Annotated in this window: 46 protein-coding genes and 2 tRNA genes (2 of these 48 only partly in view); 22 read left to right on the top strand and 26 right to left on the bottom strand. The window is 69.6% G+C overall.

The window, feature by feature from the left end:
- On the bottom strand, positions 1-5 hold the 5' portion of the coding sequence (locus AB0B96_RS05170) for a hypothetical protein (protein ID WP_362896670.1). 574 nt of this gene lie to the left of the window's left edge; only the first 5 of its 579 coding nucleotides appear in the window; the start codon lies at positions 3-5; its stop codon lies beyond the left edge, outside the window.
- Between the two features lie 222 nt (positions 6-227).
- Here AB0B96_RS05170 and AB0B96_RS05165 point away from each other — a divergent pair, with 222 nt between their 5' ends.
- The 4 genes from AB0B96_RS05165 (at position 228) to AB0B96_RS05150 (ending at position 3,487) form a co-directional block, all read left to right on the top strand.
- The gene (locus AB0B96_RS05165) at positions 228-530 is read left to right on the top strand and encodes a hypothetical protein (RefSeq protein WP_362896668.1); all 303 of its coding nucleotides are present in this window, start codon (positions 228-230) and stop codon (positions 528-530) included.
- 53 nt (positions 531-583) lie between these two features.
- Positions 584-1,378, top strand: a complete 795-nt coding sequence (locus tag AB0B96_RS05160) for an HAD family hydrolase (protein ID WP_362896666.1) — start codon at positions 584-586, stop codon at positions 1,376-1,378.
- Positions 1,379-1,976: 598 nt separating this feature from the next.
- Positions 1,977-2,339: a hypothetical protein gene (locus AB0B96_RS05155; protein WP_362896664.1), complete on the top strand. Its 363-nt coding sequence runs from the start codon at positions 1,977-1,979 to the stop codon at positions 2,337-2,339.
- A gap of 518 nt (positions 2,340-2,857) precedes the next feature.
- Positions 2,858-3,487, top strand: a complete 630-nt coding sequence (locus AB0B96_RS05150) for a pyridoxamine 5'-phosphate oxidase family protein (protein WP_362896662.1) — start codon at positions 2,858-2,860, stop codon at positions 3,485-3,487.
- A 103-nt stretch (positions 3,488-3,590) separates the two neighbouring features.
- Here AB0B96_RS05150 and AB0B96_RS05145 read toward each other — a convergent pair whose 3' ends face one another.
- From AB0B96_RS05145 to AB0B96_RS05065, 17 genes are all read right to left on the bottom strand, one after another.
- A complete protein-coding gene (locus AB0B96_RS05145) occupies positions 3,591-5,030 on the bottom strand; it encodes a serine hydrolase domain-containing protein (RefSeq protein WP_362896660.1) in 1,440 nt (479 codons plus the stop codon).
- Positions 5,031-5,108: 78 nt separating this feature from the next.
- Positions 5,109-5,771: a response regulator transcription factor gene (locus tag AB0B96_RS05140; RefSeq protein ID WP_350942834.1), complete on the bottom strand. Its 663-nt coding sequence runs from the start codon at positions 5,769-5,771 to the stop codon at positions 5,109-5,111.
- 28 nt (positions 5,772-5,799) lie between these two features.
- Entirely contained in the window at positions 5,800-6,999 is a 1,200-nt protein-coding gene (locus AB0B96_RS05135) for a histidine kinase (protein WP_362896658.1), read from the bottom strand.
- A 297-nt stretch (positions 7,000-7,296) separates the two neighbouring features.
- The gene (locus AB0B96_RS05130) at positions 7,297-8,628 is read right to left on the bottom strand and encodes a UDP-glucose/GDP-mannose dehydrogenase family protein (protein ID WP_362896656.1); all 1,332 of its coding nucleotides are present in this window, start codon (positions 8,626-8,628) and stop codon (positions 7,297-7,299) included.
- Positions 8,629-8,667: 39 nt separating this feature from the next.
- Positions 8,668-9,840, bottom strand: a complete 1,173-nt coding sequence (locus AB0B96_RS05125) for a right-handed parallel beta-helix repeat-containing protein (protein WP_362896654.1) — start codon at positions 9,838-9,840, stop codon at positions 8,668-8,670.
- A 3-nt stretch (positions 9,841-9,843) separates the two neighbouring features.
- Positions 9,844-11,802 carry a right-handed parallel beta-helix repeat-containing protein gene (locus tag AB0B96_RS05120; RefSeq protein WP_362896652.1) on the bottom strand — a complete coding sequence of 653 codons (1,959 nt, stop codon included), beginning with the start codon at positions 11,800-11,802 and terminating at the stop codon, positions 9,844-9,846.
- Positions 11,799-14,177: a right-handed parallel beta-helix repeat-containing protein gene (locus AB0B96_RS05115; RefSeq protein WP_362896650.1), complete on the bottom strand. Its 2,379-nt coding sequence runs from the start codon at positions 14,175-14,177 to the stop codon at positions 11,799-11,801. Before AB0B96_RS05115 ends, AB0B96_RS05120 begins: the two co-directional genes overlap by 4 nt.
- 1 nt (position 14,178) lies before the next feature.
- On the bottom strand, positions 14,179-15,396 hold the full coding sequence (locus AB0B96_RS05110; protein WP_362896648.1) for a glycosyltransferase family 2 protein: 1,218 nt from the start codon (positions 15,394-15,396) through the stop codon (positions 14,179-14,181).
- Between the two features lie 324 nt (positions 15,397-15,720).
- Entirely contained in the window at positions 15,721-16,320 is a 600-nt protein-coding gene (locus tag AB0B96_RS05105) for an ABATE domain-containing protein (protein ID WP_362896646.1), read from the bottom strand.
- A 157-nt stretch (positions 16,321-16,477) separates the two neighbouring features.
- The gene (locus AB0B96_RS05100) at positions 16,478-17,917 is read right to left on the bottom strand and encodes an MFS transporter (protein ID WP_362896644.1); all 1,440 of its coding nucleotides are present in this window, start codon (positions 17,915-17,917) and stop codon (positions 16,478-16,480) included.
- A 1-nt stretch (position 17,918) separates the two neighbouring features.
- A complete protein-coding gene (locus tag AB0B96_RS05095; RefSeq protein ID WP_362896642.1) occupies positions 17,919-19,394 on the bottom strand; it encodes an aspartate kinase in 1,476 nt (491 codons plus the stop codon).
- 210 nt (positions 19,395-19,604) lie between these two features.
- Complete coding sequence (locus AB0B96_RS05090) at positions 19,605-20,660, bottom strand: acyl-CoA dehydrogenase family protein (RefSeq protein ID WP_362896640.1); 1,056 nt, start codon at positions 20,658-20,660, stop codon at positions 19,605-19,607.
- The gene (locus tag AB0B96_RS05085; RefSeq protein ID WP_350942853.1) at positions 20,657-21,793 is read right to left on the bottom strand and encodes an acyl-CoA dehydrogenase family protein; all 1,137 of its coding nucleotides are present in this window, start codon (positions 21,791-21,793) and stop codon (positions 20,657-20,659) included. Before AB0B96_RS05085 ends, AB0B96_RS05090 begins: the two co-directional genes overlap by 4 nt.
- A complete protein-coding gene (locus tag AB0B96_RS05080; RefSeq protein ID WP_362896638.1) occupies positions 21,790-22,608 on the bottom strand; it encodes an alpha/beta fold hydrolase in 819 nt (272 codons plus the stop codon). Before AB0B96_RS05080 ends, AB0B96_RS05085 begins: the two co-directional genes overlap by 4 nt.
- Positions 22,608-25,901, bottom strand: coding sequence for an amino acid adenylation domain-containing protein (locus AB0B96_RS05075; protein WP_362896636.1), 3,294 nt, complete (start codon positions 25,899-25,901; stop codon positions 22,608-22,610). Before AB0B96_RS05075 ends, AB0B96_RS05080 begins: the two co-directional genes overlap by 1 nt.
- A 17-nt stretch (positions 25,902-25,918) precedes the next feature.
- Positions 25,919-26,095, bottom strand: a complete 177-nt coding sequence (locus tag AB0B96_RS05070) for an MbtH family protein (protein WP_350942859.1) — start codon at positions 26,093-26,095, stop codon at positions 25,919-25,921.
- Between the two features lie 5 nt (positions 26,096-26,100).
- Positions 26,101-29,184, bottom strand: a complete 3,084-nt coding sequence (locus tag AB0B96_RS05065; protein WP_362896634.1) for an amino acid adenylation domain-containing protein — start codon at positions 29,182-29,184, stop codon at positions 26,101-26,103.
- 929 nt (positions 29,185-30,113) lie between these two features.
- On the opposite strand from AB0B96_RS05065, the gene AB0B96_RS05060 reads away from it, so the two are divergent.
- From AB0B96_RS05060 to AB0B96_RS05050, 3 genes are all read left to right on the top strand, one after another.
- Positions 30,114-31,274 carry an argininosuccinate synthase domain-containing protein gene (locus AB0B96_RS05060; protein WP_362896632.1) on the top strand — a complete coding sequence of 387 codons (1,161 nt, stop codon included), beginning with the start codon at positions 30,114-30,116 and terminating at the stop codon, positions 31,272-31,274.
- 81 nt (positions 31,275-31,355) lie between these two features.
- Positions 31,356-32,339 carry an aldo/keto reductase gene (locus AB0B96_RS05055; RefSeq protein ID WP_362896630.1) on the top strand — a complete coding sequence of 328 codons (984 nt, stop codon included), beginning with the start codon at positions 31,356-31,358 and terminating at the stop codon, positions 32,337-32,339.
- Positions 32,336-33,064, top strand: coding sequence for a sulfotransferase family protein (locus tag AB0B96_RS05050; protein WP_350942864.1), 729 nt, complete (start codon positions 32,336-32,338; stop codon positions 33,062-33,064). Before AB0B96_RS05055 ends, AB0B96_RS05050 begins: the two co-directional genes overlap by 4 nt.
- A gap of 165 nt (positions 33,065-33,229) precedes the next feature.
- Here the strand turns inward: AB0B96_RS05050 and AB0B96_RS05045 are convergent, their stop codons facing one another.
- Positions 33,230-33,826: a GNAT family N-acetyltransferase gene (locus AB0B96_RS05045; RefSeq protein ID WP_362896628.1), complete on the bottom strand. Its 597-nt coding sequence runs from the start codon at positions 33,824-33,826 to the stop codon at positions 33,230-33,232.
- Between the two features lie 204 nt (positions 33,827-34,030).
- Between AB0B96_RS05045 and AB0B96_RS05040 the strand changes: the two genes are divergently transcribed.
- Positions 34,031-34,726, top strand: a complete 696-nt coding sequence (locus AB0B96_RS05040) for a class I SAM-dependent methyltransferase (RefSeq protein WP_362896626.1) — start codon at positions 34,031-34,033, stop codon at positions 34,724-34,726.
- Positions 34,727-34,862: 136 nt separating this feature from the next.
- The gene (locus AB0B96_RS05035; protein WP_362896624.1) at positions 34,863-35,474 is read left to right on the top strand and encodes a DinB family protein; all 612 of its coding nucleotides are present in this window, start codon (positions 34,863-34,865) and stop codon (positions 35,472-35,474) included.
- 90 nt (positions 35,475-35,564) lie between these two features.
- Here the strand turns inward: AB0B96_RS05035 and AB0B96_RS05030 are convergent, their stop codons facing one another.
- Positions 35,565-36,938 carry a sigma-70 family RNA polymerase sigma factor gene (locus AB0B96_RS05030; protein WP_362896622.1) on the bottom strand — a complete coding sequence of 458 codons (1,374 nt, stop codon included), beginning with the start codon at positions 36,936-36,938 and terminating at the stop codon, positions 35,565-35,567.
- A gap of 69 nt (positions 36,939-37,007) precedes the next feature.
- Positions 37,008-37,415: a YciI family protein gene (locus AB0B96_RS05025; protein WP_362896620.1), complete on the bottom strand. Its 408-nt coding sequence runs from the start codon at positions 37,413-37,415 to the stop codon at positions 37,008-37,010.
- Positions 37,416-37,679: 264 nt separating this feature from the next.
- Here AB0B96_RS05025 and AB0B96_RS05020 point away from each other — a divergent pair, with 264 nt between their 5' ends.
- Positions 37,680-38,738 carry an LLM class flavin-dependent oxidoreductase gene (locus AB0B96_RS05020; protein WP_350942872.1) on the top strand — a complete coding sequence of 353 codons (1,059 nt, stop codon included), beginning with the start codon at positions 37,680-37,682 and terminating at the stop codon, positions 38,736-38,738.
- A gap of 192 nt (positions 38,739-38,930) precedes the next feature.
- On the opposite strand, the gene AB0B96_RS05015 is transcribed toward AB0B96_RS05020, so the two are convergent.
- Complete coding sequence (locus AB0B96_RS05015) at positions 38,931-39,242, bottom strand: hypothetical protein (RefSeq protein WP_350942873.1); 312 nt, start codon at positions 39,240-39,242, stop codon at positions 38,931-38,933.
- A gap of 103 nt (positions 39,243-39,345) precedes the next feature.
- Between AB0B96_RS05015 and AB0B96_RS05010 the strand changes: the two genes are divergently transcribed.
- The gene (locus AB0B96_RS05010; protein ID WP_362896617.1) at positions 39,346-42,777 is read left to right on the top strand and encodes a BTAD domain-containing putative transcriptional regulator; all 3,432 of its coding nucleotides are present in this window, start codon (positions 39,346-39,348) and stop codon (positions 42,775-42,777) included.
- A 94-nt stretch (positions 42,778-42,871) separates the two neighbouring features.
- Here the strand turns inward: AB0B96_RS05010 and AB0B96_RS05005 are convergent, their stop codons facing one another.
- Positions 42,872-43,513 carry a hemerythrin domain-containing protein gene (locus AB0B96_RS05005; RefSeq protein ID WP_362896615.1) on the bottom strand — a complete coding sequence of 214 codons (642 nt, stop codon included), beginning with the start codon at positions 43,511-43,513 and terminating at the stop codon, positions 42,872-42,874.
- A 276-nt stretch (positions 43,514-43,789) separates the two neighbouring features.
- Between AB0B96_RS05005 and AB0B96_RS05000 the strand changes: the two genes are divergently transcribed.
- The 8 genes from AB0B96_RS05000 to AB0B96_RS04965 all read left to right on the top strand — a co-directional run bounded on the left by AB0B96_RS05000 (position 43,790) and on the right by AB0B96_RS04965 (position 49,047).
- Positions 43,790-43,862 (top strand) — tRNA-Thr (locus AB0B96_RS05000).
- Between the two features lie 210 nt (positions 43,863-44,072).
- A tRNA-Met gene (locus AB0B96_RS04995) sits at positions 44,073-44,146 on the top strand.
- Between the two features lie 79 nt (positions 44,147-44,225).
- Positions 44,226-44,390: a 50S ribosomal protein L33 gene (gene rpmG / locus AB0B96_RS04990; protein ID WP_030921771.1), complete on the top strand. Its 165-nt coding sequence runs from the start codon at positions 44,226-44,228 to the stop codon at positions 44,388-44,390.
- A 319-nt stretch (positions 44,391-44,709) separates the two neighbouring features.
- On the top strand, positions 44,710-45,156 hold the full coding sequence (locus AB0B96_RS04985; protein WP_350942876.1) for a MaoC family dehydratase N-terminal domain-containing protein: 447 nt from the start codon (positions 44,710-44,712) through the stop codon (positions 45,154-45,156).
- A gap of 1 nt (position 45,157) precedes the next feature.
- A complete protein-coding gene (locus AB0B96_RS04980) occupies positions 45,158-45,586 on the top strand; it encodes a MaoC family dehydratase (protein ID WP_362896613.1) in 429 nt (142 codons plus the stop codon).
- A gap of 283 nt (positions 45,587-45,869) precedes the next feature.
- Positions 45,870-47,135: a glycosyltransferase family A protein gene (locus AB0B96_RS04975; RefSeq protein ID WP_362896611.1), complete on the top strand. Its 1,266-nt coding sequence runs from the start codon at positions 45,870-45,872 to the stop codon at positions 47,133-47,135.
- 41 nt (positions 47,136-47,176) lie between these two features.
- A complete protein-coding gene (locus AB0B96_RS04970) occupies positions 47,177-48,214 on the top strand; it encodes a UDP-N-acetylmuramate dehydrogenase (protein WP_362896609.1) in 1,038 nt (345 codons plus the stop codon).
- Positions 48,215-48,477: 263 nt separating this feature from the next.
- Positions 48,478-49,047 carry a TMEM165/GDT1 family protein gene (locus AB0B96_RS04965; RefSeq protein WP_350942880.1) on the top strand — a complete coding sequence of 190 codons (570 nt, stop codon included), beginning with the start codon at positions 48,478-48,480 and terminating at the stop codon, positions 49,045-49,047.
- Positions 49,048-49,141: 94 nt separating this feature from the next.
- Here the strand turns inward: AB0B96_RS04965 and AB0B96_RS04960 are convergent, their stop codons facing one another.
- The 3 genes from AB0B96_RS04960 to AB0B96_RS04950 form a co-directional block, all read right to left on the bottom strand.
- Positions 49,142-52,018 (bottom strand): AAA family ATPase, encoded by a 2,877-nt coding sequence (locus AB0B96_RS04960; protein ID WP_362896607.1) that lies wholly within the window; start codon positions 52,016-52,018, stop codon positions 49,142-49,144.
- A 124-nt stretch (positions 52,019-52,142) separates the two neighbouring features.
- Positions 52,143-52,304 (bottom strand): hypothetical protein, encoded by a 162-nt coding sequence (locus AB0B96_RS04955; protein WP_350942882.1) that lies wholly within the window; start codon positions 52,302-52,304, stop codon positions 52,143-52,145.
- A 219-nt stretch (positions 52,305-52,523) separates the two neighbouring features.
- The gene (locus AB0B96_RS04950; protein WP_362896605.1) at positions 52,524-53,837 is read right to left on the bottom strand and encodes a HAMP domain-containing sensor histidine kinase; all 1,314 of its coding nucleotides are present in this window, start codon (positions 53,835-53,837) and stop codon (positions 52,524-52,526) included.
- A gap of 315 nt (positions 53,838-54,152) precedes the next feature.
- Here AB0B96_RS04950 and deoC point away from each other — a divergent pair, with 315 nt between their 5' ends.
- The 3 genes from deoC to AB0B96_RS04935 form a co-directional block, all read left to right on the top strand.
- Positions 54,153-55,091: a deoxyribose-phosphate aldolase gene (gene deoC, locus AB0B96_RS04945; RefSeq protein ID WP_350942884.1), complete on the top strand. Its 939-nt coding sequence runs from the start codon at positions 54,153-54,155 to the stop codon at positions 55,089-55,091.
- Between the two features lie 9 nt (positions 55,092-55,100).
- On the top strand, positions 55,101-56,528 hold the full coding sequence (locus AB0B96_RS04940) for an aldehyde dehydrogenase family protein (protein WP_350942885.1): 1,428 nt from the start codon (positions 55,101-55,103) through the stop codon (positions 56,526-56,528).
- Between the two features lie 182 nt (positions 56,529-56,710).
- Positions 56,711-57,671, top strand: the 5' portion of a protein-coding gene (locus AB0B96_RS04935) for an aldehyde dehydrogenase family protein (RefSeq protein WP_350942886.1). It continues 14 nt past the right edge of the window; 961 of the gene's 975 nt are visible here — the first part of the coding sequence; it begins with the start codon at positions 56,711-56,713; its stop codon lies beyond the right edge, outside the window.

The raw sequence follows: 57,671 nt of genomic DNA, 5'->3' as shown, positions 1-57,671 counted from the left end.
AGCATCAAGCGAGGCCAGAGCCTCCATCGGACCCGAAGCGATTCATGGCGGTAGGCCAATGGATCAGATCTGGAGATCGGCTTTCCGCTGTGCGATCATCGACGCCATGACGTCGATCAGAAAGGGCCATGCCTCATAGGCGGCCTTCGGAGGTTCGCGCACGAGAATCGGTGTGCGGAACCCACAGAGCTTCGATTCATCAGGTTCCCGGTCTCGGACGTCGCCCCATGGCCGCGGTGATTGCGCTGGATCACACCCGGATGCGGCCCGGAACGGTTGCTGAGGCACTGCTGGCCTGGACGCAGGCAGTCGTTCCCGGCACCGTCGACCGGATCGGACCCCGGTGTATATGTCCCGAGTGCGGAGACGCGCCACGCCAGCGGCTCGAACAGGCACTCATCGCCTTGCCGCGTTGGGCCGAACCGTATCTGTACGCCCTGGTCTTGCCCATCGACAGGCGGTTTTTCGCCCGAACGTCGCCGGACCCGCGCGCCTCGCCCGAGTGGCCGTGGTGGCAGCAACGACGTTGAACATCAGGGACGGTGCATTAATCAGCAGGCGCACGGCCTCGGCGAGGTGGCCGATGGACGCGTACAGCGGTGGAATGCTCGGCGTGGCGGAACTCGGCAACACCAGGACCAGAAGGGGCGACCTCATGCCGATCCAGGGGGTGCTTTTCGACGTGGACGACACCCTGTTCGACTACTCGACCTCGGAAGAAGTAGGCGTGCTCACCCACCTGCGGGCCGAAGGACTGCTTGAGAGGTTCCCCGACTCCACCACGGCGCTCGCGCTCTGGCGGGATGTCATGGAGAGGCAGTACGCCCGCTTTCTGAACGGCGAGCTCACCTTCACCGAACAGCAGCTCGAACGCACCAGGGAATTCCTCTCCCACCTCGGGCAGATCACGCATGCCGGTCTGTCGGACCAGGAGGCCTCCGCGTGGTTCGCCGGATACCAGGCTCACCGCAGGGCCGCCTGGGCGGCGTTCCCCGACGCCGAGCCGGTCCTCAGGAAACTCGCACCCGACTACCGCCTCGGCGTCGTCTCCAACTCATCCGCCGATCACCAGCGTCACAAGCTCGACGTCCTTGGCCTTCTGCCCTACTTCGGCGACACGCTTGTGTGCTCCGAGCAGCACGGCGCGGCCAAGCCCGCGTCGAGCATCTTCGTCGCCGGCTGCGCTTCCCTCGGCCTCCAGCCGCACGAAGTGGCCTACGTCGGTGACAAGTACGCGTTGGACGCGGTGGGAGCCCACGAGGCAGGGCTGCACGCCTACTGGCTCGACCGGGCGAACGTCAGCGCCGGCACGGTCATCGGTAGCGGCATTCGAGTCATCCAGTCCCTCGCCGAACTCCCGGCCGCGCTCACCGGCTGAGCTCTGTCGGCACCATGCCACCCGTGGCGAAACCGGCACCATGCCGCCCATGGTGAAGCGTGGCTCGGCTGGCGGCAGCCGATGGCGATCGACGGGTTCGGGCCGGACCGGGCCCGTACTGGCTGCGTGACCTGGACGACGGGTCCTGGGCTCGAGGTCATCACCAACCCCGTGATCGGCCTGCGCGGATCACAGAAGGACCCGCTGCGCGAGAAGGTGCCGTGGCAGGGCGAGCGGCCCATCCGTGGCTGTGGCGCGGCGTGGCGATCACCGTGGTCTCGTCGGCCTCGGTTTCCCGCCGACTCGCCGGACCTGTTCGAGGATGTGCGGCAGGTGCCGGATCAGTGTCACGCCGACGCCGGAGAGAACCGTCATCGAGACCGAAAAAACGCAAGGGCCATATGGAAAGAAAATTATGAGAACGTAAAAAAGTCTTCCGGGAACGGCCGCGGGATCGAAAGGATATCGACCGCGTACGTTTAGCCGTAAAAATGTGCACGTGGCGATTGAGAAATAAGTTCAGTGCCTGCCTTGACGCCTCTCAGATAGGGGGGTTCATGATGGGAGGGTCAGAGGAACGCGAACCTTGGGAGGAAACGTGCTCAAGGAAGCCTGTGTTGTCGGCGCTCTCGTGGCTGCCGCCCTCGCCCCTTCGATTCCCTCGCAGGCGCAGTCCGGAAGCGTCGGCACCGTCGTCTCGTCCACCAATCACTCCGTCTCGCAGGCCCCGAAATGTAAATGGCTCGACGAGGGAGGGAGGAGGTGCTACTACTGCCGCGACAAGAAAGGCAGTGGATACAAGAAGCAGTACTGTGAGCGAAAGCACGACGAGTCCGAGACGTCGACCGAGGTCGAATGCGTGACCACCAAAGACCCGACCACGACCAGCCCGAACCGCACGTGCAAGACGTGTACGGACGCCAAGACCGGGAAGCGCATTTCCAAGGTGTGCGACAGCTAGCTTCATGAGGTGCTGCTGAATCTCGCCGCGCCCCACCCGCTGTGTGGCGGGTGAACCTGATGACCGTGTCCACCGTCACGAGGACACCGCCGGAGTTTGCCGCCCGTTGCCCATGGCTCCGGAGGAACAAGGAGGTCCCGCCCGATCGAGGTGATCGGACGGGATCTCGTCAACCCTTGAGCACTAAAATCCAGACGTCATCCAGAGGTCATTCTCCACCTGTCGTCGGGAACGGCCTGTAACGTCGTCGGCTCGGCCTGTGTTGATTCAAACCGCACCCGCCACGCAGGTAGAAAGAGCTCCCTCGCCGGTGGAAACGTGGTGAGGAGGCTCTTCTCGTATGTCCGGCCGTTAACGATGCTCTATGACTGATCTTTCCCAATGCGTTTCCATAGGCCTATGCTCCATGAGGGCGTAGGTTCATGGTCCACGGTGTGAACGGCAACGATCCCGACGTTTACCTGCCAGGTCGGTGACCACACGCCCTCCGCGAAGAAACGGATCACCGAAGGGGAATCATGGGGGCCGAGGGCTGGGAATCGATCGAGTCGGCGGACGAGTTGCGGGAGGTGCTTGGCGCACCCAAACCGGCCGCGCTCGCGAAGGAGCGGAGGACCCTGCACGAGCTGGACCGTGCCTGGCTGGCCGCCTCGCCGTTCTGCCTCGTCGCGACCTCGGACGCCGACGGTAACTGCGACGTCTCGCCCAAGGGTGACCCGCCGGGATTCACACTGGTCCTGGACGACTCCACGATTGCGATCCCGGAACGGCCGGGCAATCGCAGGGCGGACGGATTCCACAACATCCTGCGAAACCCGCACGTCGGCCTGATCTACTTCGTCCCCGGCCGCGGCGACACCCTGCGGGTCAACGGCCGGGCGCGCCTGGTGCGCGAGGCCCCCTTCTTCGACCGGATGGTGGTCAAGGGGCACCGGCCGTCGCTCGCGATCGTGGTCGAGATCGAGCAGATCTTCCACCACTGCTCCAAGGCTTTCCTCCGCTCGGAACTGTGGCGCCCGGAGAGCTGGAACCCGCAGGTCGTGCCCTCGCGGGCGCGTATCGCCCAGGCGCTGGAACGACAGGGGGAGCCGATCGAGGAACTGGAGCGTTACTACGGCCCCGCCTACGCGGAGGGGATATATCGCTGAGTGGGCGGGTGGGTCGCGTCCACGTGTACCGCTGAGGGGACGGGCGGGTCGCGTCCGCTGTCCGCAGAGGTGGTGTACGGGTTTCCCCAGGTCGTGCCGGGTGTTATGCGACCTGACCGGCGCGGTGGAAGCACCAGAGGCGGCGGCCGAGCGCGACCGCCCCGAGCACGCAGCAGGTGAGACAGAAGAGCGCCAGCAGTGGCAGCAGCCAGGCGGTGACGATCCAGTAGTGGATGCTGAACGCCCCCCAGATCAGCGTCGGCAGCACCGGGCCCAGCACCGTCACCAGGGCGAGGGGCACGAGCCGCGGGATCAGCCTCGGCCGGCGCGCCGCGCGGCGTCGCGAGGCCCAGCGGCGCGCTCGGACGATCGCGGTGACCAGCAGTGCGGTCATCCCCGCCGTGAGCCCGAGCAGGACCGCGTTCACGACGGTGAGCGGGTTGCTCATCGGCGTTGTCGGCGCCCCGATCCGTTCGGCGAGAAGGTTGGTCGAGAGCAGACCGGGATCGCCGCCGCTGTTGGTGAGGACGATGGCGGCCACACCGGTCTTGGGGGAGAAGACCATGTCCCCGGTCCACGTCGCCAGCGTTCCGCCGTGGCCGATCACCGACGGCGGGGCGTCCGCCGCGAGGGGGCGGGACTGCCAGCCGAGGGCGTAGGCGCCGGCCTTGGGCTGGACGGTGTGCAACTCGGCCAGGGAGCCGGCGCTCAGCAGGTCCGCCCCGAAGGTTCCCTGGTTGAACCGCAGCCACCGCACCATGTCGTCCAGGGTCGAGATCACCCCGCCGTTGCCGACGCAGAACCCCGGCATCTCCGGTGCCGCGACGGCGATCCCGAGAACGACCTCGTACCCGGACGGCAGGTCCTCGGCACGATCGGAACACCCCGAGGTCGAGCCGGTGCCGGTCATGCCCAGCGGCGTGAACAGCTCGCTGCGGAGAAAGGCGTCGAAGGACCTGCCCGACACCACTTCGACGATCCTCGCCGCGATCGAGTAGTTGGTGTTGTGGTACTCCGAGCGGGTGCCCGGATCGGCGGCGAGGGTCTTGTCGGCCAGCCTGGCCACGACCTCCCGCGCGCCGCGCGGAGGCGGGAACACGTACTCGTTGTTCGTGTCGTTCGAGAGCCCCGAGGTGTGGCTGAGGACCTGGCGTACGGTGATCCTGGTGAAGCGCGGATCGGCCATCTCGAAGTCGGGCAGCAGCTTGACGACCGGGTCGTCCAGGGAGACGCGGTCACGGTCGACGAGCAGCATGATCGCCGCAGCCGTCATCGACTTGCTCATCGACGCGATCCGGAAGCGGGTCCGCGCCGTCACCGCGTTGCCGTCCCCGTCCCGGCCGCGGACGATCGTCTCGACCGACGCCCCGTCGATCACGGCCGCCGCGACCCCCGGCGCACCGTAGACGGAGCGGTAGTCGTCGACCAGCCGTTCGCCGACGGCATGGGCCGGTGCCGTCCAGCCGAGCAGCACGGCGACGAGCACACCGCCGAGGACGAGGAGGGCGGTCACCCGAGGAAAGAACAGATGGAGGAGATGCACGACGTCGAACGTAGGCCGGGCGTCACCGGCCGACATCACCCCAAGGGGTGAGACGGCACCACTCGGCAGGATGGAATCTCAGCCGGGCAGATCGCCGCGCCCCACAAGCCCGTTCTCGTACGCGTGGATCACCACGTGCACGCGGTCGCGCAGGTTCAGTTTCTGCAGGACGGCCCGGACGTGCGACTTCACCGTGTTCTCGCTCAGCACCAGTTCCGCGCGGATCTCGTTGTTGGACCTGCCGCGGGCGAGCAGGCCGAAGATCTCGACCTCGCGGGGGGTGAGGCCGTCCAGGGCCGTCGTCCTTCGCGTCGGTACCCGTCGTACGAGATCGAGGATCGTCGCGGCCACTCCCGGGGCCAGCGCCGCCGTCCCGGAGGCGACGTCGCACACGGCCTGGGCCAGGGCCGCGGGCCGGACGTCCTTGGTCAGGTAGCCGCTCGCGCCGGCCCGGATGGCGGCCACGACGAGTTCGTCGTCGTCGAACGTCGTCAGCATGAGCACCCGGGTCGCGGGCGCGATCCTGACGATCTCCGCCGTGGCGGCGACCCCGTCCATGCGCGGCATGCGGATGTCCATCAGCACCACGTCGAGACGGTGCCGCCGGACGACCTCGATCGCGTCGCCGCCGTTCGCGACGTCGTGGGTGACCTCGATGCGTTCGTCGGCCGACAGCACCGTACGGAGCGAGGCCCGCAGCAGCTCCTGGTCGTCGACGAGCATGACTCGGATCCCGGTCACCGGGGCACCGTCTTTCTCGTGGGCACCACTACGGTGCTCGGTGAAGGGACTCGGTGGCGGCCGGGTCATGCCCCTCCTTCGTGGGGAGCCGCGCCCGCAGCACCCAACCGTCGTCCCCGTCGTCGACCGACAGGGTGCCGCCCGCGGTGCGCACACGTTCCTCGATCCCCATCAATCCCGTCCCCTGACCGCCGCCGTCGCGAAGCGCCCTGCCGCCGTCGTCGCGTACCTCCACCATCACCTCGGCCGGGGTCCAGCGCAGGCGGACGGTCACCTCGACCGGCGGTTCGAGGTGGCGCAGCGCGTTGGTGATGCCCTCCTGCACGGTCCGGACCGCCGCGACCTCGGCGCTCAGGCTCAGCGGCCGTCGCTCGCCCACCTCCGCGAACGTCACCGCGTGGAGCGGGCTCGCCGCCGAGGCCACGAGGTCGGGGAGGGCGTCGAGCGAGATCGGGACCTCCCCGGGCCGGGAACCGGCGCGCGGCGCCAAGGTGGCCAGCATCGCCCGCAGACCTTGGTGGGCGTCCCGGCCGGCCTCGGCGATGTCGCCGAGTTCGTGGCGGGTCGCCGGATCCGCCGTCGTCACCGCCGCGGCCTCGATCCGCGCGACCATGACGGTGACCGTGTGGGCGATCACGTCGTGCAGGTCGCGGCGGATGCCGGCCCGTTCGTCCGCGACCGCCGCGGCCAGCCGTTCGCTCTCGGCCCGTTGCCGGGCCTCGTACCTGCGACGCACCAGCAGGGCCGCGAGCCACACGCCGCCGACCACGAGCATCAGCAGGCCACCCTCGACGAGGGGGGTCCACCCGGGGGTGTCAGGGGGCAGCCGGGCCCACGCCACCAGCTCGGTGAGCACGATCCCGAGCGCGGCGACGGCCAACGCGACCGCCGAGGACCTGACCGGGACCAGGCCGGTCAGCCGCCACAACATGAGGGGGAAGCACACGGCCGAGGGCAGCATGCTCGGTGACCAGCCCAGCTGGGGCATCGTCACCAGGACGAGCATCGCCAGCGCGCCGATCGCGTACCCCGCCCACGGCCGTCGATCGGCGACGACCACTCCCGCATGGAGCAGGCCGGCGGCACCCGCCGAGGCGGAGATCTGCCACAGGTCCGCGCCGAGGTGTCGGACGCCCACCAGGATGATCACCGTCAGGAGAGCGACGACCAGGTGCGCCGTCACCGCCACCGGCGTCGGCCACGTGCTCCGGCGCTGGGAGGCTGTCACGGTCGTCGCCTTCCGGTGGGCTCGTGGTGGGGGAGCCGTACCCGGCTCGACGCGCCACAGGATAGCCAGCGGCGGGCAGGACGACTCCGGCCCCCCGCCGCGAACCCACCGACGACGCCCGTTCGATGAGCCGCCTCGCCGAACGCCGAGCCGTCGAAGCGTCCGGCGTCCCGGAAGGCCGCGCGCGCGAGCAGAACACCATCCGGTCGTTGACGGTGCTCTGTTAGGAAATCACGAACCACATCCCCTCCTGCGTGGACGCGGAGGGGATGTACCGCTGAGCGGGTGGGCGAGTGGTCAGGGGCTGCCCAGTGCCCGGTATTCCCAGCCCGCCGCCCGCCAGGTGTCCGCGTCGAGCGCGTGCCTGCCGTCCACGATCCGGGGGTGCTTGACCACGCTCGCCAGTGCCGAGGGCTCGATCTCGCGGAACTCGGCCCACTCGGTGAGCAGGACGACCACGTCCGCGTCACGGGCCACGTCCAGCGCGCTCGTGCCGTACCTGAGTTCCGGATAGGTGCGGCGCGCGTTGTCCATCGCGGCCGGGTCGTACACCCGGACGTTGGCGCCCAGGCCGTGCATGGTCCTGGCCACGTCCAGCGCCGGGGCGTCCCTGATGTCGTCGGAGTTGGGTTTGAAGGCCGCGCCCAGGCAGGCGATCCTCTTGCCGTCGAGCCGGCCGTCGAGCAGTTCCCTGACCAGGTCGATGGTCCGGGAACGGCGGCGCCGGTTGATCGCGTCGACCTCGCGGAGGAAGGACACGGCCTGGCCGACGCCGATCTCCTCGGCCCGGTGCGCGAAGGCCCGAATGTCCTTGGGCAGGCAGCCGCCGCCGAAGCCGAGGCCGGGCTGGAGGAACCGGCCGCCGATCCGGTCGTCATAGGCGAGGGCCTTGGCCAGGTCGCGGACGTCGGCCCCGGTGGCCTCGCAGACCTCGGCCATCGCGTTGATGTAGGAGATCTTGGTGGCCAGGAACGAGTTGGCGGCCACCTTGACCAGCTCCGCGGTGGCCAGGTCGGTGACGACCACCGGGGTACCGAGGTCGAGGATCGGCTGGAACGCCGCGGTGAGGCGTTCGCGCGCCCATTCGGAGGTGACGCCGAACACGAGCCGATCGGGCTTGAGGGTGTCGTCGACGGCGAAGCCCTCCCGCAGGAACTCGGGGTTCCAGGCCAGCTCCACCTCCTCTCCCGCGGGGGCCAGCTCGCGCAGCATGCCGGCCAGGCGGGTGGCGGTGTTCACCGGGACGGTCGACTTGCCGACCACCAGGCAGCGCCGGGTCAGGTGGGCGGCCAGGTCGCGTACGGCGGCGTCGACGTAGGTCAGGTCGCAGGCGTCCGAGCCGGGCTGCTGGGGGGTGCCGACGCAAACGAAGTGGACGTCGCCGTGCTCGGCGGCCTCCGCGTAGGAGGTGGTGAACCGGAGACGGCCCGACTCCAGGGCCTTGCCCAGTAACTCGGGCAGGCCGGGCTCGAAGAAGGGTACTTCTCCGGCCTGTAGTTTTTCGATCTTCTTGCTGTCCACGTCGAGGCCGACCACGTCGTACCCCAGCGACGCCATGCAAACCGCGTGCGTCGCGCCGAGATAGCCGGTTCCGATCACGGTCAATCGGGGGAGCTCGGCTTCGCCCATATCCGTCGTCCTATCTACTACTTGTCTTCGGGCTCTTGTTCAGGAACAGTCGTCGGCCTTGGAAAGGGCTCCGCCGGTGACCTTGTTGTCGCAGGTGATCGTGTTTCCGCCGACCGTGTCGTTGATGCCGAAGCCGCCCGAACCACCAAGATCGATGGTGTTGGCCTGGAACACGTTTCCGGTGCCCCAGCCATTTACGATCTTGTGAGTCTGGAATCCGTCCCCGTTGCTCTGGCTACCGGTGTTACCGCGAATGAGATAGCCGTTGCCCTTGACGTCGACCCATGAATCGTTGTGCTTGGAGCCGCCGAGGCGGGAACCGTCGAAGACGTTGTCGAGGATGCGGCCGTCCGAGGTGCCCTCCTTGATGTCGATCGCCTCGGCGGTGGCCCGGATGACGTTGCCGCGCACGGTGTTGCGATCGCTGCGGTCCATCTGCCCGCCGGAGAAGGCCGCCCAGTTGCTCTCCGCGGTGCCGAGGTAGACGCCCTCGCCGAACTTCTCCCGGCGCAGGCCGGTCGCGTAGATCATGCAGTACTGGACGGTGTTGTCGCTGCTGAAGTTGCGCAGGTGGATCGCCTCGTCCCCGATGTGGTGGACGGTCAGCTGCTGGATGATCGTGTTGCCGGTGCGGTCGGCCATCACCCCCTTCTGGCTGTTGCGGACGGTGAAGCCGACCAGCCGCCAGTGATCGACCTCGTTGAGGTGGAAGGCGTAGCCCTTCTTGATCCCGCCGCCGTCGATGATCGCCTCGGGCGGGCCGCAGACGAAGATCGGTTCGGCCTCCGTCCCGGAGACCGCCGCCACGAACCGGCCGCTGTAGACACCGGGCTCCAGCCTGATCACCGCGCCCGGCTCGACCGCCTCAAGGGCCTCGGCGAGTTCGGTGGCGTCCGTGACGGTCACCGTGGCCTCGGGGCACTCGACCAGCCCTTTCCCGAGGGGTACGGCGATGGCGGGCGGCTCCTGCGACGCGACGAACTCCTCGGCGTCCTCGTCCCTGTCCTCGTTCACGTCATCCTCCGCCCGCGCGGTGTCGTCCTCCTGCTGTGCGGCCGGCGCGTCCGCGCTTTTCGGCCGGATGTCCTCGATCGCGGTGCCCGGCTCCTCCGTACCGCCGAACAGCCCGCGCAGCAGCACTACGACGATCACCGTGATGACCGCCCCGGCGAGCATCCCCACCAGGGTCTTCCTGTCAATGTCCAGGCGCATCGCTCAACTTCTCTCGGCTGGAGTCTGGGTGGCGGCGGTCCGCAGGAGCTTGGCCGGTCGCTCTTCCAGCAGTGTCTGCTTCTCGTACGGGTGGACGAACCGCCGGCCGGCCCGCGGGCCGTCGCCGCGTAGTGCCCGGAGCGCCGAGAGCACGATCAGGGAGATGACTCCCAGCCAGATCAGGTTCATCGGCTTGGCGATCCGCTTGACCATCGTCCAGAAGCCGGCCGTGTCCTGCCAGCCGGTGGTGTTGTTCTGCGCGACGGTGGTGGCTCCCTTCGCCCGGCCGGTGTCGAGCGCGCTGCGGCCGGCACCGCCCAGGGTGTTCCCGGTGATCGTGGTGCCCTCGGCCTTGCCGAGCAGCGAGATCGCGTGCAGCGAGGCGGACTCGACCGTGTTGGCGGAGATGGTGGCCTCGGAGTCACGGAGGTAGATCGCGGTCTGGGTGTCCCGCACGATGTTGCCGCTGATCCGGGCCCCCTGAACCCCGCCGCGCAGCGCGATTCCCTGGCTGCGCTGGCCGGTGAGACGGTTGCCGGAGACCCGGACCCCGGTGGCGTCCTCGCTCACCACGATGCCCATCTCCCCGCCGATCACCTCGGTGGTCTGTACGACGAGCTTGACGCCGCCCTGGATCTCCACGCCGTAGCGGCCGTTGTCCCGCGCCGTGCTGCTCGTCACCGAGCTGCCGCCGAAGCTGCGCAGCGACTCCCCGGACGCCGACGGCCCCCGGGCGAGCGGCAGGCCGCTGATGGTGAAGCCGTTGCCGTTGTTGCGCTCGGCTCCCGAACCGGTGATCGTGACGTTCTGCGTGCCCCTGGACAGGACGAACCCGTCACCCCTGCTGCCGGTCACGGTGGTGTTCTCGATGGTGGCGTTGCGCGCGAACCGGTGCAGCAGGATCCCGTGGACCAGGCTCCCGGTGACCGAGACGTTGATGATCCGGGTCTCGTTGGAGGCCGTGATGAAGATCCCGTACGCGTTGCCGGTGACCTTGGTGTCGGTGATGTCGCCGGTGACCAGATTGGCCTCGGGCAGCCGGTAGGCGACCCTGCCCCGGCCGGCTCCGTTGGTGATCTCGACCTCGTTACCGCTGCCCCTGCTCGGCACGAGGAGGCCGTTGGGCAGGAGCGCCCGCTGCTGGGAGGAGGCTCGCTTCGGCCGGGAGGTGGGGTTCGGCGAGGAGGTGGGCGACGCCCCCGGCAGGGAGGCGGGGACGGTCACCAGATCGGCGTTCGTGGTCGGCCGGTCACTGCCGGTCAACGCGAGCCCGCCGGTCGGGCCGCTCCAGAATCCGAGATGCTCCACCGTCGCGTGGCTCATCTTGAGTTCCCCGCCGATCACGCGCAGGTAGGCGCGTCCGTCGGAGACCTTGGTGTCGGCCGTCCTGTCGTGTGCGTTCCAGCTGGTGATCCGCACCGGGTTTCGTGCCGAACCGTTGATTTTGATGTTCGCGCCGAAGCTCACGATCGACACGAAGGCACCCGGGTCGCTGCGCATCCGGATCACCAGGGGGCCGGTCGCGTTCTGGAGCACGACTTTGGCCCCCGGACCGGCGAACAGGTTGATGCCGAGCACGTAGGAGCCGTCCGACTGCTTCTGGAAGTGCTCCTGGCCGAGGCGTTCCAGGTCCGCGACCCGGTACGGCTCGCGGCGCTGCGGTAGCACGAGCGTCTGGCCGTTGGCCGAGCTGGAGATGTGCGGCACGCGGGATCTCGCGGCGGCGGGGCCGCCCCGCGCCATCGCCGAGGTCAGCGTCGCCCGGGTCTGCATGATCCGCAGATCCTCCTGGTCGACCAGGGCAGACTGCTGCTGTGCCTCCACCGCGGGCACCTCGTTCACGCCGGGAGGTGGCACGGGGCGATCGATGTAGGAGAGGTATGTCCAGGTACCGGCCGCGGACAGGCACAGGGCCAGGAAGATGAGGAGGGTACGGCTCCTCTTCCGGGGTGGCGGGCTCATCCCCTGCCTCCCACGGGAGCGCCGCCGACGGAGGGACCGCCGATTGAGGGGCCGCCGATGGAGGGGCCCGTCATGTGGACCGGGTCGAGGTGCGGCGAGGACGGCCGCCGGCGCCGTGCAAGATGCCCGTCGGCGGGCACCGGGTGGTCCGGCGCGGGCACGGCGGCGTGGCGCAGCACCTGGAACCGCCCCTCGGCGAGCAGTCGCTGCTGCTCGTAGGGGTTGCGGATCTCCCTGCGGCGTTGCCTGCGTTCCACGACAGCGCGGGATCGGATCGCCGACACGATCACCAGGAGGATGACCGCGGCCCAGATCACGTTCATGGGCTTGACGAAGCGTTTGGCCTTGACCCAGAACGACGACGTGTCGTTCCACTGGTCCTCGTCGTTGTTGTGCTTGTTCACCGTGTCGGCGGCCCGTGCGACGCTGATCGCGCTCGTCCCCGAACCGATGACGGTGTTGCGGGTGATCTCGGAACCTGCCGCGTCGCCGACCACGGTGATCCCGTGGGCCTTGGGGTGCGACAGGGTTGTGATCTTGTTTCCGATGATCATGCCGGCGGAGTCGCGGAGATAGATCCCGGTGACGGTCCCGGCGATCGTGTTGCCGGCCACATGCGCGCCGGTCGCCCTGTCGCGCAGCGCGATCGCCTGTCGGCGCTGGCCGGTCAGCCTGTTGCCGGAGATCTGCACACCGCTGGCGCCCTCGCGCACCACGATTCCCATGTCACCGCCGATGATCTCGCTGGTCTGCACGGCCAGCCGGCTGCCGCCGAGCACCTCGACGCCGTACCTTCCGTTGTCGCGGGCGGTGCTGCCGCTGACCGAACTGTCACCGTAGACGGCGAGCGACTCGCCGCTCGCGGACGGACCGCTCGCGAGCGCCCGTCCGTTGAGCGTGAAGCCGTTGCGCCCGTTCCGCTCGGCCAGGCAGTCGACGACCTTCACCTTCTCGGTCGCCCTTGACAGCACGAAACCGTCGCCGCCGCTACCGATCACCTCGGTCCTCTCGATCGTCGCGTTCTTGGCGAACCGGTGCATGAACACGCCGTGCACCAGGCTGTCGACGATCCTGTTGTCGATGATCTGTGTCTGGTTCGAGCCGGAGACGAAGACGCCGTAGGCGTCGCCGGTGATGACGCTGTTCTTGATCGATCCGGAGACCAGCTCGTCGGCGAGCACGTGTGAGGCGGTGCCGGGGCCGATCGGAATGGTCTCCACGTCGCCGAAGTTGCTGCCGCCCCGCTCGCCCTGCTTGGTGTTCGCCAGCCGTTCCCGCTTGTCCTGGTGACGCTGGTCCTTCGTCCGGTGCCGGTAGACACTGGCCGGTCGCTCGGTGCCGGTGAGCGCGATGCCCCCGGTACGGCCGCTCCAGAATCCCAGCTGGGAGACCTGGGTGTGGGACATCTCGAACTCGCCGCCGACCGCCCGGATGTAGGCGCGGCCGTCGGTCGTGGTCGTGTCCGGCTTCTGGGTCCGCACGTCCCAGCTGGTGATCCGCACCGGCCTCTTGGCGGTGCCCTTGATCTCGATGCCGCCGCCGAACGTGATGATCGAGCTGAACGAACCCGGCAGGCTGCCCATCCGCAGCGTCAGCGGGCCGCGCAACTGCAGGCGCGCCCCGTCGGCCACGAAGACGTGGACGCCGAGCAGGTAGGAGCCGTCCTTCAGCCGCCGTAGGTACCGGCCCTTCTCGACGGCCGCCAGATCCTTGAGGGTGTACGCGGCCTCGGTGTTGCGCGCGGGCAGCACCAGCGTCCTGCCGTGCGCCGACACGAAGACCTGGGGCTGCTTGCGCTGGGCGGCCGCGATGCCACCGCTCTGCAGCATGGCCGTGAGCGCGGCGCGAGTCTGGATGATCCGCTGGTCCTCGACGTCCACCAGGATCGCCTGCGCCTCGGCGTCCTCCGCGGCGAGGGTGCCGGCCTCCAGGATCGCGTCGTCCGCCATGATCGCGTCTTCGACCAGAGCCGGGCTCTCCTCCAGGTCGGGGTCGTCCGTCGCGGAGGTCGGGGCCGGGCCGGAGGTCGGGGCGGGGCGGGTCGGCGAGGTGGGAGCGGACGTCGGCTCCGAGTCTTCTCCCGTGGCCGGGTCGGTTGTCCGGGTTGTGGTGGCCGTCGGCCTCGGTTTGGCGGTGGGGGTCCGGGTGGCCTTCGGGGGGGAGTCGTCCTCCGCGGAGGGCTTGGGCTCTGGCGACGGGTCGGCCAGGAACGGGTTGTCGTCCGAGGGCGCGCTGCCCGTCGGAGACGCGCTGGGCCCCGAGACCGCCTCGGAGTTCCCTCCGGGGGTGGGGGAGGAGAGGGCGACGGCCGGCCCGCCCCCCAGCCCGACCGTCAGCGTCGCCGCGCCGAGCAGCACGGAAATGGAGCGTTTCACCTCAGCTCATTCCCTGCAGGGTGGCGGCGCTCTGGCCCGCCCCGCCCACCTGGTCGGAGGTACGGGTTAGCCAGCCCTGCTTGTTCATCGTGAGGAACGCGTACAGCTTGATCGGCAGCGCGATCATGATGACCACCAGGCAGAGCAGCGGCAGTAGCAGGATCTCGCCGGGGTGACGGCGCAGGTGCGACCAGCCGCGGACGCCCCGGCCGAGGAGCAGCCAGCCGACGGCGAGCCCGATGCCCAGCGGGGTGAGCTCAAGCCTGCTGAAGAACAGGTAGGCGAGCGTGACGCCCATGGTCACCGGGGTGAGCAGGATCTGCAGCACGGTCACCTTGGTGACCAGCGGCGTCTTCCACAGCCATCCCTTCCACAGCGCGGTCAGGTAGCAGCGGTAGGAGTTGCGGCTCCAGCGGACGCGCTGCTTGACGAAGGCGCGGAAGGAGTCGGGGAACATCGAGATGGCGCGGGCCGAGGACTGGTGCACGGTCTTGTACCCGGAGGCGAGGACGAGCCAGGTGAGCCGGCCGTCGTCGCCGGCGATGCACCGGCGGCCGAGGAAGAACTCGTTCTCCAGGTGGGTGAGCACCGGGAGGATGGCCTTGCGCCGGTAGGCGGCGGTGCGGCCGGACAGGCAGGCCACCCCGCCCCTGCTGCCCATCGCGGGCACGTAGTCGTAGTAGCGCAGGTTGACCAGCCAGTCGGCGATGCGCCGCCAGACGCTGCTGGTCCGCTGGTACACGTTCTGCTGGGTGCCGACCCCGCCGACCGACGGGTCCTCGAACGGCATCTGTACGGCGTCCAGCAGGCCGGGCTGCCACCAGGTGTCGGAGTCGGCGAAGACCACGATCTCGCCCTGGGCCGCCCGGATGCCGACCCCGAGCGCGGAGCGCTTGCCCGAGTGCTCGTACACCAGGACACGCAGCCGGGGGTCTGTCACCTCGCGGAGCTTGGCATGGCAGTCGGTGTCCCCGACGTCCACGACGATGATCACTTCCTGGGGGTTCTGGGCCAGCCAGCTGTCCAGGCATCGCACCAGGATCTCGGCATCCTCCCGGTAGGACGGGACGACCACGGAGACCGTGGTCCGGTAGCCGTTCACGACCGGCTTGGCCAGCCGGGACAACACCACCCGATAAACCCACAGGCCCCAGACGAGCAGGCCCGCCAAGCCCAGCGGAATCAGATCCCGCCAGGTTCCGTTGGCACTGGATCGCACGATCCATTCGTAGGCAGCATCAAACCAATTCACGGCGGATTCCACTGATCCTTCTGGGCGTGTTCGCCCCAAGATGCTCGTGCGGCTGCGGGGAGGAAAGGTCCCTTACCTGATAGATCGGGACAGTACTAAAGCACCTTTCCGGCAGCGTATTGGAACGATGCAATTGTTACGGTATCGAGGAGATTTGCACAAGATGTACGTGGGGCTGGTGAAACAACGATTCGATCATCACGAGCCCGGGGTTTTCCGCGGCGTGCGCCTCATATGCGCATGTGCCGCCCTGGATCCCGCCGCATGGTCTCACCCCGTGGGTGAGGGGCGTCAGCGGTACGTCTGGCGGTGGCGGCGCGCCTTCTCGCGGTTTCCGCAGACGCTCATGCTGCACCAGCGGCGACGTCCGCCTCGCGAGGAGTCCAGGAACAACCAGCCGCATCGCCCGCACGTCCTGATCCGACCGGGCGGGAGGGTGAAAACCGCGTGAACGGTCAGCAACGACAATGTCGTGGGGATGGCTCCGGGTGCCGTCCAGTCGGCGGTGTAGCCGTCGAGCGCGGCGTCGATCCGCTGGACCTGCCCGGCTCGCGTTCCCTTACCCGCTCGTTGCAGGAGTGCGCCGAAGGGTTCGGTCGGCACGGTCTCGCCGTCGGCGATCGCGCTGAACACGGCCCACGCCTGCTCGCGAACGGCCCGGACCTCACGTACGAGACCGCTCACGGAGTCCTCCGCCAAGGACGGCACCTCGTCGAACAGGCCGGCGGACGCGCACCAGGTGAGGACGTCCGAGGGGGTGTTCAGCAGTTCGACGTCCTCGGCCGGGAGCGTGCGGTCGAAGACGGTGTTCGTGAGGTCCAGGACCGGATGGCCGCCGACGAAATGGGTGTCCTGCCAGGGCGGCCGGGCCTGGGGGGTCAAAGTAACCATTGTACTGAGTGTATATGGTTTTCCGCCGGTGGCCGGTGGTGGTGTCGGGGGGTGGGGTTGGCCTGCCGTGCGACTCGGGGCGGCGGGTGGGTCGTCGAGGTGGCGTGCGGCGGTCGTGTGGGAGCCGCGGTCACGCGGCCTACGTGATCTACGCGGCCTACGTGACCCGCACGGCATCTCCCTTGAAACGCCTCCTGAGAAGGACGGTCGTCACGATCGCCACGGCGGCGAACCCGACCGAGCACCAGAGGGACCAGCGCCAGCCCATGAGGACGGCCTCGGGGCCGGCGGATCCGGCGGCGAAGTGGGCGGCCACCGAGGTCACGACCCCCACCCCCACGGCGAGTCCCAGCTGCTGCGAGGCGTTGATCAGCGCGCCGGCCGTCGCCCGTCGCCCTTCCTCGGCGCCGTTCGTGCCGGCGATGCTCGTCGTGATCAGCGCGAGGATGTGACCGGCGGCGTTCACGGAGGTGCCGATCAGGATGAGGGTGAGTCCGTGGTCTTCCGGCAGGCCGACCATGACCACGATGCCGATCGTCTCGACGACGATTCCGTAGAGGAGGACACGGTACAGCCCGAAGCGTTCGACGAGCTTTCCCGCGTAGATTCCGGTGACGACCGCGATCACGCCCGAGAGGGCGAACGCCAGACCGGTCGCGAGCGCGCCCAGACCGAGATGTGTCTGCAGGTAGAGGGTGAGGATGAACAGCATTCCACCGTAGGAGCAGACCAGCAGGACGGTGACGAGGTTGGCCGCGCCGATGGCGGCCGTGCGGAAGATGGAGATCGGCACCAGCGCGTCGTCCTTTCTGGACTGAGTCCAGACGAAGAGGGCGATCGCCGGCACCGCGATCCCCGCGGAGAGCAGGATCGGAGCCGACGACCAGCCGTACTTCTCACCTTCGGTGAGGGCGAACACGAGGGCGACCATGCCCGTGGTCGCGAGGACGACGCCGATGACGTCGAGGTGGCGGGAGGCGCGCGTGTCCCGGCTCTCGTCGAGATGGACCCTCGCGAGGAGGCCGGCGACCACGACGACGGGTATGTTGATCAGGAAGACGGACCGCCATCCGGCGTACTCGGTGAGAACACCCCCGAGCACCATGCCGGAGACGAACCCCGCCGACAGCGCCGCACCGTAGACGCCGAGAGCGCGTTCGCGTTGCGGTCCTTCCGGAGTGGCCGCCTGGAGCAGCCCCAGACCCGCCGGGGCGATGAACGCGGCGGCGACGCCCTGCAGGGCACGGCCCGCGATGAGCGCGGCCGGTGACCAGGCGAGGCCCGCGAGGAGCGAGGCGAGGCCGAAGCCGACAAGGCTCCAGATGAACACCCGCTTTCTTCCGAAAAGATCGGCGACCCTTCCGCCCAGGAGGAGGAAGCCACAGAAGGTGAGCGGGTAGGCGGAAAGCACCCAGGCGATGTCACCTCCGGAGCCGAAGTCCAGACCCTCGCGGATGCTCGGGGCGGCGACGTTGATGATCGAATAGTCGACGGCGACCAGGAACTGGGTGCCGCAGATGACGGTGAGCTGCCAGAACCGCCGGGACCCGAACGCGATCTCGGCGCTTCCTGTCGTGTGTGACGATGTCGTCTTCATCTCACCCGCCTTTCGTCTCTGCCGACCATCGGGCCGGAGATTCCAGGAGATGGGGTTGGGCCGGTCCCTGCGCGGTCGTGTCCCGGATCTCGCCCGTTCCCGCTGGAGCCTCGGCGCGGGCGTGCGGGGTTCCGCGTGCCGGTTGACCTGCGTGGGAGTAGGGGGCCGCGTGGGTGTCGCGGGGAGAACGACCCGGGTACGAGGAGAGGTCCGCGTGGGTGCCGCCGGGAGAACGACCCGCGTGGGAGTAGGGATCCGTGTGGGTGTCGGCGGAGAGGAACATCCGGTGGAGCTGCCTGACGGCGTTGAGCACCTCGTACTCGGCGCAGGTGATGGAGATCCGCCGGGTACGGACCGTCATGTCCCGCACCGTGACGCCGTGGGTCGCGAGCGCGCCCGGAAGGAGTCGCACCTGGGGGTGGCGGGCACAGAACCCGTGGCCGACCAGCGACACCTTCCCCACCGGCCCTGACCAGTGGCACTCGCCGAAGGCGCCCGCCGCGCGCAGGTCGGCGAGCACCCCGTCGACCTGGTCCTGGTCGGTGGCCTTCACGACGAACCGCAGGGAGTGACCGGAGCCGTCGGCGGCCAGGTGGTCGAGCATGTCCACGGACAGCGCGGGGTCGGCCAGCATGGCGGCGATCGTGGTGAGGGCGGTTGGGACGACCCCGTCGAGTCGGCAGCGGAGCTGACCCGTCCGGTGGGCGACGCCGACGGCGGTGAACCGCTCGCCGTCCGGCGGGGTGGTCGAGCGGGAGCCGGTCACCCAGGTGCCGGTGGTCTCGGTCGTGCTGGACCGGACGTGGAGGGGAACACGGTGGGTACCTGCGTACTGGACGCTGGAGTGGGCGAGCACCGTGGCGCCGCCCGCGGCCAGCTCGGCCATGTCCTCGTAGGAGAGGTGGCTCAGTTTGCGGGCTTCGGCGACGTATCGGGGATCGGCGGTGAACACGCCCTCGACGTCGGTGAATATCTCGCACACCTCGGCCCGTAGTGCGGCGGCGAGGGCGACGGCGGTGGTGTCGGAGCCGCCACGGCTCAGGGTGGTCAGCTCGCCGCTTTCCGCGGCGATGCCCTGGAAGCCGGTCACCACGGGGACATAGCCGGCCTGGATGCATTCGCGGATCAGTTCGGGGTGAACGTTGACGATGCGCGCGCAGCCGTGCACTCCGTCGGTGATGATGCCGCCGTCGCGGGCGTTGAACGAACGGGCGGGTACGCCCAGCTCGTGCAGCGCCATGGCGAGTGCGGCGGCGGAGGCCTGTTCACCGGTGCTGAGCAGTATGTCCAGTTCCCGGGCGTGTGGATTGTCGGTGAGGTCGCGTGCGAGTTCAAGCATGGCGTCGGTGGTGCCGCCCATCGCGGACACCACGACGGCCACGGATCCATCGGCGGCGGCTATGCGCTGCGCTGCGTGACTGATCTTGCTCACGTCACCCAGTGATGTTCCGCCGTACTTCTGTATCACCAGGCCCATCGTTCACTCCTGCGTCACGTGCTTCCTTGAGAACCATCCGGGCATGCTCGGCCGGGTTTCCGGCTCGACGGTCGGCGCGGCCGGTGCGGTCGAAGTGACCGGCCCCATCGGCGTGGCCGACACGGTCGGCCGGTCGACGCGCGAGGTGTCGTCGCGGCCGGGAGGCCGTTCCGCGGGTGCGGAACGGCCTCCCGGCCGCCGCGGCCTCCGTCATCGTGTTTCCCGGCTTTCGCGCCGCAGCCGGGACGGTGTGCCGAGCCGTACCGATTCGGCCGCCGCCCACCTGTAGTACAGCTGCGCGTCGTTGTCGGACCGCATGCCCGCGGCACCGTGGATCTGCATGGTCCGCGTCGTGACCGTACGGGCCAGGTCCGAGGCCGCCGCGAGGTTGGCCGCCGCGTGCGCGGCCGCGTCGCGGTCGTGCACCAGCAGGCGCGTCGCGTCGATGTGCATCGACAGCTCGCTGAGCCGGAAGGACAGGGCCTGGAACCTGCCGATCGGCCGGCCGAACTGGCGGCGTGTCCTGGCGTGGTCGACGGCGTGGTCGAGCGCCGCCTGGGCGAGGCCCACCAGATACGCCGCCTGGCGCACCCGCGCGTTGGCGAGCGCCGTCTCCCACGCGGCGGAGGAGTCGGCCCGGGCCACCGCGGGCGTGCCCTCGAACTCGACCCGGTACGTCTCGCCCCGGCTCGTCTCCTCGTGGCGCCGCATCGTGATGGACGGATGGCCGGCACGCACGAGCGCGAGGCGCGGCCCGGTGGTGCCGGCGCCGCCCGCGTCGGCTCCGTTCATGTCGGCTCGGCCCGCGTCGGTTCCATCCGCGTCGGCTTGGCCGACGCCGGCTCCACCCACGCCGACCTCGCCCACGACGAAGTGGTCGACCTCCGCCGCGAACCCGACGAAGGCCCGTCGCGCGGAGATCGCACCGTCCTGGTCGGACCATGGCTCGGCCGCGACCGCGAGCGCCACCGGTTCTTCGCCGAGGTCGTCGGGGAACAGCTCCCGCGCGGTGAGCGTGTCGAGCAGCGGCCCCTGGTACAGCACCGACCCGAGCAGTTCGGCGAGCCGTACGGTGTCCGAGGTGTGCAGCGCACCGAGCCCGACCAGCCCCTCCCACACCATCGCGCGGGTTTCGCGGTTGTCGTCGTCGGTCTCCCCACCCGCCGGGCGAGGCCGATCGGTCATCCGCCGCACCAGCGGCGCCAGATCTCCGTCGAAGAAGTCGGCGAACGCCGTACTCTCCGCTCTGGTCTCCACTGTGGTCATGACGGCAACCCCAATTTCGATGTGGCGACGAAGAAGAGCATGATCTCCGAGGAGCCCTGGGCGAGTGTGAGTCCCGGAGCCTCGCGGAACGCGGCGTCGAAGACGCCCTCGGCGATGGCCTCGGGGTCGCGTGCGTCCAGCAGCGCCCGTGGTCCGAGCAGTTCGACCGCCGCCAGCGACACCTCCTTGGCGGTCTCCGACGTGTACCACTTGGCGGTCGCCGAGTGGACCTCGTCGGGCCGTCCCTCGTGCAGGTTGGTTATGCACCGCCAAGCCAGCAGGCGGGCCGCGCGCACCCGGGTTTCGAGCTGGACCAGCCGCTCCTCGCAGCCGGGCGGCGCGTGCTCGCGCAGCGCGGACAGGGTGCGCTCGGCCTTGGCCGAGTGGTCCAGCCCGGTGCGCTCCAGCGGGAGCACCTTGCCCAGCACCTGCCACCCGTCGTCGACGTCGCCGAGCACGTCCTCGGGCCCGAGCCGGATCCCGTCGAGCGTCACCAGGTCGAACCGCTCCTCGGACAGGTTCCACACCGGCTCGATGACCGTGCCCACGCTCTGCAGCGGTACCAGGAAGAGCGTGATCCCCGAGAAGTTCACCGGGCCGGTCGACGTACGGGCCGCGCACAGCGCGAACTCGCTGTGCTGCGCCTTCATGTTGTAGATCTTCCGCCCGTACAGGCGCCAGCCGTCGCCGTCCGGCTCGGCGCGCGTGGTCAGCGACGCGAGGTCGGAGCCGACGTCGGGCTCGCTGAACAGCACGTTGGCCGTGATCTCGCCGCGCGCCAGGCCAGGCAGGAACCGGTCCTTCTGCTCCGGCGTGCCGAACAGGTGGATGGCGTTCCCGACGATGTCGACGCCGAGCGAGTGCACGTTCTCGGGGACGCCGTGGCGGATCATCTCCTCGGTGAGGATCGCCTTCTCCACGATCGTGGCGCCCGATCCGCCGTACCGTTCCGGCCAGTTGATCGCGAGCCGGCCGAGCTTGCCCAGCCGTCGATGCACGTCGAGCAGGCCGCTCTCCTGCCCGTACGGCATCCGCCGGGACTGTGCGATCTCCGCGCTCACCGCGTCCTCGCACAACAGCCCGCAGACCTCTTGCCGGAAGCCGTCCTGCTCTGGCGTGAAGGCCGGCATCATCGGACACTCACCTCGCTTAATCTGTCGCGCATCACGTCCGCCAGGGCTTCGACGTGTGCTGGTTGGAGCATGGTGTAGTGGTCGCCGCGCACCACCTGGATCTCGTCGGCGTAGGCACGCCAGCCGTCGAGCTTGTCCGGGTCGGCGTCCTCGGCGCACAGCAGCACCACCCGGCCGTCCACCCGGGTGGGACGGAACGTCAGGAGTCCGCGTACGTTCGCGGCGAACACCGGGAATCGTTCGGCCATCTCGGTGGTGTCCGGTTCCGCGCCCATCTCCGCGACGTCGGCGGCGAACCACGCCCGCAGCTCGTCGTCGCAGGGATGGGACGGTTCCTCGGGGAGGGCGGTGTCGAGCGCGAACGTCACCGCGACGTCGCCGTCCTGGCGCGCCATGTCGAGCGCCACCGCTCCGCCGACCGACCAGCCGCCCAGGTGCAGCGGCCCGTCGGGCCGGACCTCGCGGACCGCGGCGAGGTAGGTGGCCGCGAGGTCGGACAGCCGCCGCCCCTCGGTCACGCCGCCGTGCAGGCCCGGGTCCTCCAGCGCGTAGACGGGCCGGTCGTCGCCGAGCAGCGCGGCGAGGGTGACGTAGGGCGCCACCGATCCGCCCGCCGCGTGTACGAGGAACAGCGGTGGTTTCGTGCCCCCGTGACTGAGCGGCACCAGCGGAGACGCGGGCGGCCGCTCCTCCGCCGGGGCGGAGGGGGCCCTCCGCAGGGAGAGGGCCTCCTCCCGTTTGAGCCGGAGCCGGAGCCGGAGCCGCAGCAGCGCGTCTCGTTTCTCCTCCAGGGTGGAGGGACGCGAACCGCCCATCAGCTCGACTCTTTCAGCAGCCGGTCGAGTTCCTCCTCGGACAGATCGGCGACCTGAGCCTCCAGCTGTGCCACCTCGTCGTCGCCGAGCAGCGCGCGCTGCGCGTCGTCGACCTGGGCGGCGAACTGGCTGAGCAGCGGGTAGCTGAACAGCCGTCGCGGGTCGAGCGTCACCTGGAAGGCGTCGCGTACCCGCGAGATCATCTGGGTGACCTGCAGCGAGTTGCCGCCGAGGACGAAGAAGTTGTCCTGCGCGCCGACGCTCCCGGGGTCGAGGCTCAGCAGGCTCTGCCAGATGTCGGCGAGTCGGCGCTGCGTCTCGGTGGTCAGCTCGACCTGGCCCGCGTCACCCTCGGGGCGAGGGTCGGGCAGCTTCGTCTGGTCCACCTTGCCCGTGGAGGTGAGCGGGAGCCGGTCCAGCCGCACGTAGTCGGTGGGCACCATGTGCAGGGGCAGCCGCCCGGCCAGGTGTTCGCGCAGCGCGTCCGGCTCGAACTCGCCGACCACGTAGGCGGCGAGCCACGCCGACGTCGTGCCCGCGTCGCGTACGGTCACGACGCACTGCCGTACGCCGTCGAAGCTCTCGACGGCGTGCTCGATCTCGCCGAGCTCCACGCGCAGCCCGCGCAGTTTCACCTGACGGTCGACCCGGCCCAGGAACTCCAGGTTGCCTTCGCCGTTCCAGCGCGCCAGGTCACCGGTGGCGTACATGCGCTCGCCCGGTGTGGGGGCGAAGGGGTCGGGCAGGAACTTCTCGGCGGTCTGGTCCGGCCGGCCGAGGTAGCCGACGGCGAGACCGGCGCCCGCCATGTAGAGCTCCCCGGGGACGCCGACCGGCACGGGCCGCAACCTCTTGTCCAGGACGTAGGCGCGCTGGTTGTCCATCGCCCGGCCGATCGGCGGCGGCCCGTCCAGCGGCTCCGGCGGGCACAGGTAGTCCACGCACGTCACGGTGACCTCCGTCGGGCCGTATCCGTTGTGGAACTCGCGTCCCGGCTTGCGCCACCTGTTGACCAGGTCGGGGCCGAACGGCTCCATGCCGATGAAGCACACCCGCAGGTCGTCCAGGGCGGACGGATCGAGCAGCCCGAGCACGGCCGGGGGGATGTCGACCATCGTCACCCGCTCGCGGGCGAGCAGCACCTGCAGCGTCTCGGGGTCGAGCAGCTCCGAGCGCGGTGCGCCCACGATGGTCGCGCCGGCGGTGAGCGTCGAGAAGACGTCCGAGACGCTCACGTCGAAGGCGGGGTTGGAGAACTGCAGGATCCGGTCGTCCGGCGTCACCGAGAACATCCGCTGGAAGGTGGTGCAGAAGTTCGCGACCGCCCGGTGGGGGACCATCACTCCCTTGGGGGTGCCGGTCGAGCCCGAGGTGTAGATGACGTAGGCGGTGTCCTCCTGCGCCACGTGCACCGAGGGCGGCGAGGCCTCCCGGCCGTCGAGCGCGTCGGTGTCCAGCGGGATCCGCCCCACGTTCGGGGGCAGCAGGTCCACGAGGTCCGAGGTCGTGACGACCGCGGCCACGTCGGCGTCTTCGAGCTGGTAGGCGAGCCGCTCCGGCGGATACTGCGGGTCGAGCGGCAGCCACGCCCCGCCCGCCTTGAGCACGCCGAGTTCGGCGGCCGGCAGGTCGAAGCCGCGGTCGAGCAGCACCCCGACCACGCTCCCCGGCGCCACCTTGAACTCCTCGACGAGCGCGTGCGCCAGCCGGTTGGCGCGCTCGTCCAGCTGCGCGTAGGTGAGGTCCTCTCCGGCGAAACGCATCGCGACCGCGTCGGGCGCCTCGGCCACGCGCGCCGCGACCAGCTCGTGCAGCAGGCGTTCGTCGCGCTCGCCGGGCTCGGGGTTCCACTCGGTGAGCACGCGCAGGTACTCGCTGTTGGGCATGATGTCCAGCGAGTCGATCCGGGCGTCCGGCCTGGACAGCGCGTCGGTCATCACCGTCGTGAAGTGTTCCACCAGGCGCTCGACCCGCTCGTGGTCGAACAGCTCGGAGGAGTACTCGATCCACACGCCCAGTCCGCCGTCCGGCAGGTCGTTGATCTGGAACGTGAGGTCGAACCTGGTCGTCTCCGGCTGCGGGGTCAGCATCTCGACGTCCACGCCGGGCAGGCTCCAGCGCGCGATCATCGACTCGGGCAGCAGCGTGAACAGGTGCGCGACCAGCGGATTCCGTCCCGGAATCCGCTCCGGGCCGAGCTCCTCGATCATCCGGCCGAACGGCATGTCCTGGCGGGCCATCGCGTCCAGGACGGTGTCGTTGGTGGTGTGCACCAGATCGCGGAACACCGGATCGCCCCCGAGGTTCCCGCGGACCGCCACCGTGTTGGCGAAGAACCCCATCATGGGTTCGGTCTCCGAGCGGGTCCGTCCGGAGAAGACCGATCCGAGCGCGATGTCCTCCTGGCCGGTGTAGCGGTTGATCACGACCTGGTATCCGGCCATCGTGAGGGCGAGCAGGGAGACGTTCTCCGCCTGGGCCAGGTCGCGGATCCCTCGGGCGAGCTCGTCGGGCAGGCGGCCCTCGTAGATGCGGCCGGCCCCGGTGGGCGCCGACGGACGCTCCCGGTCGCCGCGCCACTCCAGCGGCTCCATCCCGTCCAGGGCGGAACGCCAGGAGTCGATCTGCTTGGCCGGCTCCTCGCTGAGCAGCCAGAGCCGCTGCCAGGCCGCGAAGTCGGCGGGCTGGAGGCTCAGCTCGGGGAACTGCGAGCCGCTCGGATCGGTGTAGCGGGCGGTCAGTTCCTCGGCGAACTGGCGCGAGGACCATCCGTCGATGACGATGTGATGCCACACGATGGACAGCACGTGGTCCTCGGGGCCCAGACGCAGTACGGCGAACCGGTACGGCGGCCTGTTGCGCAGGTCGAACTCCTCACGCACCTGGGCGTCGATCCATTCCTGGACGGACTCCTCGGTCCCGTCGACGACCGGCAGCTCCCACGTCTCCGGCGGCGGGTCGACCACCTGGAACGGCACGCCGTGCTCGTCGCCGAACCGGGTGCGCAGGCTCTCGTGCCGCGCGACGATTCCGCGCAGCGCCTCGGACAGGGCGTTCACGTCGAGCGGCCCGCGCAGGCGCATCGCGAACGGCACGTTGTAGACCGGTGCGCCCGCGACCATCTGGTGCAGGAACCACAGGAATCGCTGCTGCTCGGCGATCGCCATCTTGCCGGTGCGCGGGACGGCGACGATCCGTTCCCGTTCGGCCTTCTCCGCCACACGCTGGCGGACCTTTCTCTCCAGCAGGGCGCGTCTGATGTCGGCGACGTCACGCTCTTCGGGGTTTGCCATGATCTCCTTCTCCTCCTTCACCGTCGCACGCTCAGCGGTCGCAGATCGGTCCACACCCGCGCGATGTGTTCCAGGCACTCGCCCTTGTCGCCCTCGACCCCGGCCTCGCGCCAGCCGGGCGGGATCTCCCGGCCGGCGGGCCAGATCGAGTACTGCTCCTCGTGGTTGATCACCACGGCGAACTTCTCTTCCACAACGCCTACCTTTCTTGAGGTACGAAGGCGGAAATATCGGTTAGTTGACTGAGGTAGCGGTCGAGCGTCCCGAGCCCGTCCACCGTCGGCCGCGCGAGCGAGGCCGCGTGCCGGTCGAACCGCCGGGTGTCGAAGTGCCGGGAGCAGTCGGTGAACATCCGGTCGAACTCGACCGGCGCCGCGTCACGGCCGGCGGCCGCGGGCGGCAGCAGCAGGTGCAGCCCGGCGAGCCGCTCGTCGGGCTCGGCGATCGCCTCCAGGCGGTCGCGGAACCGCGCGTAGCCGACCCGGTCGAGCCCGCATCGGGCGGTGAGCACGTCGAACGCGTCGGCGAAGCGCAGCCTCGTCGGCCACAGCACGTGCATCGCGCCGTCGGGCACCTCGATGTCGCCGATCGCGGCGCCCGCCACGAACCGGCCGACCACGTCCACCGGCGTCACGTCGGCCTCGGCCTCCGTGGGGAACACGCATCCGGTGCGCGCGCACGCGTACAACAGGTTGTGCGCGAGTGAATCGGGGTTGGCCACGCCTGTCTTCCGGTGCGGCCAGACCTCACCGAGGCGGTACACCACCGAGCTGACGCCCTGGCGGTGCGCGTCGGCGAGCAGGTTCTCCGCGACGTACTTCGATCTGTTGTAGCCGTCCGCGGAGACCTGGTCCAGCACCGGGATCTGGTCCTCGGTGAAGCGGGAGGCGGCCTGCTCGCCGGGGGCGAAGATGCTCAGGGTGGACAGGGTGTGCAGGCGGGCACCACTCGACGCGAGTTTGATGAGCTCCTGCACGCCGAGCACGTTGGCCGGGCGGTGGTCCAGATAGCCGAACAGGAAGTTCACCGCGCCCGCGGCGTTGACGACACCGGAGACGGCCGACGCGATCGCGTCGAAGCGCCACTGCGGCAGGCCGAGCAGCTCGCTGCCCAGGTCGCCGGGAACGACCTCGACCCGTCCGGCCTTGATCGCCGCCGGTAGCTGCTGCCAGGCGGAGGTGAGCCCGTACCGGTCGAGGGCCTCGGTCAGCCGCCGGGCGCCTTCCGAGGGGTCGAGGCTCCGCACCAGGCAGATCAGCTCGACGTCGGAGCGGGTCAGCAACTCGGCGAAGATGTGCGCCCCGATGAACCCGGTCGCGCCGGTGAGCAGCAGCGTCCGAGGCGGGCGCCACGTCAGGTCGTGCTTGATGTAGGCGAGTTCGGCGCTGTCGTCGTCGACGCCCTCGGCCAGCCGCGCGGCCTGTGCGCGTACGGTCGACTCGACGAGCAGGTCCCTGGGCCGCACCGGCCTGCCCAGCCGCTCGCTGACGGCGGTGGTGAGCCGGTAGGCGCTCAGCGAGGTGCCCCCGTAGTCGGAGAAGGGGACGACCACCGAGACCTGTTCCCGCTCAAGCACCTCGCGCCACGCCGAACAGAGCAGTTCCTCCATCGGGTTGGCCGGCGGCTCGATGTGTTCGGCCGGACCTTCCTGCCGTGCCGTCTCGGCCACGATGAGCGCGGCCAGCGCCTTGCGGTCCGCCTTTCCGTTGCGGTTGAGCGGGAGCGCGTCGAGCACCACGATCCGGTGCGGGACCTGTTCGGCCGGTAGTTTCTCCGCCGCGTACGCGCGAAGTTCCTCCACGGAGGGTGTCTCGTCCGGTGAGCGGGGCGTGACGCAACCGACCAGGGTGGCCTCGGGCGCCTCGCCGAGCACGACCGCCATCGCGTCGCCGACGAGCGGATGGCCGGCGAGGGCGGAGGTGACATCGCCGAGTTCCACCCGTACCCCACCGATCTTGACCTGCTCGTCGAGCCGGCCGTTGAAGTGCAGCAGCCCGTCCTCGCCGACCCGCGCCAGGTCGCCCGTCCGGTACAGCCTCTCGCCGGGGATCTCCGGGAACGGGTTGGTCACGAGCACCCGCGCGGTGCGCTCGGGATCGTTGAGGTAGCCCGCTCCGACGCACTCGCCGCCGAGGTACAGCTCGCCGGGGGTGTTCTTCGGGAGGGGCCTGAGATCCTCGTCGAGGACGATCGCGGCGGTGTTGTCGATGGGGCGCCCGAGCGGGATCCGGTCGACGTCGGCGTCCGTGACGTCGTGGAACACCGACCCGATCGAACACTCCGTCGGCCCGAACGTGTTGGTGACCTCGAGGTCGGGCAGCAGCGCGCGCAGCCGGTGCACCACGGCGGGACCGGCCGTCTCCCCGCCGATCAGCATGCGGCGCAGACTCGACGTCGCGGTGCGCAGATCCTCGCGCGTCTCCAGCAGGGAGACGAACGCCGTGAGCACCGAAGGGACGAAGTCGGTCATCGTGACGCCGTAGCGGCCGATGGTCATCGCGGTCTCCTCAAGGTCGAGGATCCCGTCGCGGTCCGGCAGCACGACCTGCCCACCCGATGTCAGCGGCCACAGCACCTGCCACATCGAGGAGTCGAACGTGGACCGGCTGTTCTGCAGCGTCACGTGACCGGCCCCGTCACCGAACCGGCGCGACATCGCGGTCAACCTGTTGACCAGGCCGCGGTGGTGGTTGAGCGCGCACTTGGGCGTGCCCGTCGAACCGGAGGTGTAGAACCCGTAGATCAGGTCTTCCGGCCCGGGTGCACGGTCGGCGGGCGGCGGTTCCAGGTCGGCGGGATCACGCGGCGGTTTCGAGCAGTCGACGATCACCGTCGGAATGGACAATCGCAGTTCGGTGATTGTCTCCACCGTCGCCGGCGACGCCAGGACGGCGGGTGGCGACAGTTCGGCGACGATCGTCCTGAGCCGGTCGATCGGCCAGGAGGGATCCAGCGGAACGAACGCCGAGCCCGTCTTCATCACTCCGAGGAGCGCGGCCGGGAATTCGCGCCCTTCCGCTATCAGCACGGGTATCAAATGTCGTGTCAGTACGCCGTCGCCGATCAGTCGATTGGCCGTTGTATTGGCTGCGGCGTCGAGGGCGGCGTAGCTCATCGTCATGTCCCGATAGCGAATCGCGGGACGGTCCGGTGCGTTCTCCCGCTGTTCGTGGAACAGGTCGAGAACTGTGCTTTGCCGGGGGAACGCATGCTGCGGACCCAGTGATAAGTGAACGGCGGTTCGGGCATCGTCAATTAAGTGCGTCTGCTGATGGCTTGACATCGTGCTTCCATGGTCTCGGCTGGCAACAGGTCCTCTGTCAGGCAGATCGATCACTATTCAGCTAGGCGGGCTTCAGATAGCCGTGGCCGATTCTCGGCGAGCGTCACAAGGGTGGCGAAGGGGTGTTCACCGCGTTTTTCCGGCGCGCCTGGCGACTGCTCGGCTCTCGGTCGAATATGCGAAGTCGATAGGTATTCGTTCCATGACGGCTCGTGCGTGCGGTGACCACGCGTTTCCTCCCAACGCCAGTCGGTTTAGGTGCTGAACAAAATATTAAGTAACCGTCGTTAACTAATTTACGGGTTACTTCCATAGTGGGACACCTGCTCCGGGTTCGCAAGCTCGGGCGTCGCTGCGGTCGGCTGAAAGTAGCTGTGAACTGGTGAAATGGGCGCCAGGCTCGCATGGAGCGGCGACGGGCGTCCGGGCGACTCCTCGTCGTGGCGGCTTCGCGTCCCCATCCGAATCGGTGACAACACAAACGCTGATTCCGGATGTGCGGTCCGACCACCCGGAATGCGGAACAAAAGGCTCCGGTGCCGGTGCGACAGGACGTCGTCGTCCAGAGGGGGTGTGAAAGGCATGTCCGTCCGTACCCAACCCGATGCCCGCTAATCCACCGATCGCGTTTTTCTGTCAGATCCGCTCGAAAATGGACGATGACCAGCGGAGGACCAAAGAATGATCAATGCGACATCGCGGCCGATAAATTATCGGTGGGCAATCCGGGGCACCTCCCGGCGCTCTTGATCGACTTAACCGAATGGCCTGTAAGGGCGTCCGTAAAGATCGCTTCCGGCCGCCGGGATTCGATGCGGAGTTCGTCGGCCCGCGAGGAGTGAGGGATTGTCGTGCATGGGTAGTGTGGGTGAGTGTCGGCTTATTGATCATCGCGTCGCATCTCGCCCGGCGGGATATAGGAGGAGGCTGTGGAGCAGGTCAACGACAACACGCGGGTCGGATTATTCCAATCGGGAGGGCTCTCCTCCCTCGCCGTCGGAGTCTGGCTTCGCGAGACGTCCACTCCGGCGAGGCACTATCTCGCCGATATCGGTCAATCAGATATCGCGAATATGGACGCACTCGTTTCTTCTCTGCGAAGTTTCGGAGACGAGGTCGTCGTTATGGATTTACGATCGTCGATGGCCTCCATGGCGTCTGACCTGCTGCGGTACAGCGCCCGTCACGACGGCGGGTACTGGAACACGACCGGCGCGTCCCGCTTCGTGCTCGTCAACGAGGTCCTGCCGAGGATGCGGGCGGACGGATGCCGGACGTTCGTCCACGGCTGTGTCGGCGGGGGCAACGACCAGCGCCGGTTCGCGCGCTACGGCACCCAGGTCGCCCCGGAGATGTCCGTCGTCGAGCCGTGGACGAGCCCGCGGGCGCTGGAGAGGTTCCCCGATCGCGGCGCGATGCTCGCGGCGGTCACCGAGCACGGGCTGCACCTCGACCACGGCAGCGGCGCCGACCGGTCCACCGACGCCAACCTCGCGGGCATCTCGCACGAGTCGGCCGAGCTGGAAGACCTGGAAACGCCGGTCACCCGCCTTCGGCCGCGGTGGAGCCGATGGCCGGGGGATACCTCCGCCGAGCCCGAGACCGTCACCGTCGTCTTCCACGAAGGACGCGTCGCCGACGTCGACGGCAGCGGGCCGAACCCGGTCGAGTGGATGACGCGGGCCAACGAGATCGGGTCACGGCACGGCGTCTGGCTTCGTGACGTGGTCGAACGGCGCATCATCGGCACGGTCTGCCGGGGCGTCTACGAGGCGCCGGGGCTTGAGCTGCTCGAACGCGCGTGGACCCGCGTCCTGCAGGCCGGCCTCGACGCGGCCGGCCGCGAACTCTACGACCGGCTGGCAGGCGTTCTGGGCGCCGCGCTGTACGAGGCACGGTGGCTCGATCCCGCCGCGTACGCGGCACGGGACGCGATCGACCGGCTCGTCGGCGAGCTCGGCGGCAGCGTGACCCTCTCCGTCCACCGCGGCGTCGTCAGGGTCGAGCGGATGAAGGTGGCCGGTCACGTGGTGCAGCAGACACGGTTCGGCTCGGGCGGCAACCGCTGGAGCGAGGTGGTCGCCGTCTGAAAGGACCGTCCGAAAGAACCGTATGAACGAGCCATCTGAATGAGCTGTCTGAACGAGCCGTCTGGATGAAAGGAGGAGGCGATGCGTGAGCGTCGATTCGGCCGGCTGGGCTGGATGGTCGGCGACGTCGGCTACGGAATGTGGGGCATAGCCGGAGGCGAGGGCGGATGGACCGGCGCCGACGGCGAGACGGGCGACACCGCGTTGGACGAGGCCGTCCGGCTCGGGTGCGACTTCTTCGACACCGCCTGGATCTACGGCCGCGGGGAAAGCGAGAGGATGCTCGGCGAGTTGGTGCGGAGGCACCCGGAGCGTCGCCTGCGCATCGCGACCAAACCCCCGCCGAAGGATCGCGAGTGGCCGTCCACCCGAGACTCCAAGCTGTCCGACGTGTACCCGCCGGACTATCTCTGGGAGTGCCTGCACCGCAGCCTCGAAGGGCTGGGCACCCCGTCCGTCGACCTGTTCCAGTTTCACGTCTGGGAGGACGCCTGGGCACACGACGCGGCCTGGCAGGACGCCGTCATCGAGATGAGGGAACGCGGGCTGATCAAAGGCGTCGGCATCAGCGTCAACCGCTGGGAACCCTGGAACGTACTGGAGACCCTGAAGACCGGGCTGATCGACGCGGTACAGGTCATCTACAACATCTTCGACCAGGCCCCGGAAGACGAACTCTTCCCGGCATGCCGTGAGCTGGACGTGGCGGTGATCGCACGGGTGCCCTTCGACGAGGGCACGCTCACCGGCACCCTCACCCGCGACACCCGCTGGCCGGAAGGCGACTGGCGCAACACCTACTTCGTACCGGAGAACCTCGTCGCGAGCGTGGAGCGCGCCGAACGGCTGGCGCGGATCGTGCCCGAGGGCATGACCATGCCCGAGCTCGCCCTGCGCTTCATCCTGCGGAACCCCGACGTCACCACCGTCATCCCCGGCATGCGCAAGCCCGCCCACGTACGCGCCAACATCGCCGCCAGTGACGCCGAACCCCTGGGTGAGGAGCTGATGGCGCGGTTGCGCGAACACCGCTGGGACCGCCGGCCGACGGCGTGGTCGCAATGAGCGCCGCGTCGAAGCCCATCGTGCTGTGGGCCGTGCCCCGATCCCGGTCCACGGCGTTCCTGCGCATCATGCTCGAACGCGGCGACCTGGAGGTGGCCCACGAGCCGTTCTCGTACCTCCAGACGGACGGTCACTTCGAGTTCGCGGGCAGGCGCGCCACGTCGGCGATCGAGTTGCTCGACGCGATGCTCGAGGTGAACGCCGAAGGGCGGCGGGTGTTCGCCAAGGACACCTCCGACTACACCTACACCCCGCTGTTCGAGGACGAGCGCCTGTTCGGCGACGTGATCAACACCTTCATGATCCGGGAACCGCGGAGCGCGATCTCCTCGCACTACGCCGTCAACCCCGAGGCCACCCTGGAGGAGTACGGATTCGAATACCTGCACGCCATCTTCGACGCCGTGCGGTCGGCGACCGGCGAGATCCCCCTGGTGATCGACGGCGACGACCTGGTGGCCAGTCCGGAGGCGACGGTCCGGGCGTACTGCGAGCGGGTCGGGCTGGAGTTCATGCCCGAGGCGATGCGCTGGGACCCCGGCCAGCAGGCGAACTGGCAGCGTACGAACCGGTGGCACGCGGAGGTGGCCGAGAGCAGCGGGCTCGTCGCCAAGGCGCCCGAGCGGCGTGAGACGCCCGACACCAACGAGCACCTGCGCCGCGTCGCCGAGCATCACCAACCGTTCTACGACGAACTCGCGCGCCACCGCCTCACCTGCGGGTAGGGCCGGGGAGCGGTGACGTGCCGGTGTCGTGACGCGAGCGCGTGCCACCGTCCTACCGGCCGGTGGCAGAGGGCGGTGACGTGCCGGTACGTCGTGACGCGGGCGTGCGTCCCGCTCCGCCGGACGCACGAGAGGGATTCACCGGTCGACCGATCATGCGGGGCATCACCCCAGCTTCCGTCGCATGATCGGCCGATCGTCGCGGGGACGGGCCACCTCGGAGAATCCGGCGTCGAGGAAGGCGCTCGCTATTCCCGTCATCGCCGTGTCCGCACCCGCGCGTTTCCCTTCGCGAGGCTCGACCGGATAGCCCTCGGCGATCTCGTAGCCCGCGGAGGCCGCGTAGTCGCAGACGGCCTCCAGAACGGCCGGCAGCAGCCCGGAGCCGCGATGTCTCTTCTGGACGTAGACGCACGCGATCGCGCAGACCGGCTCGTCGTCGACGCTCGCGAGGAGCGGCGAGCGCTCCAGCCGGGGGAACGACGAACGCGGCCCGAGCGAGCACCATGCCACCGGCGTGTCGTTTTCGTAGACGACCACGCCGGGGGCCGGGTCACGCTGGGCGAGACGACTCATCGCCTTCTTGTTCCCCTCGCCCTTTCCTTCCGTCCACTCCGCGATGGACAGCCGCCAGTGCATGCACCAGCACCCGCGGGCACCTCCGTTGCTCCCGAGAACCGTCTCGAAATCGCTCCAGGTCTTCTTGGACAGCTCTTTGGCGGTGAGGGGGCCGGACGCTTTCCGATCGCTGCGGGTGGTCATCTCGAATCCTCCGACTGGGGTTGAAGGCTTGACGTACGTGAGCGGTTCCTGGCGCGCGCCTCCGAATGCGAATAACTGTTATAGCGTTTTTACAGGTTACTATAAGTGGGGCGTGGGCGTAGGGAGGAGGGCCGTCGGCGCCGACCTCGTGTCGCCCCGGAAATTCGTTCGCGGACGAACGGCCGTCGTCGTCATGATGTGTCGATGCCTCAGCAGACCGCGTACCACGACGCCCTCGGCGACTACTTCGCCGGCCACGCCGACATCAGCCCCTACAACGCCTACACCGATCGGCCCGCGATGCTGGAACTCGCGGGTGACGTCGCCGGTGCGAGGGTCCTCGACGTCGGCTGCGGAGGCGGGCACTACGCCGCCGACCTGCTGGCGCGGGGCGCCGAGGTGGTCGGTGTCGACGGCAGCGCCACGCTGCTGGAGCACGCGCGGGCACGGGTGGGCGAACGGGCCGAGTTGCGGCTGCACGACCTGGAGGAGCCGCTGGACTTCGCCGGCGACGCGTCGTTCGACGGTGCCGTGTGCGCGCTGGTGTTCCACCACCTCACTCGTCGCGCGCAACTGCTGGGCGAGTTGCGCCGCGTGCTGCGGCCCGGCGGGTGGCTGCTGGTCTCGACGACCCATCCGACGGCCGACTGGCGCCACTTTGGTGGCTCGTACTACGCCGACGACTGGGTCGATCTTCCCCTCAAGAGCGGCTCGTTCTCCATCCGCTACCAGCGCATGCCGCTGGAGACGTTCCTCGGTGAGCTGCTGACCGCCGGATTCGTCCTGGAACGGCTCGTCGAGCCGCGACCGGTACCCGGCCTGCGAGAGATCGACGAGGCCAGATACGACAAACTGCACCGGACGCCGTCCTTTCTCTCCGTCAGGCTGACTCGTCCCTGACGTGTGGACGACGGAGCCCCTGTCGAGGGCGCACAGGCGCGGCTTTTTCGGCATGGGGCGGTAAGGCGACGAGCGCCTGTCAGGAAGGTTCAGGGCCCCAGGCTGCCGTCGGCGCCGGAGTGGAAGGATGTCCGCCATGGCTGAATCGGACATGAAGTCGGACCTCCACCACTACCTGCGGACCGCCCGCGAAGCCCTGCTGTGGAAGCTGGACGGGCTCTCGGAGTACGACATCCGCCGCCCGCTGACGTCGACCGGTACGAACCTGCTGGGACTGGTCAAACATGTGGCCAGTGTCGAGCTGGGATACTTCGGCGAGACTTTCGGGCGGCCGTCCGCGGAGCCACTTCCCTGGTTCGAAGACGGAGCAGCACCCAATGCGGACATGTGGGCGACCGCCGATGAATCGCGCGAAGAGATCGTCGGGCTGTATCACCGCGTATGGACGCACTCGGACGCGACGATCGAGGCATTGGCGCTGGACGCGATCGGCCGGGTGCCGTGGTGGCCGGATGACCGGAGTCAGGTGACACTGCACCGGATCCTGATACACATGATCGCCGAGACGAACCGCCACGCCGGACACGCCGACATCGTCAGGGAGATCATCGACGGAGCCGTCGGACTGAGTAAGAACAGAGATGCCATGGCACTGGGTGACCAGGGATGGTGGGAGGGCTACCGAGACCGGTTGGAGCATGTCGCGCGAGAGGTCGGCGGGGAAGCCGAGCCTTCGGTGCGGCCCTAGAGACCCGGGCACCCGGCCACGTCAACTGTTCACAACGTTCGTGGTTCTTGTGGTCCCGGAAGGTCACGGCCATGATCGGGGCGGTGTCGATCACGCTTCGTGACCGTAGCCTTCGGTCAGGATCTCTTCCACTCGTTCCGAGGTGTCGCCCTGACCTGTTTGACAGGTGCCGAAGAGGGTCGGCAGGCCATTGGGGCTGAGTTCCGGCTGGTCCGGGACGGTGAGTCTGGCGGCGCGGGTGGTGAGGTAGTCGCGTTCCGGGGCGCTCGTGGTGCGGCTCGCCGCCGCGCGGTAGTCGGCGAGGGCCGCCCGCCGGTCACCGGCCATCTCCAGCAGGTGGGCACGTGCCGTGTAGAAGCGGTGGTGGTCGGCGAGACGGTCGTCGGCGCCGAGTGTTCTGAGCATGTCGAGGCCGATTTCCGGACCGTGCGCCATGGCGGCGGCGACCGCGCGGTTGAGGGAGACCATGGGGTTGTCGGACATGCGTTCCAGCAGGCCGTACAGCGCCAGGATCTGCGGCCAGTCGGTCTCCTCGGCCGTCGCCGCCTCGTCGTGGACCGCGGCGATCGCCGCCTGGAGCTGGTAGGGGCCGACCGCGCCCCTGGACAGGGTGGCGGTGACGAGCGCGACGCCCTCGGCGACGGCGGCGCCGTTCCACAGGCTCCTGTCCTGCTCCGCGAGGGGGATCGGGGTGCCGCCGGGGTCGGTACGGGCGGGACGCCGGGCGTCGGTGAGCAGCATCAGCGCGAGGAGCCCGGCCACCTCGCAGTCGTCGGGGAGCAGGTCGTGGGCCATCCTGGTCAGCCGGATCGCCTCGCGGGACAGCTCCACCCGCTGCAGGTCGGGTCCGGCGCTGCTGGCGTAGCCCTCGTTGAAGACGAGGTAGAGGACGTGAAGCACCGAGCCGAGCCGTCGCGCCCTTTCCTGGGGAGCCGGCATGCGGAACGGGATCCCCGAGGCCTTGATGCGCTGCTTGGCCCGGCTGATCCGCTGCGCCATGGTCGGCTCGGGCACCATGAACGCCCTGGCGATCTCGGCCGTGGTCAGGCCGCCCACGGACCGCAGGGTGAGGGCGATCGCCGACGCCGGGGTGAGCGCCGGGTGGCAGCACAGGAACAGGGTGGTGAGCGTGTCGTCCCGGTCCGTCTCGTACGCGTCGTCCGCCGGTGGGGCGGTCCGCCGGTCGGAGGACTCCCGAGTGGCGACCAACTCCTCCCGGCGGCGCCGCGCCTGCTCGTTGCGTACCTGCTCGGTCATCCGGCGGTACGCGACCTGGATGAGCCATCCGCGCGGGTTGGCCGGGACGCCCTCGTCCGGCCACTGGGCCGCGGCGTCGATCAGTGCCTCCTGGACCGCGTCCTCGGCGGCGGCGAAGTCCCCGAACCGTCGGGTGAGCACGCCGACGACCTGCGGCACCAGCGGGCGCAGCAGGTCGTCGACGGCGTCGGCGGCAGGGCTATCCAACGGTCACAGCCCTTTGGGTGCCACGCCGGCCGGTGGTCGCGGTCCTCCGGGGACCGGGCCGTTCAGCGGTCACAGTTCCTCGGAGGGAGCGGCCGACATCACCTGGCGCAGCTCTATCGGCATGTTCAGCGGCCGGCCGCCGGGGCCGGGGGCCGCCGAGATGTGCGCGGCGAGGTCGATCGCCCGCTCGGGGCTCTCGCAGTCGACGATCCAGTAGCCGACCAGGAACTCCTTCGTCTCGGGGAAGGGGCCGTCCGTGACGACGGCCGCGCCGCCCTCCCCGGCCCGTACGATCTTGGCCTGGTCGGGGGCCGCGAGTCCCTGGGCGTCCACGAACTCCCCGGACTCGACGAGCTTGCCGTTCGTGTCGTGCATGAACTGGATGTGGGCCTGGAGGTCCCCGACGGGCCAGGTGTCGATCGGCGGCACCGCGTCCTTCATCTGCCCGCTGAACTGCATCAAAATCATGTACTTCATGCCATCGCTCCTCACGTTCGAGCGTCCTCCTCGACGCTCTCACCCACAGGTAGAAGCAGGCGACCGTGTTCTCGACATTCTGGCCGACATTCGGCGAAAAAAAGTTCCCGCCACGGCGCCGGAGGGTGAAGTGCCAGGTCAGGGGTGGGGTGGGGGGTGCCGGAATTCTCGCCCCGATGCCGTGGTTTCGTCTACTGCCCGTGCCGGTGAGAGCCTTGAGAGGCTGTTGAGAGGCGGTTGGGAAACCGTTGGGAAAGAGGGAGCATGGTCGCACCGCTTGAGTTCGCGATCGACACGTTCGGCGACGTCACCGCCGACGCGGACGGAAACCGGCTGCCGTACGCGCAGGTGATCCGCAACGTCGTCGAGGAGGCGGTGCTCGCCGACAGCGTGGGGATCGACGCCATCGGCGTCGGGGAGCACCACCGGGACGACTTCGCGATCTCGGCACCGGAGATCGTGCTGGCGACGATCGCCGGTCGCACCGAACGCATCCGCCTCGGCACCGCGGTGACCGTGCTCAGCTCGGACGACCCGGTACGGGTCTTCGAGAAGTTCGCGACCCTGGACGCGGTGTCCCAGGGCCGCGCGGAGATCATTCTCGGCCGCGGCTCGTTCACGGAGTCGTTTCCGCTGTTCGGTTTCGACCTGGCCCAGTACGAGGAGTTGTTCGAGGAGAAGCTCGACCTGCTCTCCCATCTCCTGGAGGAGGGCCCCGTCACGTGGCAGGGCCGGCTCCGTGCCGGGCTGAAGGACCAGCACGTGTATCCGAAGACGGAGTCCGGCCGGCTGCGCACCTGGATCGGCGTCGGCGGCAGCCCTCAGTCCGTGGTGCGCGCGGCGAGTTACCGGATGCCGCTCATGCTCGCGATCATCGGCGGTGCGCCGGCGCGTTTCGCGCCGTACGTCGACCTGTACCACCGCGCCCTCGCCCAGTTGGAGGTCGAGCGGTTGCCTGTCGGGGTGCACTCGCCGGGGCACATCGCCGAGACCGACCGGCAGGCCCGCGAAGAACTCTGGCCGCACTATCGGGCGTTGCACGACCGCATCGGCCGTGAGCGCGGCTGGGGTCCCACGTCCCGGGACGGTTTCGAGACGGAGGCCGACGAGGGTTCGCTCTACGTCGGATCACCCGAGACGGTGGCCGCGAAGATCGCGAAGACCGTGAGCACGCTCGGCGTCAACCGCTTCGAGCTCAAGTACAGCTCGGGGACGCTCGGGCACGAGAAGCTGATGAACTCGATCCGCCTCTACGGCGAGGAGGTCGTGCCGCGGGTGAGGGGGCTGCTGGCCAAGACCTCGGCGACGGCCCCGGCCGGGTGAGCCGAGGGGCGTGCGAGGGCTTTCCGGCCGGGATCCTGGTCAGGGTTCCGGCCGGGTGATCCGAGAGGTGTACGAGGGGCTTCCGGCCGGGAACCGGGCGACGGCCCCGGCCGGGTGAGTCGTGCGAGGGGCTTGCCGGCCGAAGACTCGGTCACGCTTCCGGGCGGGTGAGCCGGGTCACCGCGAGGGAACTCATCCGCCGATCGCGGCCCACAGGGTGTCGAACTCCTGGGAGGTCAGGGCGTTCAGGCCGAAGTCGCCGGGATAGATCGGCCCTTCGGCCAGGAAACCGTGCTCGTCCTCGATGTGGCGCCATGAGTACGTGCGGGCGATGCCGTCCGAGCCGAGCTCGGCGTGTCTCACCGGCCAGTACTCCCCGCCGCTGTCGATGACGGTCTCGAACAGCCACACGTGGCCGTCGCCGTCCACCCCGTGCCAGTACAGGTGTGGCCGGTCGCTCTCGTCGAGCGCCCGGATCGTTTCCCTGCGGCGATCCTGCGACATCGTGCTCCCCGGTGTTCGTCAGAAGTTTGGGTGTTCGTCGAAGGCGAGGAAGGGCTCAGGGCTTGCCAGAAGCAGCCGAAGGGCGCATACCCTGCCTTTTGTTATGTTGCGTGTTCTTGGTCCGCTCCAGGCGGAGATCAACGGCCGTACGGTGGACCTCGGCACCTCCCGGCAGCGGGCCGTGGTGGCCAGGCTCGTCGCGGCGGGCGGGCACGTGGTCTCCACCGATCGTTTCATCGATGACCTGTGGCGCGGGCAACCGCCGCCGAAGGCGCTGGCCGCCCTCCAGGTCTACGTGTCCAACCTGCGGCGGGTGCTCGAACCCGGCCGGTTGCCGCGCACACCCGCCACGGTGCTGGTCAGCGCCGTACCCGGCTACCGTCTGCGGCTGGATCCCGATCAGGTGGACGCCTGGTCCTTCCCCCGGCTGGTCGAGGCCGCCGGGACCGCGCTCGCCGAGAGGGACGGGGCACGGGCACTGGAGACGGTGGACCGGGCACTCGGGTTGTGGCAGGGACCCGCGTACGGGGAGTTCGCCGACGACGAGTGGGCCGAGCCCGAGGCCGCGCGGCTCGAAGAGCTGCGGCTCGTCGCCGTGGAACACAGGGCGGAGGCACTGCTGGCGCTCGGCCGCAACGCGGAGGTCGAGCTTGAGCGGCACGTCCGCGCCCACCCGCTCAGGGAGAACGCGGTACGGCTGCTCGCCCTCGCCTACTACCGGGCAGGGCGGCAGGCCGACGCCCTGGGCGCGATCAGGAGGGCACGCGAGACCCTCGCCGACGAGCTGGGAATCGACCCGGGCCCCGCGCTGCGCGCGCTGGAGGCCGACATCCTGGCCCACGCCGACTCCCTGAACCGGGTGGAGGCGCCCGTCCGGGTACGGACGCCGCTCTCGGACGCCGCGGGGAACGGGGGGAGGGCGCCGGATCAGGGAGGTCGGGGACGGCCGGGGCCGGACCGGGCGGGACGTGATCGCGGCCCGAACCACGACCGGGGTCGGGAGCTCGGCCGAGGTCGAAACGGGGACAAGGGCCAGGAGCACGACAGGGACCACGACAGGGACAGGGACACGGGCCGTGACAGGGGAGAAGGTCGTGCTCTCGACGACCCCGGTTCCGGTCTTGTGGGCCGTACCGAGGAACTGGCGGCGTTGGAAACGGTCGCGCGCCAGGGCGGTGTGCGCACGGTGTGGCTGGGCGGTGATCCGGGAGCGGGTAAGAGCACCCTGGCCACCGCGTTCGCCCGGCGGCTCGCGGAGCGCGGCTGGCTGACCGCGACCGGGCAGTGCCCGGAGACCGACGGCGGGGCGCCGCCCGCGTGGGCGTGGAGCGAGGTGCTGCGCGCCCTGGCCGTGGAACGGCCGCCGGAGGGTGATCTGGCGGTCCGGCTGGCACCGCTGCTGGACGACGACGCCCCGCCCGCGGGACCGTTCCTGCTGGCCCGCGCGGTGGGCGACTACCTCTCCCGGGTCGTCGGGCGCGGCACCCGGCTGCTGGTGGTCATGGAGGACGTGCACCGGGCCGACAGCGAGACGCTCCAGCTTCTGCGTCACCTCGCCACGGGGGGCGCGGAGGCGGACATCATGATCGTCGCGACCTACCGGCCCACCGAGGCCGTCGAGCACCTGGGGGCGACCTGGGCGGCCCTGGCCGGGCGTGACACCCACCGGATCGACCTGGGCGGGCTCGGCGACGAGGACGTGGCACTGCTGCTGCGTGAGCGCTCGGGGCGGGAGGTGGACGCGGTGACCGCCCGGACCGTGGCCGAGCGGACCGGCGGCAACCCGCTGTTCGTCTGCGAGACCGCGCGGCTGATCACCACGGACGGTACCTCGGCCGCCCGCGCGTTGCCGCCGGGCGTGCGCGACCTGATCCGTCGCAGGATCGCCAGACTGCCCGCGACGGCCCAGCGGATCCTGCGGGACGCGGCCGTCGTCGGGAGGGACGTCGACGTCGACGTGCTGCTCACCCTGGAGGGCGCCGAGGAGGACGCCGCCCTCGAAGCGCTGGAGGCGGGCGTGGTGACCGGGCTGCTCACCGAACCCGCCCCTGGACGGGTGCGCTTCGCCCATGTGCTCGTCAGGGAGACCCTGTACGAGGACACGCCGGTACTGCGCCGTACCCGGCTGCACGGCAGGGTCGTCGGCGCGCTGGAGCGGGTCAGGCCGGGGGAGGTCACCGCGCTGGGCCACCACTCGCTCGCCGCGGCCACCCCGGGCTCGGCGGGGCGGGCGGTGCCCTACGCCAGGGCGGCGGCCGAGCAGGCGAGGGGGATGCACTCCTATCGGGAGGCGGGGGCGTTCTACCGGGGAGCGCTGGAACACGTCGACGACGACGCGCTCCGGCTCGACCTGCTCTGCTCGCTGGTGGCCGTACAGGCGCACGAGGGCGACGTACTGGCCGCCAGGGAGAACCGCGAGCGGGCCGTCGCCCTCGCGCGGCGGCTGGGCAGCGGCCTGAACCGGGCGTTGACCGCGTACGACGCGCCGGTGACCTGGTCGATCCAGCCGGGCCGTTACGTGGACCGGCCGCTCGTCGACGCGCTGGTGGCGGCGCTGGACGGCGCCGACGACGAGACCCGCTGCCGGCTGCTGGCCACGCTCGTCTTCGAGCTGGAGGGGCACGACGACGAGCGCTGCCGGGCCTACAGCGCCGAGGCGGTCGAGATCGCCAGGCGCCTGGGGCGTACGGACCTCGTCTGCCTGGCGCTCAACGCCCGTTACTTCGTGCTGCTGACCCCCGGCCGCCGCGACGAGCTGGAGGTCGTGGCCCGTGAGCTGGTCGAGCTCGGCGACCGCGCGGGGCTGCCCGGGTACGCGATGCAGGGACACCATGCCCTGTTCATGGTCAGCCTGGGCCGCTGCGACCTCGCCGCCGCCAGGCACCACGCGGACCGCGCTCTGGAGCACTCCACCACCGGCCAGCTCGGTCTCGCGCTGGGCGTGCTGTCCATGCTCGACACGCTGATCCTGCTGATCAAGGGTGACTTCGAGGGCGCGGAGCGGTCCTACCTGGCCATCGCCGAACGCATGAGAGCCGCCGGAGGGGCGAACGCCCACGTCATAGGGCCCATCGGCCGGTTCGCGGCGCGGCTGGCGGGCGGCCTGCCGCAGGACATCCCCGAGCTGCTGGCGTTGCACGAGCTCGTCCCGGAAGGGCTCTCGGACATCCTGGTCAGGGCGCTGATCGCCGAGGGGCGCCTGGCCGAGGCGCGGACGTACTGGCAGGCCGATCAGGAGCCCCGCCTGGACTACTACTGGCTCCTCTGGCAGGGCCTGCGCGGGGAGAACGCGATCGCGCTGGGCGACCGGCGGGCGGCCGAGCACTGCTACGAGGTCCTGCTGCCCTGGGACGGCGAGCCGGCCGGCATGCACTCGGGATCGATCACCCTCGGGCCGGTCGCCCAGATCCTGGGCGACCTGGCCGTCCTCCTCGGCCGGGACGCGACCGCACACTACGAGCGGGCGGTGGCCGTCGCGGAGCGGATCGGATCACCGCACTGGGCGCGCAGGGCCGCCGAGGCGCTTGGGCGGTGAGAACCCGGATCGAGGGGACGCGCTGAAGGGCCGAAACGAGGAGACGCGGCGAGGAGACGCCGAGGAGACGCCGAGGACGCGGTGAGGATCCCGCTCAGGAGACGGCGAGGGGGCCGAAGATCAGCCGCTGCCGCCGCCGGTGGCCCCGCCGGAACAGGGAGAGCATCACCGTCAGCGGGGGACCGGCGAGCTTGCGCAGCCGGGCCATCTCGTCGGGTTCGGCGTACTGCTCCATCCTCGGCAGGTCGATCCTGACGTTCCCGCCCTTGCGGACCTCCGTCTCGACCCGGTGCCAGTCGGCGACGGACACGTACTTCCTGATGATCGGGAAGAGCAGCCGCTCCTCCTCCGTGATGTGCTCGTCGAGCATGTCGGCGAGCCGGGTGAGGGACTTGGCGAGCGCGGAGGCGTCGCCGGTCGAGGCGAACGCGGCGGCCTGGCCGTCGATCTCGGCCAGCAGCGGGTCGAGGTCGGCGTGGTCGTCGCTCAGGTCGCGCAGGTCCACCTCGGCTCCGGCGGACCGTTCGAGGACGGGCCAGAGCACCTTGTCCTCCATCGTGTGGTGGTGGTGGATGCCCCGGTTCAGCGTGGTGATGAAATCGGCGATGGCGCGGGCACGGGTCTGGTCGGCCGACTGCCGGCCCTCGGCCAGCTGGGTGGCGAGCGTGGCCAGGCGGCGGACGTCACCGCGCATCGCGCGGTGGGTGATCTGGAATCCCAGAAGTTCCGGGGTCATGTCGAGGGCTCCTCGGTCGGTGCGGGCTGCTTACCCGACCACGATGCGACGGTCCTCTTATGGGCTACTTGGTGGTCACTTGGTGGCGAACCACGGCCTTCCGGCATGCCCGTTTCCCCCGCGCACCCAGGCGGGATTCGAGGGGGCGGGCCGAAGATCAGGCGGGGTCCGTCGCGGGGAGCGTGTGGTGGTCCGGGCGGACCTCTATTGATTTCGCATCCCGCTGCGGAGCCGTGTATGGTTACACCTGTCCGCAAGCGAGAGCGACACGGACAGGCCCCTTTAGCTCAGTCGGCAGAGCGTCTCCATGGTAAGGAGAAGGTCTACGGTTCGATTCCGTAAAGGGGCTCAACAGCCTAAAGGCCCTAACCTCCCGGTTAGGGCTTTCGGCTTGGTTGGCCTTAAACAAGCAAAGGCGAGCCAGAAAATACTCAAGGTTCCTGACACGCGAGCGGGCATACTGGGGCAACCCAGAAGAGATCGCCCTGACCTGCACAAGTACGCAGGCACTCTGCGGGTCGGGTATCCTTGCGGGGTCGGTCGATTTCGTCGGCCTCAAGGCGGAGTAGCTCAGCCAGGCAGAGCAAACGGCTCATAATCGTTGTGTCGCCGGTTCAAGTCCGGCCTCCGCTACTACCCACAGGGGCTTCTCCCACCAGAGAAGTCCTGTCGTGGGTTGTCCACTGTCCAGAACGTAGAAAGGCACTCCCAAGTGGCTGCCACCGACGTTAGGCCGAAGATCACGCTGGCCTGCCAGGAGTGCAAGCACCGCAACTACATCACGCGGAAGAACCGGCGTAACGACCCGGATCGGCTTGAGCTGAAGAAGTACTGCCCCAACTGCAAGACGCACCAGGCGCACCGCGAGACTCGCTAGTCTGCGCGAAGCCTTCCGCCGTGGGCGGGAGATGAGTGCTTCATCGGCACGCACACACTCCACGAAAACCGGCGTCCTCCAACGAGGCGCCGGTTTGTCGTATCCGTACAGTTTTCTCGCGCGGGCGTTGACCGTGGAAGAGAACCTGCGGGAGGGCGAGCCGGGCTAGGTTTGCTGGTGGCACACTTCCAGATGGCCGGCCGAGGTCCTGGCGGGTCCGGGCGGGGTCCGGGGGCACGCTTTGGAATCTTGTTCTGTTAGTGTCTCGCTTCCACTCCGGTCCACGGACCGGTCGCGTCGGTATCCGCAAAGGAGCACGATGGCTCTGAACCGTGACTTCGTCGGGCGGGCGTCCGCGCCCTCCTCGCCGTACGAGGTCAGTCGCGTGAAGATCAAAGAGTTCGCGACGGCGATCGGGGACGACAACCCGATCTACCGGGACAGGGAGGCGGCCCAGGCCGCCGGGCACCCCGACGTGATCGCGCCGCCGACCTTCCCCATCGTGTTCAGCCTGGTCGGAGGGACGATCCTGACCGACCCCGAGCTCGGCCTGAACCTCGCCATGGTGGTCCACGGCGAGCAGCGCTTCGAGTACCGGCGGCCGATCCACGCCGGAGACGAGCTGGTGAGCGTCTCCACCGTGACCGACATCCGCAGCGTCGGCCGCAACGAGCTGATCACCGTCAAGAGCGACGTCAGCACTGTCGACGGCGAGCCCGTGTGCACGACCTACAACACCATCGTCGAGCGTGGAGGGGCGGGCTGACATGGCCGCGACGGTCAAGTACGACGAGGTCGAGACGGGCCAGCAGATCCCGCCCGCCGAATACACGGTGCGCCGCGCCAGCCTGGTGATGTACGCCGGGGCCTCGGGCGACTTCAACCCCATCCACTGGAACGAGCGCTTCGCCAAGACCGTCGGGCTCCCCGACGTCATCGCGCACGGCATGTTCACCATGGCGCAGGGCGGCCGGTTCGTCACCGACTGGGTGGGCGACCCCGGCGCGGTCGTCGACTACGGGGTGCGCTTCTCCTCCATGGTGGTCGTCCCCGACGACGAGCAGGGTGCCGTCATCACGGTGAGCGGGCTCATCGAGGAGAAGCTCGAGGACAAGCGCGTGGTGGTCGCCCTGACCGCGAAGTCCAACGACTCCCGGGTCCTTTCCAAGGCCCGCGCGGTGGTCCAGCTGTCGTAGGCGCCCCGTCACGGGCGCGGTCCCGCCCTGCATGGCATGGCCTGGCCGGTCTCATACGGCGCGGCTCCGCCCGGGATTCACCGGATGCGGTCCGCGCCGGTTCGGGACGCGGCTCATCGGCTCGTGACGGTTCGGCTCGTGATCCACGAGCACGGATCGTGTTTCACCGGCAGGGTCCGTGTTTCACCGGCGGAGTCCGTGGTTCACGGGAACGGCCCGTGGTTCACGGCATGCTCCTGGGCAGGGGCCGAATCTTCTTCCTGTCTCGGGGTAGCTCCCCAGCATGAGCGAAGTACCTCCTAACGTGACCGGCCTCGCCGAGCGGCGGGCCAAGGCGCGAGCCGAGCGGGACCACGCCACCGCCGACGCGCTCCGTGACGAGATCAGAAGCGAGGGCTGGCTCGTCCGGGACACCGCTGACGGCTTCGAGCTCATCCCCTCTCCCTCCTTCGAGGTGTGGCCCACGGTGAGTGCCCTGCCCGAGGGGGCGGCGCGGAACGGTTCGGCAGGGAAGCCGGACGCCGCCACGACCGAGGGACGGGTCGACGCCGGGGATGGCGGGGACGTCAAGGACGCTGCGGGGCGGGAAGACTCCGCGGATCCGGGGCGGGTCGCCGAGGCCGCCGACCCCGGACGCGACCCCGGCCGACTCGGCGACCTGGACGCCGAGCGGGTCGCCGAGACCGAGGCGGCGCCCCAGCAGAGGCCCGAGGGCTCGGAGCTGGTCGGCCGGACCGACGATCTCGACGGCCACCCCGAGCGGATGGTCTCCTCCCAGCTGCTGTGGGACGCCAGCCTGTCGATCTCCCGGCTCGACGAGTCGATCGCTCCGCCGGCCGACGCCGAGGAGCCACCGGAGGCGCGGCCGACGGTGACCGTCGCGCTGCTCGTCGACGGCCACCCCGACGAGCTTCGCGAGTGCGTACGCGCCCTGGTCGCCCGTACGGAGGCGAGGATCCTCGCCCTCGACCTGGGAAACGTGGACGGCGCGGGAGAGGTCCTGGAGGAGCTGGCCGAAGAGTTTCCCCGCAGGGTGGAGTCCTGGCACGTGGCCGAGTCGCCGCACTGGAGGGGAGGCTCCGCGGGATGGGGTGAGAGCAGGGACAAGCTGTTGCGTCTCGACACCTCGGACGTGCACGTCGTGATGGACACCTCCGTGATCCTGGAGGGCGACGCCGTCACCCCGCTGGTCAAGGCGCTGGACGACGATGTGACCGCGGCCGGGTGGAAGGGCGTGAACCCCCGTGAGGACGACAAGGAATGGCTGGAGGCCGAGCCGGGCGAGGTCCGGGGGCTGCTCGGCCACCTGTTCGCGATCAGGCGTGACACCGCGCTCGCCGCCGGGGGGTTCCCCGCCGACGCCCGCTACTACCGCAACGCCGACCTGGAGTTCTCGCTCAGGCTGCCCGGCACGCTCGTCGCCCTGGGAAAGGATCTCCCGGTCCGTCAGGAACGGCACCGCCGCGACGACGGCGCGGACCCCGAATATCGCGACAGGGAGTCCCGGCGGACCTATGGCCGGGTGCTGAAGCTGCTGCGCTCCCCGTAGGCTGGTCGCGGATTTCGGCCGGGTGGCGGGTGGGGAAGCGCATGACGGAGCGGGTGGCGGGGGTACGGCTGGCGCCGTACACGACGCTGGGGCTGGGGGGACCGGCCGGGGCGTTCGTGGAGGCGGGGTCGTCCGAGGAGATCGTCGAGTTGGTGGCGGCGGCCGACCGGGCGGGCGAGCCGGTGCTCGTGCTGGGGGGCGGCAGCAATCTGGTCGTCTCCGACGCGGGCTTCGACGGCCTGGTCGTGCGCGTCGCCTCCCGGGGGGTCGAGATCGAGGGGGACCTGGTCACCGCGCAGGCGGGCGAGGACTGGGACGCTCTGGTCGAGCGCGCGGTGCGGGAGGACCGGTCGGGTGTGGAGTGCCTTTCCGGCATTCCCGGGCTGGTCGGGTCCACGCCGATCCAGAACGTCGGAGCCTACGGGCAGGACGTCTCCCAGACGATCACCGCCGTCCGCGTCTACGACCGCCGGGCCGGTGAGGTGCGGGACCTGACCGCGCGGGAGTGCGGGTTCGCCTATCGGCACAGCGCGTTCAAGGATGATCTGGGGCGATACGTCGTGCTCGCGGTCACCTACGAGCTGGCCGAAGACGCGCTGTCCGGCCCGGTCGCCTACCGGGAGCTGGCCTCCCGGCTCGGCGTCGCCCTGGGCGAGCGGGTGCCGCTCGCCCAGGCCCGTGCGGCGGTGCTGGAGCTGCGCGCGGGCAAGGGCATGGTCCTGGACGCCGCCGACCCCGACACCCGCAGCGCGGGGTCGTTCTTCACCAACCCGGTGCTCGCCGCGGCGCAGGCCGCCGAGCTTGAGTCGCGGGCGCCGGGGTTTCCCCGCTGGGACATGCCGGACGGGGCGGTCAAGGTCCCGGCGGCGTGGTTGATCGAGAACGCCGGGTTCCCGAAGGGCTACCGGCGCGGCCCGGCCCGCATCTCCACCAAGCACACCCTCGCCATGACGAATCCGGAGCTGACGGCCTCGACGGAGGAGCTCCTCGACCTCGCCCGGGAGGTGCGGGACGGCGTCCTGGAGAAGTTCGGCGTCACCCTGGTCAACGAGCCCGTGATGGTCGGCACCCGGCTCTGAGGTGGGAATGGGCATTCGATTTCTGCTGCTATGGTCTGATGGAAAGACCCGAAGGGGAGTAGTCCCAATCGCGTGATCGACATGCTGGCGCCTGAGGCGCCCGGTCGCGCGGGCCTCGGATCCGGCCGGTTCGGCCCGGCTTCGCGGCGGACGAGACCTTCGGCCTGGCAGGCATTAACTGGATGCCGCCGGGCCGAAGACGTGCCCGAAACTCCCCGGGTATCCCCTTCCGCCCGGCTGCGTACGCGGGAAGGGCACCTTCGTTGGAAGCGTTCTGGATCAGTCTTGCTGTGATCTTCGTGGCCGAACTCGGCGACAAGAGCCAGCTCATGGCGATGACCTTCGCCACCCGGTTCAAGCCGTGGCCGGTCCTCGCCGGAATCACCCTGGCCACCGCGGTGGTCCACCTGTTCAGCGTCGCCCTGGGCGGGCTGGTCGGCGACTTTCTCCCCACCACGGCGATCACGATCATCGCGGGCATCGCCTTCCTGGGCTTCGCGCTGTGGACGCTGCGCGGGGACGAGCTGACCGACGAGGAGTCGCAGAAGGCGCAGCGCACCACCCGGTCGGCGATCATCGCCGTGACCGTCGCCTTCTTCCTCGCCGAGTTGGGGGACAAGACGATGCTCGCGACCATCACCCTCGCCACCCAGTACGGCTGGTTCGGCACCTGGATCGGCTCGACGGTGGGCATGGTCGCCGCGGACGCCCTCGCCATCGTGGTCGGCCGGATGCTCGGCAAGCACCTGCCGGAAAAGATCATCCGGTACGGCGCCGCCGCGGCCTTCGCCGTCTTCGGTGTGATCCTGCTGCTCGAACCGCTGTTCGCCTGATCGGAGCCGGTACGACCGCGTGTGGTCGGCGGCGGTGGAGCAGGGGGATCAGGGCGAGGCGACGGGTGAAGCGTCAGCGGCGGCGGGTGAGGGGTCAGCCGATCAGGGCGAGGCGGTGGGCGGCCGCGGCCGCCTCGCCACGGGTGGAGACCCCCAGCTTGCCGAGGATGTTGGAGACGTGGACGCTCACGGTCTTCGCCGAGATGAACAGCTCGGTGGCGACCTCGCGGTTGGACCTGCCCTGGGCGACCAGCCGGAGCACCTCCAGCTCGCGCGGGGTGAGCGGCGGCTCGGAGCCTCTGGCTCGCCCGGTGTCTCCGGCCTGCTCGGTGAGGGAGATCCCGATCCGGTGGGCGAGCGCCTCGATCTCGGTGGCGAGCGGCCGGGTGGAGAGCGCGACGGCGATCGGATGGGCCACGCGCAGCCGGGACGCGGCACCGTCGCGGTCACCGGCGCCGGCCGTCGCCCGCCCGCCGAGGAGCAGCGACTTCGCCCGCAGGAAGGGACGTCCCAGCCGTTCCCAGGCGGCGGCCGCGGCGTCGTGGTCGCGGATGAGACCGAGCCGGTATGCCTCGGCGACGGGACTGTCCACGGTCATCGCCTCCCTCGCCTTCTCGACGTGGGCGTGCAGCGCCGCCACCCGTTCGGGCGCGAGCGCCTCGGCCGTCTCGCAGACCCCGCCGAGCAGACCGAGCACCCGCCAGCCCAGCATGGGCTTGCTGGTGATCTGCGCCTCTAGGGTGACGCGCTCGGCGACCTCCAGCGCGGCCAGCGGCTCCCCGCTGAGCAGGTGCAGGCCGATCATGAGCCGGGCGTTGGCCGTCAGCTCCTGCATGAACTCCTCGGGGGCGTTGCCGAAGGCGCCCACCTCGTCCAGGACGGCTCTGAGCACGTCCGTCTCGCCGCGGGCGATCGCCACGTCCCCGCGGATCCGCCGCAGGTGGTGGCGGGTGCGCAGGGTGGGGTCCGCGCCGAGGAGCCGCTCGACGAGCTGGGCGGCCTCGTCGAACCTGCCCAGCGCCTCCAGCGCCTCGGCCCGGTTGTTGGCGATGAACGTGCCCTGGTCACGGTGGCGGCCGTACTTCCTCGCGAGCCGCTCCCCTTCGAGCGCGAGCTCGATCGCCTCGGTGGAGCGGCCCATGTTGTTCAGCGCGTCCACGTTGTTGGCGATGGCGCGCAGGACGCTGCGGCCGGACTCGACGCGCTCGCCGATCGCCTTCGCGGTCTCGTTGAGTTCGATCGTGACGTCGAGGCGCCCCGCGATCGAGTGGCCCAGCGCGAGGTTGAGCAGCAGCTCCGCCTCCAGGGTCTCCTCGCCGTACTCGCGCGCGATCCGCAGCGCCTCCTCGGTGTGCGCCGTCCCCTCCTCCAGCTCGCCGCTGAATATGAGGTACGAGCCCAGCTTGGACAGCACCTCGGCGCGTTCCAGCCCCGGTTCCGGGACGAGGCGCTCGGCGTAGCGAAGATCGTCGAGCACCCCGGGGCGCCGCTTGGACTTCCTGAACTGCGATCTGCGGACGACCAGGTTCGCCACCCTTGCGGGTTCGGTCCGCTCGTCGAGCTCGTTCAGCGCGGCCTTGACGAACTTGCCGCCCCGCTCGACCTCTCCGCACGCGCTCGCGGCCTCGGCGGCCTGCTCCAGGACGGTGGTGTGGTCCACGCCGATGCGCTCGGCGGCGTCGGGAACCTTGCCCCACAGCGTCAGCACCCGCTCCAGCAGCTGCATCATCTCCTTGTAGGCGAAGGTGTTGGCGGCCTTGCCCGCCGCCTCCCAGGCGGAGATGAGGGCCCAGAGGTCGTCGCGGGCGGCGTGCCAGTGGTGGGCGATCTCGATGGCGGCCCGGCCGGGAGGGACCAGCGTGCGGTCCCTGCCGATCTCCTCGGCGAAGCGGGCGTGCAGCCGTACGTGCTCGCCGGGCAGGAGCTCGTCGTGTACGGCCTCGCGGATCAGCGCGTGCCGGAAGACGTAGGCGCGGCCGTCGGCGACCTGCAGCACGTTGGCCGCGATCGCGGTGCGCAGCGCGTCGTCGAGTTCGACGTCCGACAGCTCGCTGACCGCGACGAGCAGGGCGTGGCTCACCCGGATGCCGCCCGCGGCGGCGACGCGCAGCACCCGCTGGGTCTCCTCGGGGAGCCGCTCCACGGAGCCGATGATCAGGTCGTGCAGGGAGTCGGGGAAGGTGCAGTCGCCGCCGCACTCCATCAGCGCCTCGACGAACAGCGGGATGCCCTCGCTGCGCTGGAAGACCCGGTCGACCTGGGCGAACTCGGGGGCGCTGCCGAGGATGCCGGCCATCTGGGCGGCCACCTCCGACTGGGTGAGCCGGGGCAGGTCCAGCCGGAGGATCCCGTCCAGCCGGCTGAGTTCGGCGAGCACCGGCCTGAGCGGGTGCTGGCGGTGCAGCTCGTCGGAGCGGTAGGTGAGGACCATCAGCACGGGAGCGGTGCGCAGGTTCCGGCTGAGGAAGGCGATCAGGTCGCGGCTGGAGCTGTCGGCCCAGTGGACGTCCTCGATGAGGAGGATCACCGGGTGGCGCTCGGCGAGCCGTTCCAGCAGGGTGAGGATCTGTTCGAAGAGGCGCGCGCGGGCGGTGTCGCTCTCGGTGTCGCCGCTCGGCTCACCGAACTCGGGGAGCAACCTGGCCAGGTCGCGCGTCCCTCCCTCGGGAAGCAGGGCCGCGACCTTCTCGACGCCGCACTCGCGGACGAACTGGCGGATCGCCGCGGTGAACGGCGCGTAGGCGAGGCCCTCGGTCGACAGCTCCACGCAGCCCCCGTTGAGCACGTGGGCGCCGTCGGCCGTGGCCCGCTCCGCGAAACACCCGATCAGGCGTGACTTGCCGACACCCGCCTCGCCGCCGAGCAGCACGGTCACCGCCGCGCCCTTCCGGGCCTGCTCGAACGCCTCGGCCAGGTCCGCGAGTTCCCTCTCCCGCCCCACGAAGATGGGGCTTACCGCCCGACCCACCATGTCTGCCAGCATGTCATGCCTTAAAGGTGCGATCTCCTCATTTTTCGCTCGGTGAAATCGGGGAGTCAGGGAGGCAGGGAGGCCCGGCCGGGCGAGGGGGAGCGGCCGGGCTCTCGGGACGGGGTCATGCCGGAATGATTTTGCTGAAGAGGCCCCCGCGGCGCTTCTCCGAGGAGTGGGCCTTCCTGTCCTCCTCCGCCTCACGGGCGCGGCGGTAGTCGTCGGCCTCCTCGCGGAGCTCGGCGGTCCGGTGGGCGATCATCTCAAGGTGGAACTCGGGACCCATGAGGGTTCCTTTCTGATGGGGCGCCTCGCGGCACGCTTTCCTTACAGACTCAAGATTCGTCCTAAGGCCCCCGGTCCCACATCGGGAGGATGTCCTATCTCCCGGGCACTTCTCGCCGCGGCACTACCTAGGTGGGGCCCGGCCCGTGCCGGTACTACCTAGTGCTGTGATCGGAAGGGTTCAGTCCGTGACTCCAGGCCGGAGCGGCGGCAGCCGGAGTCAGTCTGTGACGTCACGCCCGAGCAGCGGCAGCCGGAGGACGAAGCGCGCGCCTCGCGGACTGTCCTCGATCTCCAGTGTCCCGTGGTGGTCTGCGACGATCGCGCGGGAGATGGCGAGGCCGAGCCCGCTGCCGGTGGGATCCCTGTGCCGCCCGTCGCTCAGTCGTACGAAGGGCTGGAAGACCCGTTCGCGGGCCTCCGGTGCGATGCCGTCCCCGTCGTCGCTCACCGTGACCACCGCCTGGTCGCCCCTGCGCTCGGCACTGACCTCGACGCCGGTTCTGGCATGTCGCTGGGCGTTGACGACCAGGTTGTTGAGAACCCCGCCGAGTTGGACGCGGTTGCCGAGGACCGTCACCTCGTTCCTCACCCGGGTGCGCACCGGCACGGGCCGCGTCGTGGTGATCAACTCCTCGTGCACCAACGTCCCGAGGTCGACCGGCTCGGGAGGGGCGGGAACGGTCGTGCGGATCCGGGCAAAGATCAGAATGTCGTCGATCAGTGCTCGGAGCCGTTCCGTCGTCGCCAGGCCCGCTTGGATCACCTCGCGCTGGTCGACGCTGTCCGGGTACAGCACCGCCTCTTCGAGCTGTATCCGAAGGCCGGTCACCGGGGTTTTGAGCTCGTGGGAGACGATGGAGGCGAAGTGCCGCTGCTGTCCCACCGCCTTCTCCAGCCGGGCCAGGGTCTCGTTGACCGTGCGCGCCAGCCGGGCGATCTCGTCGTCGTAGGGCGGTTCCGGTACCCGCATGCTCAGGTCGCCGACGCCGATCTCCGACGTTCTCTCGCGGATCGCCTCCACCGGCCGTAGTGTCCGCCCGACCAGTGCCCAGACCATCCAGGTGGTGAAGGCGGTGGTGAGCAGGGCCGCGGTCAGCGTGCCGATCTCCAGGATGTGCGTGGAGAGGGCGGGAGGTTCGGCCATTCCCGCGTAGACGACGTGAGAGTCGCCGTTCCACACGAAGCGGGCCTCCTGTGGGGAGACCCGGGTGGCGGTGACCAGGACGCAGCCGGTGGGGGAGCACTCGGTGAGGTGCAGGATGCGGTCGTCGTGGGGCGGCCGGACGGTGCTGAGCGGCGGCCTCCCCGCGGCGGCGGGACTGGCCGACACCACCCGGCCACGTGAGTCGACGAGTTGCAGGAGATTGACCTTGGAGGTCGGCGCCGCGGCCGGAGGAAGGCCCGGCTTCATCGACGCGATCCAGTCGATCGCCACCCGCTGCGTCTCGCGGAATATGTCGTCGCGGATCGCATTGCGGATTATGAGGTCGAGACCTACCGCGATCACGGTGAAGACGATCAGGGACACCACCGCTGCAAGGACTGTGAAGCGCGCCCGGATCGAGCAATCGCCCCCAAAGGGCCACATAAACGAATCCCCCGATATGTTCGTCTGTTCACCTGCATACATGCACGAAGATGGAAGTCCAAGATCTATGTCATGACATGGGACGAATTTGGTTAAAGCCACCAGGAGTTCGCGGGACGAGGGGAGGCGGTGGTGCCCGCTCTCGTGCGGGTCTCGTGCGGGCCGGTCGGCGGAAGTTGACGAAAACCGACAAGGCCGCTGGGCAGGGTCCAGTTTGGAAGTAATCACACCAGTAGGCATGCTGGAGAGGTGTCAACTATGACGACCTCGCTCAACGACGTGGCCGCGTCCAACGTCACGCTGCGAAGCTTCCTGCACGGCCTGCCCGGCGTCGACCGCGTGGGTGCCGACCAGCGCGCCGCGATGCTCGGCACCCGATCCATCAAGACCACCGCCAAGGCCCAGGCCATCGACCTCGCCATCGGCATGGTGGACCTGACGACCCTGGAGGGGGCCGACACCCCGGGTAAGGTCCGCGCGATGTGCGCCAAGGCCGTCCACCCCGACCCGGCCGACCCCTCCGTGCCCAAGGTGGCCGCGGTGTGCGTCTACCCCGACATGGTCGCCGGGGCGGTGGCGGCGCTGAAGGGCTCCGGCGTCAAGGTGGCCAGCGTCGCGACCGCCTTCCCCAGCGGGCGTTCCTCGCTCGACGTCAAGATCGCCGACACCACCCTCGCGGTGGCGGCCGGCGCCGACGAGATCGACATGGTCATCGACCGGGGCGCGTTCCTCGCGGGCGACTACCTCAAGGTCTTCGAGGAGATCGTCGCGATCAAGGCCGCGTGCGGCACCGCCCACCTGAAGGTGATCCTGGAGACCGGCGAGCTGTCCACGTACGACAACGTGCGCCGCGCGTCCTGGCTGGCCATGCTGGCCGGTGGCGACTTCATCAAGACCTCCACGGGAAAGGTCCAGCCCGCCGCGACCCTCCCGGTGACGCTGATCATGCTGGAGGCGGTCCGCGACTTCCTCGCCGCGACCGGCCGCAAGGTCGGGGTGAAGCCCGCGGGCGGCATCAAGACCACCAAGGACGCGATCAAGATGCTCGTCCTGGTCAACGAGACCGTCGGCGACGGCTGGCTCAGCCCCGACTGGTTCCGGCTCGGCGCCTCCAGCGTCCTCAACGACCTGTTGATGCAGCGCCAGAAGATGACCACCGGCAGATACGCGGGTCCCGACTACTTCACCCTCGACTAAGGCGTTCACATGTTTGAGTACGCACCGGCGCCCGAGTCGCGTGGCGTCGTCGACATCAGGCCGTCCTACGGCCTGTTCATCGGCGGCGAGTGGGTCGACTCCCAGGGCGAGAACCGCAACAAGACCGTCAATCCCGCCTCCGAGGAGGTCCTCGCGGAGGTCGCCTGGGCCACGGAGGCCGATGTCGACCGGGCGGTCCAGGCCGCGCGCAAGGCGTTCGGCGTCTGGTCGGCGATGCCCGGCTCCGAGCGGGCCAAGTATCTGTTCAGGATCGCGCGGATCATCCAGGAGCGCTCGCGCGAGCTGGCCGTGCTGGAGTCGCTGGACAACGGCAAGCCGATCCGCGAGTCACGCGACGTGGACCTGCCCCTCGTCGCGGCCCACTTCTTCTACTACGCGGGCTGGGCCGACAAGCTCGACTACGCCGGGTACGGCCCGGGCCCGCGCCCGCTCGGGGTGGCCGGCCAGGTCATCCCGTGGAACTTCCCGCTGCTCATGCTCGCGTGGAAGATCGCCCCCGCGCTCGCCTGCGGCAACACCGTCGTCCTCAAGCCCGCGGAGACCACCCCGCTGACCGCGCTGCTGTTCGCGGAGATCTGCGCGCAGGCCGACCTGCCGCCCGGCGTGGTCAACATCGTGACCGGCGCGGGCGAGACCGGCGCCGCCCTGGTGAACCACCCCGACGTCGACAAGGTGGCCTTCACCGGCTCCACCGAGGTCGGCCGCCAGATCGCGAGGTCGGTCGCGGGCACCGGCAAGAAGGTCACGCTGGAGCTCGGAGGCAAGGCCGCGAACATCGTGTTCGAGGACGCCGCGCTCGACCAGGCCGTCGAGGGCATCGTGAACGGGATCTTCTTCAACCAGGGCCACGTCTGCTGCGCGGGTTCCCGCCTGCTGGTGCAGGAGTCGATCGAGACGGAGCTGCTCGACGCGCTGAAGCGGCGGCTCGGCACCCTGCGGCTGGGCGACCCGCTCGACAAGAACACCGACATCGGCGCGATCAACTCCGCGGCCCAGCTCGCCAAGATCCGTGAGCTGTCCGACCTCGGGGAGGCGGAGGGCGCGGAACGCTGGTCCCCGGCCTGCTCGCTGCCCGACAAGGGCTTCTGGTTCCCGCCGACCATCTTCACCGGTGTCGCGCAGTCGCACCGGATCGCCCGCGAGGAGGTCTTCGGCCCCGTACTGTCCGTGCTGACCTTCCGTACCCCGGCGGAGGCGGTGGAGAAGGCGAACAACACCCCGTTCGGCCTGTCGGCGGGGGTGTGGACGGAGAAGGGGTCGCGCATCCTGTGGATGGCGAGCAGGCTGCGCGCCGGCGTCGTCTGGTCCAACACCTTCAACCGCTTCGACCCCACCTCGCCGTTCGGCGGCTACAAGGAGTCCGGGTACGGACGCGAGGGTGGCCGGCACGGGCTGGAGGCGTATCTCGATGTGTGAACATCACCGGGGCAGGCGTCGCCGCCGGCGTGTCCAGAGCACCAGAGGCCACGGCTTCGCCCGCGCGGGACGGCCGGAGCCGCGTGGCTGGTTCGCCCACCGGTGCGGGGTGAGCCGCTGCGGTCAGATCTTCGTGCCGGCCCGGCTGGCACAGCAGGAGAGCACGTGGAGAGGGCTGGGAAATGAGTAAGGCGGAGAGGCCGAGCCGGGCACGGGCCGGCAAGCGGGCGGGTGACGCCGCGGAAGAGCGCGCGGGTGACGCCACGGGAGAGCGCACGGCTTCCTCCCGTGCGGGCGAGGGGGGCGGGCCCGCACGGCTCGCCGTGCGCAAGACGTACAAGCTGTACATCGGCGGGGCGTTCCCGCGCTCCGAGAGCGGAAGGTCCTACGCCGTGGCCTCCTCAAGGGGCGACTTCCTCGCCAACGCGTCCAAGGCCTCGCGCAAGGACGCCCGCGACGCGGTGACGGCAGCGCGCAAGGCGTTCGGCGGCTGGTCGGGCGCGACGGCGTACAACCGGGGGCAGATCCTCTACCGCGTCGCCGAGATGCTGGAGGGCCGCCGGGCACAGTTCGTCGCGGAGCTGGCGGAGACCGGGACGAAGAAGGCCGGGGAGGTCGTGGACGCGGCCGTCGACCGGCTGGTCTGGTACGCGGGATGGTCCGACAAGATCGCTGCGATAGCCGGGTCCGCCAACCCGGTCGCCGGGCCCTACTTCAACCTCTCCTCGCCCGAGCCGACCGGCGTGGTCGCGGTGGTCGCCCCCGACGAGCCGCTGCTCGGGCTCGTCTCGGTGATCGCCCCGGTGATCGTCACGGGCAACACCTGCGTGGTGATCGCGAGCGAGCGTGCCCCGCTGCCCTCGATCACCCTGGCCGAGGTGCTGGCCACCTCGGACCTGCCCGGCGGGGTGGTGAACATCCTCACCGGCTCGGTCGCCGAGATCGCCCCCTGGCTGGCCGCGCACATGGACGTGAACGCCCTCGACCTCACCGGGGTCGCCGACGAGAGCCTCGCGGTCGCGTGCGAGGAGGCGGCGGCGGAGAACCTCAAGCGCGTCTTCCGCCCCGCCGCGACCGACTGGTCCGCCGACCCCGGCACCAGGCGCCTCACGGCCTTCCTGGAGACCAAGACGGTCTGGCACC

This window comes from Streptosporangium sp. NPDC049046, from assembly GCF_040649155.1.
GTDB lineage: Bacteria > Actinomycetota > Actinomycetes > Streptosporangiales > Streptosporangiaceae > Streptosporangium.
Note: the sequence above shows the minus strand (reverse complement) of the source record. Positions and strands in the feature narration are given on the sequence as shown.

Bases quoted from the DNA above. Each gene is read 5' to 3' on its own strand.
- AB0B96_RS05165 (WP_362896668.1), top strand. From the start codon at position 228: ATGGCCGCGGTGATTGCGCTGGATCACACCCGGATGCGGCCCGGAACG.
- AB0B96_RS05160 (WP_362896666.1), top strand. From the start codon at position 584: ATGGACGCGTACAGCGGTGGAATGCTCGGCGTGGCGGAACTCGGCAAC.
- AB0B96_RS05150 (WP_362896662.1), top strand. From the start codon at position 2,858: ATGGGGGCCGAGGGCTGGGAATCGATCGAGTCGGCGGACGAGTTGCGG.
- AB0B96_RS05130 (WP_362896656.1), bottom strand. From the start codon at position 8,628: ATGGGCGAAGCCGAGCTCCCCCGATTGACCGTGATCGGAACCGGCTAT.
- AB0B96_RS05125 (WP_362896654.1), bottom strand. From the start codon at position 9,840: ATGCGCCTGGACATTGACAGGAAGACCCTGGTGGGGATGCTCGCCGGG.
- AB0B96_RS05120 (WP_362896652.1), bottom strand. From the start codon at position 11,802: ATGAGCCCGCCACCCCGGAAGAGGAGCCGTACCCTCCTCATCTTCCTG.
- AB0B96_RS05105 (WP_362896646.1), bottom strand. From the start codon at position 16,320: ATGGTTACTTTGACCCCCCAGGCCCGGCCGCCCTGGCAGGACACCCAT.
- AB0B96_RS05100 (WP_362896644.1), bottom strand. From the start codon at position 17,917: ATGAAGACGACATCGTCACACACGACAGGAAGCGCCGAGATCGCGTTC.
- AB0B96_RS05095 (WP_362896642.1), bottom strand. From the start codon at position 19,394: ATGGGCCTGGTGATACAGAAGTACGGCGGAACATCACTGGGTGACGTG.
- AB0B96_RS05090 (WP_362896640.1), bottom strand. From the start codon at position 20,660: ATGACCACAGTGGAGACCAGAGCGGAGAGTACGGCGTTCGCCGACTTC.
- AB0B96_RS05085 (WP_350942853.1), bottom strand. From the start codon at position 21,793: ATGATGCCGGCCTTCACGCCAGAGCAGGACGGCTTCCGGCAAGAGGTC.
- AB0B96_RS05080 (WP_362896638.1), bottom strand. From the start codon at position 22,608: ATGGGCGGTTCGCGTCCCTCCACCCTGGAGGAGAAACGAGACGCGCTG.
- AB0B96_RS05075 (WP_362896636.1), bottom strand. From the start codon at position 25,901: ATGGCAAACCCCGAAGAGCGTGACGTCGCCGACATCAGACGCGCCCTG.
- AB0B96_RS05065 (WP_362896634.1), bottom strand. From the start codon at position 29,184: ATGTCAAGCCATCAGCAGACGCACTTAATTGACGATGCCCGAACCGCC.
- AB0B96_RS05055 (WP_362896630.1), top strand. From the start codon at position 31,356: ATGCGTGAGCGTCGATTCGGCCGGCTGGGCTGGATGGTCGGCGACGTC.
- AB0B96_RS05050 (WP_350942864.1), top strand. From the start codon at position 32,336: ATGAGCGCCGCGTCGAAGCCCATCGTGCTGTGGGCCGTGCCCCGATCC.
- AB0B96_RS05045 (WP_362896628.1), bottom strand. From the start codon at position 33,826: ATGACCACCCGCAGCGATCGGAAAGCGTCCGGCCCCCTCACCGCCAAA.
- AB0B96_RS05040 (WP_362896626.1), top strand. From the start codon at position 34,031: ATGCCTCAGCAGACCGCGTACCACGACGCCCTCGGCGACTACTTCGCC.
- AB0B96_RS05035 (WP_362896624.1), top strand. From the start codon at position 34,863: ATGGCTGAATCGGACATGAAGTCGGACCTCCACCACTACCTGCGGACC.
- AB0B96_RS05025 (WP_362896620.1), bottom strand. From the start codon at position 37,415: ATGAAGTACATGATTTTGATGCAGTTCAGCGGGCAGATGAAGGACGCG.
- AB0B96_RS05020 (WP_350942872.1), top strand. From the start codon at position 37,680: ATGGTCGCACCGCTTGAGTTCGCGATCGACACGTTCGGCGACGTCACC.
- AB0B96_RS05015 (WP_350942873.1), bottom strand. From the start codon at position 39,242: ATGTCGCAGGATCGCCGCAGGGAAACGATCCGGGCGCTCGACGAGAGC.
- AB0B96_RS05010 (WP_362896617.1), top strand. From the start codon at position 39,346: ATGTTGCGTGTTCTTGGTCCGCTCCAGGCGGAGATCAACGGCCGTACG.
- AB0B96_RS05005 (WP_362896615.1), bottom strand. From the start codon at position 43,513: ATGACCCCGGAACTTCTGGGATTCCAGATCACCCACCGCGCGATGCGC.
- AB0B96_RS04985 (WP_350942876.1), top strand. From the start codon at position 44,710: ATGGCTCTGAACCGTGACTTCGTCGGGCGGGCGTCCGCGCCCTCCTCG.
- AB0B96_RS04980 (WP_362896613.1), top strand. From the start codon at position 45,158: ATGGCCGCGACGGTCAAGTACGACGAGGTCGAGACGGGCCAGCAGATC.
- AB0B96_RS04975 (WP_362896611.1), top strand. From the start codon at position 45,870: ATGAGCGAAGTACCTCCTAACGTGACCGGCCTCGCCGAGCGGCGGGCC.
- AB0B96_RS04970 (WP_362896609.1), top strand. From the start codon at position 47,177: ATGACGGAGCGGGTGGCGGGGGTACGGCTGGCGCCGTACACGACGCTG.
- AB0B96_RS04960 (WP_362896607.1), bottom strand. From the start codon at position 52,018: ATGGTGGGTCGGGCGGTAAGCCCCATCTTCGTGGGGCGGGAGAGGGAA.
- AB0B96_RS04955 (WP_350942882.1), bottom strand. From the start codon at position 52,304: ATGGGTCCCGAGTTCCACCTTGAGATGATCGCCCACCGGACCGCCGAG.
- deoC (WP_350942884.1), top strand. From the start codon at position 54,153: ATGACGACCTCGCTCAACGACGTGGCCGCGTCCAACGTCACGCTGCGA.
- AB0B96_RS04940 (WP_350942885.1), top strand. From the start codon at position 55,101: ATGTTTGAGTACGCACCGGCGCCCGAGTCGCGTGGCGTCGTCGACATC.